The sequence below is a fragment of the Lysinibacillus sp. GW247-5R2A genome, assembly GCF_059424475.1.
The window spans coordinates 1-57,671 of record NZ_JBWKZL010000008.1 but is presented as its reverse complement, the minus strand read 5'-3'; the positions used below and the strand labels follow the sequence as shown (position 1 = coordinate 57,671).

General features: G+C 37.1%; 56 protein-coding genes and 8 tRNA genes (1 of these 64 running past the window's edge). 51 read left to right on the top strand and 13 right to left on the bottom strand.

Annotated features, from left to right (window positions below):
- Together thrB and thrC are read right to left on the bottom strand one after the other, a co-directional pair.
- Positions 1-331, bottom strand: the start of a protein-coding gene (gene thrB / locus AC07YC_RS13295; protein WP_494919615.1) for a homoserine kinase. It extends 584 nt beyond the left edge of the window; 331 of the gene's 915 nt are visible here — the first part of the coding sequence; the start codon lies at positions 329-331; its stop codon lies beyond the left edge, outside the window.
- Positions 328-1,380 (bottom strand): threonine synthase, encoded by a 1,053-nt coding sequence (thrC, locus tag AC07YC_RS13290; protein ID WP_494919614.1) that lies wholly within the window; start codon positions 1,378-1,380, stop codon positions 328-330. Before thrC ends, thrB begins: the two co-directional genes overlap by 4 nt.
- A gap of 204 nt (positions 1,381-1,584) precedes the next feature.
- Between thrC and AC07YC_RS13285 the strand changes: the two genes are divergently transcribed.
- Both AC07YC_RS13285 and AC07YC_RS13280 read left to right on the top strand, forming a co-directional pair.
- Positions 1,585-2,814, top strand: coding sequence for an MFS transporter (locus tag AC07YC_RS13285; protein WP_336635546.1), 1,230 nt, complete (start codon positions 1,585-1,587; stop codon positions 2,812-2,814).
- 287 nt (positions 2,815-3,101) lie between these two features.
- The gene (locus tag AC07YC_RS13280; RefSeq protein WP_494919613.1) at positions 3,102-3,989 is read left to right on the top strand and encodes a MurR/RpiR family transcriptional regulator; all 888 of its coding nucleotides are present in this window, start codon (positions 3,102-3,104) and stop codon (positions 3,987-3,989) included.
- 103 nt (positions 3,990-4,092) lie between these two features.
- Here the strand turns inward: AC07YC_RS13280 and AC07YC_RS13275 are convergent, their stop codons facing one another.
- The gene (locus AC07YC_RS13275; protein WP_336635544.1) at positions 4,093-4,896 is read right to left on the bottom strand and encodes a GNAT family N-acetyltransferase; all 804 of its coding nucleotides are present in this window, start codon (positions 4,894-4,896) and stop codon (positions 4,093-4,095) included.
- Between the two features lie 396 nt (positions 4,897-5,292).
- On the opposite strand from AC07YC_RS13275, the gene AC07YC_RS13270 reads away from it, so the two are divergent.
- A complete protein-coding gene (locus tag AC07YC_RS13270) occupies positions 5,293-6,219 on the top strand; it encodes a manganese-dependent inorganic pyrophosphatase (RefSeq protein ID WP_494919612.1) in 927 nt (308 codons plus the stop codon).
- A 212-nt stretch (positions 6,220-6,431) separates the two neighbouring features.
- On the opposite strand, the gene AC07YC_RS13265 is transcribed toward AC07YC_RS13270, so the two are convergent.
- A complete protein-coding gene (locus AC07YC_RS13265; RefSeq protein ID WP_494919611.1) occupies positions 6,432-7,811 on the bottom strand; it encodes an FAD-dependent oxidoreductase in 1,380 nt (459 codons plus the stop codon).
- A 125-nt stretch (positions 7,812-7,936) separates the two neighbouring features.
- Between AC07YC_RS13265 and AC07YC_RS13260 the strand changes: the two genes are divergently transcribed.
- From AC07YC_RS13260 to AC07YC_RS13250, 3 genes are all read left to right on the top strand, one after another.
- The gene (locus AC07YC_RS13260) at positions 7,937-8,644 is read left to right on the top strand and encodes a DsbA family oxidoreductase (RefSeq protein ID WP_089985777.1); all 708 of its coding nucleotides are present in this window, start codon (positions 7,937-7,939) and stop codon (positions 8,642-8,644) included.
- Positions 8,645-8,840: 196 nt separating this feature from the next.
- Positions 8,841-9,467: an FMN-dependent NADH-azoreductase gene (locus AC07YC_RS13255; protein WP_036121103.1), complete on the top strand. Its 627-nt coding sequence runs from the start codon at positions 8,841-8,843 to the stop codon at positions 9,465-9,467.
- Between the two features lie 304 nt (positions 9,468-9,771).
- Entirely contained in the window at positions 9,772-12,132 is a 2,361-nt protein-coding gene (locus AC07YC_RS13250) for a bifunctional 2',3'-cyclic-nucleotide 2'-phosphodiesterase/3'-nucleotidase (protein ID WP_494919610.1), read from the top strand.
- Between the two features lie 39 nt (positions 12,133-12,171).
- Here AC07YC_RS13250 and AC07YC_RS13245 read toward each other — a convergent pair whose 3' ends face one another.
- Together AC07YC_RS13245 and AC07YC_RS13240 are read right to left on the bottom strand one after the other, a co-directional pair.
- Positions 12,172-12,525 (bottom strand): DUF2500 domain-containing protein, encoded by a 354-nt coding sequence (locus AC07YC_RS13245; RefSeq protein WP_494919609.1) that lies wholly within the window; start codon positions 12,523-12,525, stop codon positions 12,172-12,174.
- A gap of 35 nt (positions 12,526-12,560) precedes the next feature.
- On the bottom strand, positions 12,561-13,088 hold the full coding sequence (locus AC07YC_RS13240) for a YceI family protein (protein ID WP_494919608.1): 528 nt from the start codon (positions 13,086-13,088) through the stop codon (positions 12,561-12,563).
- A gap of 356 nt (positions 13,089-13,444) precedes the next feature.
- Here AC07YC_RS13240 and AC07YC_RS13235 point away from each other — a divergent pair, with 356 nt between their 5' ends.
- The 12 genes from AC07YC_RS13235 to AC07YC_RS13180 all read left to right on the top strand — a co-directional run bounded on the left by AC07YC_RS13235 (position 13,445) and on the right by AC07YC_RS13180 (position 25,133).
- On the top strand, positions 13,445-13,750 hold the full coding sequence (locus tag AC07YC_RS13235; protein ID WP_004231981.1) for a winged helix-turn-helix transcriptional regulator: 306 nt from the start codon (positions 13,445-13,447) through the stop codon (positions 13,748-13,750).
- Between the two features lie 207 nt (positions 13,751-13,957).
- Positions 13,958-14,872 carry a UDP-N-acetylmuramate dehydrogenase gene (gene murB / locus AC07YC_RS13230; RefSeq protein WP_008177120.1) on the top strand — a complete coding sequence of 305 codons (915 nt, stop codon included), beginning with the start codon at positions 13,958-13,960 and terminating at the stop codon, positions 14,870-14,872.
- Positions 14,873-14,925: 53 nt separating this feature from the next.
- Entirely contained in the window at positions 14,926-15,681 is a 756-nt protein-coding gene (locus tag AC07YC_RS13225) for an exodeoxyribonuclease III (protein WP_494919607.1), read from the top strand.
- A 308-nt stretch (positions 15,682-15,989) separates the two neighbouring features.
- Entirely contained in the window at positions 15,990-18,359 is a 2,370-nt protein-coding gene (locus AC07YC_RS13220; protein ID WP_494919605.1) for a penicillin acylase family protein, read from the top strand.
- 145 nt (positions 18,360-18,504) lie between these two features.
- Positions 18,505-18,876, top strand: a complete 372-nt coding sequence (locus AC07YC_RS13215; RefSeq protein WP_008177117.1) for an ArsR/SmtB family transcription factor — start codon at positions 18,505-18,507, stop codon at positions 18,874-18,876.
- Positions 18,857-20,980, top strand: coding sequence for a heavy metal translocating P-type ATPase (locus AC07YC_RS13210; protein WP_494919604.1), 2,124 nt, complete (start codon positions 18,857-18,859; stop codon positions 20,978-20,980). Before AC07YC_RS13215 ends, AC07YC_RS13210 begins: the two co-directional genes overlap by 20 nt.
- Positions 20,981-21,144: 164 nt before the next feature.
- Positions 21,145-21,447: a late competence development ComFB family protein gene (locus AC07YC_RS13205; protein ID WP_008177114.1), complete on the top strand. Its 303-nt coding sequence runs from the start codon at positions 21,145-21,147 to the stop codon at positions 21,445-21,447.
- Positions 21,448-21,569: 122 nt separating this feature from the next.
- Positions 21,570-21,989, top strand: coding sequence for a transcriptional regulator MntR (gene mntR / locus AC07YC_RS13200; RefSeq protein WP_008177112.1), 420 nt, complete (start codon positions 21,570-21,572; stop codon positions 21,987-21,989).
- Positions 21,990-22,018: 29 nt separating this feature from the next.
- Positions 22,019-22,876 (top strand): CvfB family protein, encoded by an 858-nt coding sequence (locus tag AC07YC_RS13195; protein WP_494919603.1) that lies wholly within the window; start codon positions 22,019-22,021, stop codon positions 22,874-22,876.
- Between the two features lie 138 nt (positions 22,877-23,014).
- A complete protein-coding gene (locus AC07YC_RS13190) occupies positions 23,015-23,929 on the top strand; it encodes a DUF1002 domain-containing protein (protein ID WP_336635533.1) in 915 nt (304 codons plus the stop codon).
- A 132-nt stretch (positions 23,930-24,061) separates the two neighbouring features.
- Entirely contained in the window at positions 24,062-24,343 is a 282-nt protein-coding gene (locus AC07YC_RS13185; RefSeq protein WP_008177108.1) for a GNAT family N-acetyltransferase, read from the top strand.
- A gap of 481 nt (positions 24,344-24,824) precedes the next feature.
- Positions 24,825-25,133: a YbyB family protein gene (locus AC07YC_RS13180; RefSeq protein ID WP_008177106.1), complete on the top strand. Its 309-nt coding sequence runs from the start codon at positions 24,825-24,827 to the stop codon at positions 25,131-25,133.
- Positions 25,134-25,150: 17 nt separating this feature from the next.
- Here the strand turns inward: AC07YC_RS13180 and AC07YC_RS13175 are convergent, their stop codons facing one another.
- From AC07YC_RS13175 to AC07YC_RS13165, 3 genes are all read right to left on the bottom strand, one after another.
- A complete protein-coding gene (locus tag AC07YC_RS13175) occupies positions 25,151-26,293 on the bottom strand; it encodes an MFS transporter (RefSeq protein WP_107922306.1) in 1,143 nt (380 codons plus the stop codon).
- A 121-nt stretch (positions 26,294-26,414) separates the two neighbouring features.
- Positions 26,415-27,935 (bottom strand): succinyl-CoA:acetate CoA-transferase ScpC, encoded by a 1,521-nt coding sequence (scpC, locus tag AC07YC_RS13170; RefSeq protein ID WP_494919601.1) that lies wholly within the window; start codon positions 27,933-27,935, stop codon positions 26,415-26,417.
- A 349-nt stretch (positions 27,936-28,284) separates the two neighbouring features.
- Positions 28,285-28,935, bottom strand: coding sequence for a LytTR family DNA-binding domain-containing protein (locus tag AC07YC_RS13165; protein ID WP_008177095.1), 651 nt, complete (start codon positions 28,933-28,935; stop codon positions 28,285-28,287).
- 505 nt (positions 28,936-29,440) lie between these two features.
- Between AC07YC_RS13165 and AC07YC_RS13160 the strand changes: the two genes are divergently transcribed.
- The 4 genes from AC07YC_RS13160 to AC07YC_RS13145 all read left to right on the top strand — a co-directional run bounded on the left by AC07YC_RS13160 (position 29,441) and on the right by AC07YC_RS13145 (position 32,399).
- Positions 29,441-30,235, top strand: coding sequence for a helix-turn-helix transcriptional regulator (locus tag AC07YC_RS13160; RefSeq protein ID WP_025114261.1), 795 nt, complete (start codon positions 29,441-29,443; stop codon positions 30,233-30,235).
- Between the two features lie 169 nt (positions 30,236-30,404).
- The gene (gene yidC / locus AC07YC_RS13155; RefSeq protein WP_008177090.1) at positions 30,405-31,163 is read left to right on the top strand and encodes a membrane protein insertase YidC; all 759 of its coding nucleotides are present in this window, start codon (positions 30,405-30,407) and stop codon (positions 31,161-31,163) included.
- A gap of 51 nt (positions 31,164-31,214) precedes the next feature.
- Positions 31,215-31,466, top strand: coding sequence for a hypothetical protein (locus AC07YC_RS13150; RefSeq protein ID WP_494919599.1), 252 nt, complete (start codon positions 31,215-31,217; stop codon positions 31,464-31,466).
- 150 nt (positions 31,467-31,616) lie between these two features.
- Entirely contained in the window at positions 31,617-32,399 is a 783-nt protein-coding gene (locus tag AC07YC_RS13145; RefSeq protein ID WP_494919598.1) for a M15 family metallopeptidase, read from the top strand.
- A 52-nt stretch (positions 32,400-32,451) separates the two neighbouring features.
- Here AC07YC_RS13145 and cls read toward each other — a convergent pair whose 3' ends face one another.
- The gene (gene cls / locus AC07YC_RS13140; RefSeq protein ID WP_494919714.1) at positions 32,452-33,909 is read right to left on the bottom strand and encodes a cardiolipin synthase; all 1,458 of its coding nucleotides are present in this window, start codon (positions 33,907-33,909) and stop codon (positions 32,452-32,454) included.
- Positions 33,910-34,074: 165 nt separating this feature from the next.
- On the bottom strand, positions 34,075-35,235 hold the full coding sequence (locus AC07YC_RS13135) for an MFS transporter (protein WP_494919597.1): 1,161 nt from the start codon (positions 35,233-35,235) through the stop codon (positions 34,075-34,077).
- A 333-nt stretch (positions 35,236-35,568) separates the two neighbouring features.
- Here AC07YC_RS13135 and AC07YC_RS13130 point away from each other — a divergent pair, with 333 nt between their 5' ends.
- On the top strand, positions 35,569-35,706 hold the full coding sequence (locus tag AC07YC_RS13130; RefSeq protein WP_164908744.1) for an Lmo0850 family protein: 138 nt from the start codon (positions 35,569-35,571) through the stop codon (positions 35,704-35,706).
- Positions 35,707-35,763: 57 nt separating this feature from the next.
- On the opposite strand, the gene AC07YC_RS13125 is transcribed toward AC07YC_RS13130, so the two are convergent.
- Positions 35,764-36,951, bottom strand: coding sequence for an FtsW/RodA/SpoVE family cell cycle protein (locus AC07YC_RS13125; RefSeq protein WP_008177081.1), 1,188 nt, complete (start codon positions 36,949-36,951; stop codon positions 35,764-35,766).
- 339 nt (positions 36,952-37,290) lie between these two features.
- On the opposite strand from AC07YC_RS13125, the gene AC07YC_RS13120 reads away from it, so the two are divergent.
- The 8 genes from AC07YC_RS13120 (at position 37,291) to AC07YC_RS13085 (ending at position 46,033) form a co-directional block, all read left to right on the top strand.
- Positions 37,291-38,043, top strand: coding sequence for a hypothetical protein (locus AC07YC_RS13120; RefSeq protein WP_036147940.1), 753 nt, complete (start codon positions 37,291-37,293; stop codon positions 38,041-38,043).
- A 114-nt stretch (positions 38,044-38,157) separates the two neighbouring features.
- Entirely contained in the window at positions 38,158-39,237 is a 1,080-nt protein-coding gene (locus AC07YC_RS13115) for a D-alanine--D-alanine ligase (protein WP_494919596.1), read from the top strand.
- 11 nt (positions 39,238-39,248) lie between these two features.
- On the top strand, positions 39,249-40,616 hold the full coding sequence (locus AC07YC_RS13110) for a UDP-N-acetylmuramoyl-tripeptide--D-alanyl-D-alanine ligase (protein ID WP_336635527.1): 1,368 nt from the start codon (positions 39,249-39,251) through the stop codon (positions 40,614-40,616).
- Between the two features lie 77 nt (positions 40,617-40,693).
- The gene (locus AC07YC_RS13105) at positions 40,694-41,386 is read left to right on the top strand and encodes an alpha/beta hydrolase (RefSeq protein WP_336635526.1); all 693 of its coding nucleotides are present in this window, start codon (positions 40,694-40,696) and stop codon (positions 41,384-41,386) included.
- Positions 41,387-41,738: 352 nt separating this feature from the next.
- Positions 41,739-43,274: a degradosome RNA helicase CshA gene (cshA, locus tag AC07YC_RS13100; RefSeq protein ID WP_336635525.1), complete on the top strand. Its 1,536-nt coding sequence runs from the start codon at positions 41,739-41,741 to the stop codon at positions 43,272-43,274.
- Positions 43,275-43,397: 123 nt separating this feature from the next.
- A complete protein-coding gene (locus tag AC07YC_RS13095; RefSeq protein ID WP_336635524.1) occupies positions 43,398-43,877 on the top strand; it encodes a PH domain-containing protein in 480 nt (159 codons plus the stop codon).
- Complete coding sequence (locus AC07YC_RS13090; RefSeq protein WP_336635712.1) at positions 43,870-45,351, top strand: PH domain-containing protein; 1,482 nt, start codon at positions 43,870-43,872, stop codon at positions 45,349-45,351. The genes AC07YC_RS13095 and AC07YC_RS13090 overlap by 8 nt, the downstream gene beginning before the upstream one ends.
- Positions 45,352-45,457: 106 nt before the next feature.
- Entirely contained in the window at positions 45,458-46,033 is a 576-nt protein-coding gene (locus tag AC07YC_RS13085; RefSeq protein WP_494919595.1) for a GNAT family N-acetyltransferase, read from the top strand.
- A 73-nt stretch (positions 46,034-46,106) separates the two neighbouring features.
- On the opposite strand, the gene AC07YC_RS13080 is transcribed toward AC07YC_RS13085, so the two are convergent.
- Positions 46,107-46,730, bottom strand: coding sequence for a rhomboid family intramembrane serine protease (locus AC07YC_RS13080; protein ID WP_036121030.1), 624 nt, complete (start codon positions 46,728-46,730; stop codon positions 46,107-46,109).
- A gap of 64 nt (positions 46,731-46,794) precedes the next feature.
- Between AC07YC_RS13080 and acpS the strand changes: the two genes are divergently transcribed.
- From acpS to AC07YC_RS12980, 20 genes are all read left to right on the top strand, one after another.
- Entirely contained in the window at positions 46,795-47,148 is a 354-nt protein-coding gene (gene acpS, locus AC07YC_RS13075; RefSeq protein ID WP_336635522.1) for a holo-ACP synthase, read from the top strand.
- 125 nt (positions 47,149-47,273) lie between these two features.
- Complete coding sequence (locus AC07YC_RS13070; protein ID WP_494919593.1) at positions 47,274-48,332, top strand: LolA family protein; 1,059 nt, start codon at positions 47,274-47,276, stop codon at positions 48,330-48,332.
- A 195-nt stretch (positions 48,333-48,527) separates the two neighbouring features.
- Positions 48,528-49,649: an alanine racemase gene (gene alr / locus AC07YC_RS13065; RefSeq protein WP_494919592.1), complete on the top strand. Its 1,122-nt coding sequence runs from the start codon at positions 48,528-48,530 to the stop codon at positions 49,647-49,649.
- Positions 49,650-49,944: 295 nt separating this feature from the next.
- Positions 49,945-50,208, top strand: coding sequence for a hypothetical protein (locus AC07YC_RS13060; protein WP_036162355.1), 264 nt, complete (start codon positions 49,945-49,947; stop codon positions 50,206-50,208).
- A 4-nt stretch (positions 50,209-50,212) separates the two neighbouring features.
- Complete coding sequence (locus tag AC07YC_RS13055) at positions 50,213-50,563, top strand: type II toxin-antitoxin system PemK/MazF family toxin (protein ID WP_008177055.1); 351 nt, start codon at positions 50,213-50,215, stop codon at positions 50,561-50,563.
- Positions 50,564-50,926: 363 nt separating this feature from the next.
- Positions 50,927-51,328 (top strand): anti-sigma regulatory factor, encoded by a 402-nt coding sequence (locus AC07YC_RS13050; RefSeq protein ID WP_336635519.1) that lies wholly within the window; start codon positions 50,927-50,929, stop codon positions 51,326-51,328.
- A 57-nt stretch (positions 51,329-51,385) separates the two neighbouring features.
- Positions 51,386-52,336 (top strand): SpoIIE family protein phosphatase, encoded by a 951-nt coding sequence (locus tag AC07YC_RS13045; protein ID WP_494919713.1) that lies wholly within the window; start codon positions 51,386-51,388, stop codon positions 52,334-52,336.
- A 63-nt stretch (positions 52,337-52,399) separates the two neighbouring features.
- The gene (locus AC07YC_RS13040) at positions 52,400-52,732 is read left to right on the top strand and encodes an STAS domain-containing protein (RefSeq protein ID WP_494919591.1); all 333 of its coding nucleotides are present in this window, start codon (positions 52,400-52,402) and stop codon (positions 52,730-52,732) included.
- Complete coding sequence (rsbW, locus tag AC07YC_RS13035) at positions 52,732-53,202, top strand: anti-sigma B factor RsbW (RefSeq protein ID WP_008177047.1); 471 nt, start codon at positions 52,732-52,734, stop codon at positions 53,200-53,202. Before AC07YC_RS13040 ends, rsbW begins: the two co-directional genes overlap by 1 nt.
- Complete coding sequence (sigB, locus tag AC07YC_RS13030; RefSeq protein ID WP_025114282.1) at positions 53,180-53,965, top strand: RNA polymerase sigma factor SigB; 786 nt, start codon at positions 53,180-53,182, stop codon at positions 53,963-53,965. Before rsbW ends, sigB begins: the two co-directional genes overlap by 23 nt.
- A 143-nt stretch (positions 53,966-54,108) precedes the next feature.
- Positions 54,109-56,280: a Tex family protein gene (locus AC07YC_RS13025; RefSeq protein ID WP_494919588.1), complete on the top strand. Its 2,172-nt coding sequence runs from the start codon at positions 54,109-54,111 to the stop codon at positions 56,278-56,280.
- A 67-nt stretch (positions 56,281-56,347) separates the two neighbouring features.
- Positions 56,348-56,806: a SprT family protein gene (locus tag AC07YC_RS13020; protein WP_336635515.1), complete on the top strand. Its 459-nt coding sequence runs from the start codon at positions 56,348-56,350 to the stop codon at positions 56,804-56,806.
- A 91-nt stretch (positions 56,807-56,897) separates the two neighbouring features.
- Positions 56,898-56,974 (top strand) — tRNA-Asn (locus AC07YC_RS13015).
- 1 nt (position 56,975) lies between these two features.
- Positions 56,976-57,047, top strand: a tRNA-Glu gene (locus tag AC07YC_RS13010).
- 29 nt (positions 57,048-57,076) lie between these two features.
- Positions 57,077-57,152, top strand: a tRNA-Asp gene (locus AC07YC_RS13005).
- Positions 57,153-57,157: 5 nt separating this feature from the next.
- Positions 57,158-57,232: transfer RNA gene (locus tag AC07YC_RS13000), tRNA-Gln, on the top strand.
- Positions 57,233-57,247: 15 nt separating this feature from the next.
- Positions 57,248-57,320: transfer RNA gene (locus AC07YC_RS12995), tRNA-Lys, on the top strand.
- A gap of 66 nt (positions 57,321-57,386) precedes the next feature.
- Positions 57,387-57,472 (top strand) — tRNA-Leu (locus AC07YC_RS12990).
- Positions 57,473-57,502: 30 nt separating this feature from the next.
- Positions 57,503-57,579 (top strand) — tRNA-Arg (locus tag AC07YC_RS12985).
- Positions 57,580-57,596: 17 nt separating this feature from the next.
- Positions 57,597-57,670 (top strand) — tRNA-Gly (locus tag AC07YC_RS12980).
- Position 57,671 lies beyond the last annotated feature (1 nt).

The window sequence follows — 57,671 nt, the reverse complement described above, 5'->3', positions numbered from 1 at the left end:
ATACTTGATTGGCTAGTTCAATACCTGCAACTATCACAGCAGCGCTGCTTCCAAGCCCACGTGCTAATGGTAGCTCGCTAGCCATCTCGACACGACATGCAGGTAATTGTTGACCATATTGGGCAGCAACTTTTTTTGCAATGACGTATAGTAAATGTTCGTCAAGCTCAAACTCTTTAGGACCGTTATCATCAAGATGGATAATATCCCATGTATCTTGTAAAGTGACTGTTAATTGTAAGTATAGAGTCAAGCCGAGTCCTATGGAATCAAAGCCAGGCCCTAAATTGGCTGTGCTTCCTGGAACTGAGATTTGCCATGCTTTACTCATAGTACTCCCTCGATATACTCTCGAATTTCATTTTCGTCATTTTTAAGGGATACTAGATCGACTGTGGATACCTCCATAGCTGTATCGGGGTCTTTTAGTCCATTACCTGTGAAGATTGTAACTACTTTTGAACCCTTTGGAATTTTTCCGTTCTCCACTGATTTAATAACACCTGCTAATGATGCGGCAGAGCCAGGTTCAACAAAAATACCTTCTGTATTGGCGATTAATTGATAAGCAGCAATAATTTCTTGATCTGTTACGGAATCAATAATACCTCCAGATTCATCGCGAGCTGCTTCTGCCAACTTCCAGCTAGCGGGGTTACCAATTCGAATAGCAGTGGCAACTGTCTCCGGATTTGTAATAGGCTCTCCTTTGACGATTGCTGCTGCACCTTCTGCCTCAAAGCCATACATCTTTGGTAAACCAGAATCTTTAGCAGCATGATATTCTTTAAAGCCTTTCCAGTAAGCAGTAATATTCCCTGCATTACCAACTGGGATGCATAGATAATCAGGAGCCGAGCCTAAGGCATCTACAATTTCAAAGGATGCAGTTTTTTGACCTTCAATGCGGTATGGATTGACGGAGTTTACAAGTGCGACAGGAGTTGTTTCACTTACTTGGCGAACAATACTTAAAGCATCATCAAAATTACCATCAATCTCAATGATTTTTGCACCATACATAGTTGCTTGTGCAAGCTTACCAAGGGCAACTTTTCCTTTAGGAATTACTACGATGGATTGAATACCAGCTCTTGTAGCATAAGCAGCTGCAGCAGCGGATGTATTTCCTGTTGAGGCACAAATCACACATTTACTACCATCTTCAATAGCTTTAGCTACAGCAAACACCATACCACGGTCTTTAAAAGAGCCAGTTGGGTTAGCACCCTCAATTTTACCGTAAAGCTCAATGCCCAGTTTCTTGGATAAATTCACTAAATGTATAAGAGGCGTATTGCCTTCGTTTAAAGTTAATGCGGGTGTATTTTCTGTTACAGGTAAAAATTGTTTATATTCTTCAATAAGGCCTTTCCACATAAAGATACGATCTCCTTTTGTTCTTATAGAAAGAACAGTTGTATTTGTATAAAAGACATTTTAACGCAAATCACACTATTATTTCAATAGCATTTCATAAATTGTCGAAACAATTCGGTAATTTGAATTTTGCTTGTCACTTTCTTGAAACAACTGTATAGTAATCTTATAATGTAAAGTCAAGTGTAAAGACAGGTGGTTAAAATGGCGACAAATACTGTAGGAACAAATAAATCTCAGCAAACTATTTCTAGAAATAAACTATTGGGCGTTGCGGGGATTGGATGGCTTTTCGATGCAATGGATGTTGGAATATTATCGTTTGTCATTGCAGCATTGGCAGCAGATTGGGGACTGACACCAAGTCAATCTGGCTGGATTGGTAGTATTAACTCTATCGGAATGGCTGTTGGAGCCCTTGTATTCGGTGTTTTTGCCGACAAAATAGGGAGAAAGCAAATTTTTATGTGGACACTTGTCCTATTTTCCATTGCAAGTGGACTATCCGCTTTTACCACTACATTAACGGCATTTTTAATGCTACGCTTTTTAGTAGGAATGGGTCTGGGCGGTGAACTACCTGTAGCATCAACGCTAGTATCTGAAAGCGTGGCAGCAAAAGAAAGAGGACGCGTAGTTGTTTTATTGGAAAGTTTTTGGGCAGCTGGATGGCTAATTGCCGCATTGATATCCTATTTTGTTATTCCAACGTGGGGATGGCGAGTAGCGCTTATCTTAACAGCACTCCCTGCATTTTATGCTATATATCTTAGATGGCATCTCCCAGATTCACCGCAGTTTACGGTGAAGCAAGAGGCCAAATCACGTAGCATCCTTCAAAATATAAAAGAAGTTTGGTCAAAAAAATATGCACGTTCCACATTGATGCTTTGGGTGCTTTGGTTTACAGTAGTATTTTCGTATTACGGTATGTTCTTATGGCTTCCAAGTGTCATGGTTGGTAAGGGCTTTGATATGATTACGAGCTTTAAGTATGTTCTCATTATGACATTAGCTCAATTGCCAGGTTACTTTACTGCAGCCTGGTTTATTGAAAAGTTTGGACGGAAATTTGTGCTTGTTTCCTATCTAATTGGTACTGCCGTGAGTGCTTTTATTTTCGGCAATGCTGAAACACTTGTAGTACTGTTATTGTCAGGTATGTTTTTATCCTTCTTTAACTTAGGAGCATGGGGAGCCTTATATGCTTATACACCTGAGCAATACCCGTCCATTATTCGAGGTACTGGTGCAGGGATGGCAGCAGCCGCTGGCCGAATTGGTGGTATTTTCGGACCGCTACTAGTTGGTTCTTTACTAACAGCGGGTTATGATATAGGCTTCATCTTTGCCATTTTCTGTGGAGCCATTATTATAGGGGTTATTGGTGTCATTTTCCTTGGGAAGGAAACCAAGCAGCTAGAATTAGAATAATAACTAAACAATGTCCTGGATAAGAGTAATCAATCCAGGACATTTTTGTCTTTACTCGCTAATGTATTACATAAAAATTAGGGATTGTTGATTTTTATTCACCCGTACCAAGAAATTTGGTAAAATAACAAATCAACATAGAAAAGTACAAAAAGTCGACATATTAGCAGGTTAATGCGCTGAAGATTTTTCAGAAAAGTCATTGTATTCAAATTGCAATCATGATACTGTATTTTTAATCGAATTTTGAGTAAGTAGGAAACAATCTCCCATTCGTGATAAGGTCATTGAAAGAAAGGTTGTTAGGAATGTGCATTCATGAGGATATAAAGAAAAGGTTTGTAAGACTATCAAAGGGGCAGCGTAAAGTAGCACAATTTGTAATGGATAATCCCAATACAGTGATTGCTAATGGAGCAGCAGAAGTAGGCAGACTGGCTAATGTAAGTGAATCAACGGTTATTCGCTTTTGCTATGCCATGGATTTATCGGGATATGTGGAACTGCAAGAAGAAATAAGAGGCTATGTCATGTCCCAAGATGTAGGAACAAATCTACAATCTACCTATACGGGTAAAAAGCTAACTAATTCCCGTTTTGGCAAGGTAATGCAGCAAGATAGCCAAAACATTCAGGAAACCATTCAATTAATTAGCGATCAACAAATTCAAAAAAGTTCAAAATGGATGCATGAAGCAGATAATATCTATATTCTAGGTACTCGTCAGGCTGCATCTGTAGCAAATTGGTTATCCAACACATTAAAAACACTACGTTCTAATATTAAGCAGCTCCGTATAGATTCGGATGAAATGATGAATCAAATTAATAGCATGGGAGAGCGTACAACATTAATTGTTTTATCATTTGATAAACAGTTAAAGGATATTCAAACGATTGTTGAAATTGCAAGGATGAAGAAAGTAAAAATTATTGCTATTACTGGAACTGCATTTTCACCCGTTCGTGAATATGCTAATATTTTGTTTGCGCTTGGAACAAACAAGCATTCCTCGCTAGATATAGTGCCCGTTTTATTTTCTTTCTTACATGCATTATTGGAGGAAATGATTAGCCAAGACAAGGGGCAGTATGAAAAATATCAAAAATCCTATGAGCAAATAGATAGTAATATATTATTCCTAGATGCTGCTAGAGAGAAACAGGTATTTTAATGCTATGCATAGAAAAGTGTTATATTACTTTTCTATGCATTTTTTATAGTCTAAATATATAAAAAGATGTCCAAATATGCTTTAGACATCTAGGCAAAGTGATTTATAAAATTTTACTTAAGTTATACTCGTTAATGTAAGTATCATTTAATTTAATAGCATTTTGTCGAATGCCTTCTTGTTTAAACCCTATTTTCGTAAAAAGATGTAAAGCAACATTATTATGTTCCATAACTGATAATTCTAATCTGGATATGTCACGTTGTTTTGACCAACCTTCCACAGCCTTCATTAGCGCAGAGCCAATGCCTTTTTGTTGGTACTCTTCCTTCACAGCTAAGCGAACAGAGGCAACATGTTTAGCTTTCGTTTGTTTATAGCCATGTACAACTGCATAGCCTGCAAATATACCATTTAATACGCAAAGTAATATCGTGCGATTTTTTAGTTGCTTCCAATAGGTTAAATTTTTACGAAGTTGCTGGACAGTTAGATCTACTTCATTTTGAACATTATACATGAAGTCGGTTTGTTGAAAAATTTCTTCCTGTAAAAGAATAAACGATCTAGCATCCGATGCTTCAATCCCTCGAATTATGTATGCAGATGGGTTCTCTTCATTTTTAGAAAGAGTGTTTACAGTTGTCTTAGGTTGCGTGCATGAGAACGTTATACTAGTACCTAGTCTAACATCAATGACATGATAGCCTGCACTTGTCCATGACAAATAGTGTGATAGAGGGGGCTTTGTTTTTTTCCACCAGCTCTTATTTAAGTAGGCGGCATTCGGTAAGGCTTGTCCCATAATGTTTTCTAATTCACTAAAGGATAAAGTGATTTCTTGTTGTAAAGCTACTTCAAAATAATTTGCTAAAGGAATGTACTTTTTTTCCATCTTCTTTGTCATCGTAATCCCCATTTCCTGAATATCCAAAAATATAGACTATCTGATAATAGCATAAAATTATGCTTACATAAATATGAAAATCCAACTAAATATCTATGTAAAATAATTAATATTAGAAAAAGATGCGCTTTTACTATTGAATGTTAAAAATAGGATGGTAAAAAAAGATAATGCAAACAAAGGAGATGGGTGCACAAAATATATGTATGTGACAATTTGAAGGTCCATTATACTTTATTCATATTCGTATAGTTGGTTATTGGGAGTGGGGAATTATTATTGTATATTAATTGAATGAGCATAGTTTGCTTCATGTTTTAATTTATCAGTTGTTAGTCCATAAGATATGATAAAATAAAAGATAAATGTAAGGTCATTTTAGGAGGAATAAATTCAATGAGTAAAGTATTAGTTTTTGGACATAAAAACCCAGATACAGACACGATCACGTCTGCAATTGTATATGCTTATTTAAAGCAACAAATTGGAGAAGAAGCCGAGGCTGTACGTCTTGGAGATGTTAATAATGAAACACAGTTTGCTTTAGATAAATTTGGCTTTGAAGCGCCACGTTTAATCTCATCTGTAGTTGGAGAAGCGGACAAAGCTATTCTAGTAGACCACAATGAATTCCAGCAATCGGCTGATGGTATTGAGGAAGTGCAAATTGCCGAGGTAATTGATCACCACCGCATCGCTAACTTCCAAACAGCTGATCCGCTATATTATCGTGCAGAACCAGTAGGCTGTACAGCTACGATTCTAAAGAAAATTTTTAACGAAAACGGTTTAGATATACCAGCGAACATTGCGGGTTTAATGCTATCAGCAATCGTTTCAGATACATTATTATTCAAATCACCAACTTGCACGGAGCAAGATGTAAAAGCTGGCGAAGAACTAGCGAAAATGGCTAATGTGGATGTTGCAGAATATGGTTTAGCTATGCTAAAAGCCGGTGCAGACCTATCTGATAAATCTTTAGAAGATCTACTATCATTAGATGCTAAGGAGTTCCAATTCGGTGAGTACAAATCTGTAGTTGCACAGGTGAATGCTGTGGATATTAATGATGTACTTAATCGACAAGAAGAATTAGAGATTTTATTAAATAAAAATGTTGCTGAAAATGGTTTAGATTTATTCTTCTTCGTTGTAACAGATATTCTAAATAACGATTCTACAGCTGTAGCAATTGGACAAGTCGCACAAGCTGCAGCAAAAGGATTCGGTGCTGAACTTATCAATAACCGTGTTGTGTTACCAGGCGTCGTTTCTCGTAAAAAGCAAATTGTGCCAGTATTAACAGAAGCTCTAAAGTAATTTACACAAGAAGACAGCTACTTAGACTGTAGATAATAGCCATCGAAAAGTTCATACTTTCGGTGGCTTTTGTTATTTTTCCTCCATTTATAATAGTAGGTAAAACACTGCCGAATCCTTGTAAGAGGACGCCAACGGCTTTGCTTTATTTCATCGTAAAAAAGACTGTAGCAAACTCATAATTTATGGAGAGTTTGTCTACAGCCTCTATTTTAATCTAATTTCAAAGGTTGTACTGCTGGTCCTTCCAGTACTTCCCCTTGCGCATTGAAGCGGGAGCCATGGCAAGGACAATCCCATGTTTCATCAGCCTCATTCCATTTCGTCTTACAGCCCAAGTGAGTACATGTTGGGGCACTGGCATTTCTCATATACCCAGCAATAAATTCTTTTGCGACAAAGCCGCCGACTTTAAGCATTTGCATAAACTGGGCACCGAATTTTGTCCGTGATGGTGAATAGAGTGCGATGGCTCCGTCCTCACTTCTTGACCCCGTGATTAGGCTAGATAAAATGTCACCGGCAACAAAGGAATTAGAAATTCCCCACTTTCTATAGCCAGTAGCAATGAATACGTTTGGCAATGAGTTTGTAATTCTTCCTACGTAAGGAACGATGTCAGGAGTTTCGATATCCTGAGCAGACCATCGATAAATAGGCTCTTGCTCAAAATGTTCTTTCATTTCAATTGCAATGGCATCATAGTACGGCTCTGTATTGACTGTTTCCCCAGCGATGTGATTCGCTCCACCAAGTACTAAATAATGCTCGTTGTTAATTGTAGCTGTACGAATGGAACGAGAAGGGAAATCAACAGATAGATATTGCCCCTGCATCGTTTCAGCAATTTTACTAGCCACCATGTAAGAGCGACTATTTGACAGTTTAAATAACTTTAGCCCCTTGAAAGCTTCAATTGGATAATGTGAGCACAAAATAAGTTTTTTATATTGAACCGATATATTCTTTTCGGTATGTAAGTTATTTTGAGCTATGTTTAATTGCTGAACTCGGGTATTTGTATAAAGCTTGGCACCCATCGCTTGTGCTTCTTTGGCAAGAAAATTACTTACCTCTACAGGATTTATTTGAGCTTGCTGAGACATGCATAAAGCCTTTGTAATGGGGAAGGGAAGCTCTGTTTCTGTGGTGATTTTTGATTGGATATTTAACACCTTATACGCATTCCATTCTTTTAATAATTGCGCATACCCTTCTTTTGTTTGAGCATACAATAGTGAATCTACTTGCTTTACACTGCCTTTTGGGAATAATTGTGTTACCTTTTCAATGGCTTGTTGATTGAGTTGGTAATAGAGCTGTGCCTCATCAACGGATAGTTTCTCTAAAAGGTTAGCATAAACGATACTATGCTGGGCAGTTAGTTTACCCGTGGAATGGCCAGTAGTACCGTGACCAAAATGGGTATTCGCCTCAAGTAAAAGTACATCAACACCTGCTTTTGCCAAGACATAGGCTGTATAAAGACCAGTTAAGCCTCCTCCGACTATACATACATCACAAGTTGTAGATGAAGAAAGTGAAGAAAGTGAGACTGATTCGGAAGTAGCGAGCCAAAGAGATTGAGTCATAGATAAACCTCACAATGTTTTTATGTTCAGTATGTAGATGTACTGGAGAATTTATGCGATGAAGCATAAAAATTGCCTTGCGATTAAATCTATCGCTACAATGTAGCAAAGGGAGAGTGTGAGTAATGAAAATTGAAATATGGTCTGACTACGTATGTCCATTTTGTTATATTGGTAAAAAACAATTAGAGCAAGCGATTGAAGATACTGGCTTTGGTGGGCAGGTGGAGCTTGTTTATAAAAGCTATCAACTTGATCCTAATACACCAGTAGATTCGAACATTACTGTTTATGAATCATTAGCGAAGAAATATGGCATGACTTTAGAAAAAGCCAAAGAAATGACATTAGGTGTTACAGAGCGTGCGAAAGAAGTGGGCTTAAACTATGACTTTAGCAATCTAATGGAAGAGAATACGTTAAAGGCACATCGACTTGTTAAATGGGCTGAGCAGCAGGGAGATGTTACAGCATTAGTTGAAGCTCTACTGCACAGTCATTTTATTGAAGGAAAACGTATTGGACAAGAGGATGTATTATTAGATATAGCCGAACAAGTAGGATTGCAACGCGAGGAAGTGGCAAAAGTTCTTGCTGTGGATGAATTTAAAAATGAGGTAGAAGCAGATATTCAAGAAGGATTGCAGCTTGGAGTTCGTGGGGTCCCATTCTTTGTCTTAAACCGTAAATATGGTATTTCTGGTGCCCAGCCACAAGAAGTATTCGAAGATACACTACGTAAAGTGGCTGAGGAAGAGGGCTTACAACCGGGTCTAAAAATGGCTGGCACGGGTGACGCTGGTGTTTGTACAGATGATAACTGTAAATTATAGTGCTAAAATTACTCTAACTACGAAGGGGCTTGTCATAACAAGCCTCTTTTATTCGTTTTAGTGTAAAGTTTTATCTAATATTTCAGTCAAAAGTCTGAGGAAAGTATCGTTGACTTTTTAGAAGAATTTTTTTAAGATAAGTTTATATCTTGAATTCGAGATAATAGACTATGAGATATAAGGGAGATTTTATATAATGAACGTTTTAGTAGTAAAAGCAAACAACCGTCCAGACGGTATTTCAACAAAAATGTACGATACTTTTATGGAAAACGTACAAGGTGTAAACGTTACAACTTTTGACGTTTTTGCAGAAGATATGCCATACTTTGGGCAAGATCTTTTCAATGCATTTGGTAAAGTACAAAATGGTGGGGAGTTAACAGACATCGAATCACGTCTTTTAGCTGCTAAACAAAAAGCGATGGATGCATTAACAGCAGCTGATTTAGTAGTATTTGCTTTCCCACTTTGGAACTTAACTATTCCAGCACCTTTACAAACATTTATTGACTATGTGTACCAAGCAGGTTTCACATTCAAATATGGTGAAGATGGCCAAATGGTTAGCTTAATGACGGATAAAAAAGCGATTATTTTAAATGCTCGTGGTGGCTACTACTCACTACCAGAAACACAGCCGATGGAAATGTCAGTAAACTACATTAAAAATGTAGCAGGCGGCGTGTTCGGTATGGAAATTATCGAAGAAGTAATTATTGAAGGTCACAATGCATCACCTGATAAAGCACAAGAAATTATTGCAAATGGCCTAGAAGAAGTGAAAAAAGTAGCTCAATCACTTCAAACAGTAAACGCGTAAAAAATATTTTTTAATAAAAGACCTCTCGAATTTGAGAGGTCTTTTTTTATTTTGTGAGCAGAGGTATGGTGTGATATAGAAGTCGGATATATTGGTATTAATTATTTATTCGGAATTTACATTTCCTAACATTCTATTGGTGGTATAAAAATAAAAATGATAGAAAAATGTGATTTTATAGGAAAGTAATAACCCATTCTTTTAAAAATACATATAATTAGGACTAATTATTCAGTAAAAAATAGAGTTAGTTTAATATAATAGTATCTGTAGGAAAATACTAGATGAATAAGGAGGTTGTTGTATGAACAAGAAATTAATAACTAAATTTTTAGCCATGCTACTAGTTTTATTCGCGTTGATACCATTTGGATACACTGCTAATGCTGCTTCCAATGAAGTTACGCGCGCTGATTATGTAAAAGAATTAGTAGAAAGCTTAGATGTCGAAATAGGTGATGGTTCTTCCCTTACTTTTACGGATGTCTCCAAGGATTTAGCACCATATGTAGAAAAGGCTGTACAGTTAAAACTTATCAAAGGAAAAACAGCAACTACATTTGGTCCAAACGATAAATTAACACGTCAACAAGCATTTGTTATATCTGCTCGTGGACTTGTTAGTGAAAACGCTTCCCTTGCGGTCTTAGACCAATTTAAGGATGCTAATCAAATTACTAAAGCTTATAAACAAGATTTAGCTAATGCTGTTGCAGCAAATATTCTTCAAGCGTATGAGGATAATACGATCCGTCCTCTTGACTATGTAACACATGAGCAAATGAAAAGTATCGTAGAGCGCTTTGTAGCAGAATACAAGGCACCATCTAGTGGGGTGTCAGTAGATCTTCAAATTTTAGGAACTACAGATATTCATACAAATTTAGCAAATTATAATTACTATTTAGATGCGCCATCATCTGAGGTTGGTTTAGCTAATACAGCTACATTAATTGAACAAGCTCGTGCTAAAAACCCCAACACATTACTATTCGATAATGGAGATTTAATTCAAGGTACGCCGCTTGGCTCTTATAAAGCATTAGAAAGTGTATTAAAGCCAGGGGAAGTACATCCGGCTATTGCGGCACTTAACGCTTTAAAATATGATGGTGGAACTTTAGGAAACCATGAATTCAACTATGGTCTAGATTTCTTAAATGAAGTCTTAGATGATGCCAAATATCCAGTCGTAAATGCTAATACTTACGATGCTAAAACAAAAAAGCGTATGTTTACACCTTATGTCATTCTTGATAAAGAGGTAGTGGACAATGCAGGTAAGAAACATACACTGAAAGTTGGTGTGACAGGGATTGTACCAACGAAAATTGTTGAATGGGATGCCATTCATTTAGCTGGTAAAGTTGACATGCAAGAACCTGTTGAAGCAGTAAAAGAAGTAGTACCTGAAATGCAGAAGGCTGGAGCAGACGTAATTGTTGTTCTTTCCCATTCAGGTATTGGCGAGGACACTTACGTGGAAGGCGCTGAAAATGTTGGCTATCAACTAGCTGGAATTGACGGCATTGATGCTTTGATTACAGGGCACTCTCACTTAACATTCCCAGGTGACTACAAAGATTTGAAAGATGTAGATCAAGAAAAGGGAACGATTCACGGTGTTCCAACAGTTATGGCAGGTAGCTATGGTAGCCATCTTGGTATTATTGATCTAAAGCTAGAACAACAAGGATCAGAGTGGGTTGTAGTAGATGGTAGTGGGTCATTGCAATCAATCAAGCAAGAAGGTTTACAACCATCCACTACGGTATTAAAAGCTGTGAAACAAGCGCATGAAGGCACTTTAACTTATATTCGCCAGCCTGTTGGTAAAACAACTGCGCCAATCCATAGTTATTTCTCAATGGTGCAAGATGATCCTTCTATTCAAATCGTCACACAAGCACAAAAATGGTTTATTGAACAGGAATTAAAGGGAACAGCTGATGAAAAAACGCCGATTCTTTCTGCTGGAGCACCTTTTAAAGCCGGTTCACGAAATAATCCATTAGATTATACAAACATTCCAGTTGGTCCACTTGCCATTAAAAATATGGCGGACATTTATCATTACGATAATACTGTAGCAACAATTAAAGTTACAGGTGCACAAGCCGTCGAGTGGTTAGAGATGGCTGCAGGCATTTTTGCAACAATAGATCCGAATAAGACAGAAGAGCAAAATATTATTGATTCAGAAGCACGCTCTTATAATTTTGACGTGTTAGATGGCTTAACCTATCAAATTGATGTGACATCTCCATCTAAATATGACCGACGTGGTAATCTTGTTGATGAAAAGGCGAACCGTATTAAAAATGTACAATATAATGGTAAACCAATTGATTTAAAACAAGAATTCATTATCATTACAAATAATTATCGTGTTGGTGGTTCGTATGGAGCGACATTTAAAAATACGGACGGCTCCAATATAACTAACTATGCCTATGAAAATCGTCAAGCTGTAGTTGATTATATTATGGCAACTAAAACAATTAACCCTGCTGCGGATAATAACTGGTCATTTGTACCATTCCCAGCCAAGACAAAAGTTGTTTATCTATCTGCGAAAGATGCACAGAAATTTATCTCAGCAGATAGCAACATTGAATATTTAGAAGATACAGAGGCAGGATTTGCAAAGTATTTAATTAAATAAAACTAAAAGGGAGAGTACGATTTAATCGCTACTCTCCCTTTATTGTCTTTCGAAAGTATGAAAGCGTGTGCCCTGAAACGTTAAAAGACCAATGTCACCCTCCACTAGCTGTCCAAAATTGCGACCATTCACTTTAAACTCCTGACGCTCCCCATGTCGTTCTTCAAACGTGATGAAATAAGAAGTATATGCCGCAGAATTAGTAGAGCCTCCCCGAATATTTGTACGTTTTGACACAACCTTAGCGGGTACAGTGAAGGTTTGTGATTGGTTATTAATAGACCAAGTGACCATAGCTTTAATAAGGCTGAAGGCAATGCTACCAAAAACAATAATAAAGACGATTGTAATAAAGCTCGATTCAAATGTAATTCCGTTATCAAACCATAGCATGTAAAGTTCCCTCTTTCCTTAAAGTAAATCAATAACTAAAGGGGGCTTAGCTCGACATCTACGACAATGTCAATCTCATCACTGATTAATACGCCACCTGTTTCTAGAATTGTATTGTAGACTAGATTAAAATTGCGTCGATCCATTTGTGTCTTTGCCTGAAAGCCATATACTTCTTGTGCCCAGGGATTAACACCGTTTCCTGTATATACTGTTGTAAATACGATAGGCTTTGTTATGTTTTTAATCGTTAAATCCCCGTGTATCAAAAAGGTTTTATCATTTTGTTTATCAATATATGTAGAGGTGAAAACTATTTTTGGATAGACGTCTGCATCAAAAAAATCTGGAGATACAAGGTGTACATCACGGTCGTGATTTTTTGTGGAGACGCTAGCCACGTCAATGGTAATAGAGATACTTGCATCCTGCATTTGCTCAATATTGGCTGCAGCAATTTCAGCGTTGTACGATTCGAAAGTACCGTGAATTTTAGATATCATCATATGTCGTACAGAAAAACTAAGTGTGGAATGACTGATATCAATAGTGTATTTTTTCATTTAAAAACCCCCTAAAACAGCATTCTACAACGAATAATAAAGGAAACAAATACCATATTCAATGGCTTTTTCATAAATAGGAATGGATCATCACTAATAAAAGTGTAAACTGTGAACATTTACAAGACTTAAAATAAATAGTTAGTCATATTACAGATATCTAGGGCATTGTATTATTAGGAGGACGGATGGTTTAACGATGGAAAGTTCCACCGCAATTGAAAAAGACTGAAAACTATAGTTACTTTTTGTAATTAAGTATATAAAAGTATATAAATTATTTTATGTAAATAAGTTACTCTAAATTTACATTTCCTGCAATAATCGTTACAATAGTTACATAGAGGTGAAGAAATATGAATGAGACAACTTTATGTCCTCGTTTAGCTAAAGCAATGGATTTAATCGGAAAACGATGGACGGGTTTAATATTATATCAATTATTAGATGGACCACAGCGTTTTAATGAAATAGAGTCGGCATTACCTGTTAGTGGCCGTTTATTATCAGAACGTTTAAAGGAACTGGAAAAAGAAGGACTTGTTGAACGTAAAGTGTATTCTGAAGTCCCAGTCCGAGTTGAATATTCTTTAACGGATAAAGGGCAAGCACTAGAAGGCGCTATCCGTAATATTGAAACATGGGCAAGTAGCTGGCTTTAAGTGAATCACTTGTTTCTTAGGTAGTATTGTGCCAAAAACGACACTTGGAATGACTGTCAATTTTCTTTATAATATTCATCATCTCTGCACAGGACTTACCTGTCTTTTTATGTGAGATAAAAATACCCTTCATTTTACTTGTCAAATTGGGGTTCTAAATCCATACTTGTGTAGAGTAAGAAGGACGTTAGAAAGGAATTAGCTCTCATGACAAAACAACAATGGGCAAAGGATTTAGCGAAGAGCATTAATCCTGCCAATATTAAGTTAGATGAATCATTACAACAATATACAATGACAAAATTAGGTGGCAAAGCAGATGTTTTTGTTCTTCCTGATACAGAAGAAGAAGCAGCATTTGTAATTCGCTATGCATATATAAATAATATTCCTTTATTAATGTTAGGTAACGGATCTAATATGGTTGTTCGTGATGGTGGTCATAGAGGAATCGTTGTAACCTTTTCAAATTTAGATGAGATTCGTATTAATGGTGAACATGTTTATGCTCAAAGTGGTGCGCTAATTAAAGATGTGTCGAAACTATCTGCCAAAGCCTCTTTAACAGGCTTCGAGTTTGCCTGTGGTATCCCTGGATCAATTGGTGGGGCAATGGCTATGAATGCAGGTGCTTATGGCGGTGAGATTAAAGATATCATTATTTCATCTAAGGTGTTAACAAAAGAGGGAGAAATTTTAACCTTGTCAAAGGATGAGCTTGAGCTTGGTTATCGTAAAAGCGTTATTGCGAAGAAAGGCTATTACGTGTTATCCTCTGAGTTCCAATTAGCTCCTGGTGAACAAGGGGAAATTGATGCGAAGATTGCTGACTTAACCTTTCAGCGAGAATCTAAGCAACCATTAGAATATCCATCTGCGGGAAGTGTTTTTAAACGCCCACCAGGTCATTTTGCAGGCAAGCTTATTCAAGATAGTGGCTTGCAGGGTAAAGGAGTAGGCGGTGCAGAGGTCTCTACGAAGCATGCAGGTTTTATTGTCAATAAAGGAAATGCTACTGCTTCTGATTATATTGCGACTATTCAAATGGTACAGCGGATTGTGAAAGAAAAATTCGGTATTGAATTAGAAACAGAAGTTAAAATTGTTGGTGATGATCTATAATGTGACGCTCTTCGCTTGAGTCGAAGGGCGTTTTTTTAAGGAGTGGGAATGAGATGAAATTTATATCATGGAATGTTAATGGCATTAGAGCTTGCCTGGGAAAAGGCTTTCTAGATTTCTTTCACCAAATAGAGGCAGATTTTTTTTGTATCCAAGAAACGAAATGTCAGGCTGGACAAGTAGAGCTTGCACTAGATGGTTATGAGCAATATTGGAACTATGCTCAAAAGAAAGGCTACTCGGGGACGGCTATATTTACAAAGCATACACCATTATCCGTTAAGTATGGAGTTGGCGATGAAAATTCTCAGGATGAGGGTAGAATCATTACTTTAGAATATCAAAATTTCTATTTAATAAATGTCTATACCCCCAATGCACAGCGAGATTTAGCGAGATTACCACTTCGACTAACTTGGGAAGATCGTTTAGCCGGCTATTTACAAGATTTGAATAGTAAGAAGCCTGTTGTCTATTGTGGTGACTTAAATGTTGCGCACACTGAAATAGATTTGAAAAATGCTAAATCGAATGTGGGGAATTCTGGATTTACAAATGAGGAGCGTGCGAAATTTTCGGAGCTTTTAGCCAGTGGTTTTGTAGATTCTTTCAGATACAAGCATCCTAATGAAACTGACCATTTTACATGGTGGTCCTATATGAATAAAGTACGTGAACGAAATATTGGCTGGCGCATCGACTACTTTATTGTGTCGGAGTCATTAAAAAATCAAATTGATCAAGCGATTATTCACCCACACATTATGGGCAGCGATCATTGTCCTATTGAATTACAACTACATGTCTAGCATTAAAAATCGTATTTTCTATTTGGAAATACGATTTTTTGTTTTTGCAATAATAATAGAATGAATAACAAAAGAGACTAATGAAAGGAAAGCCATTTATCTATGAAATATGTTTTTTAACAATGCTCTGTAGCCTTCATATAGCCAATTGTTTATACTAGTCTAATAGCGTATATTGACAAAATTTTGTATTTAAAGATGAATTTACTTACATAACAAACGAATATTCGCTATCGCCAATCTTTTAAACTTTGTTTTAAGGATTTTAAGAGGTAGGAATGAATATAGTGCACAGAGGGGGTAATGAGATGGAAAAGAGAAAGTTCAAATGGAGAAAGTGGCTCATCGTCCTTGCTGGGATCGTAGCGACTATAGCTATCGTAGCTTTTATCGGATTTACATGGTTTATGAATAAATCTAAGCCGATAATTGATGGCGAATTAGCTGTCAATATTTTAGAGCAGGATGTGTCGGTTACAAGGGACGACAAAGGGGTTCCTCATATTTTTGCCAAGACAGATGCTGATTTATATCGTGCGCAAGGTTATGTTCAGGCACAAGATCGATTATTCCAAATGGACTTAGCACGAAGACAGGCGAGTGGTCGATTATCAGAAATTATTGGGGAAGCAACAATAAATACGGACAAACACTTTCGTACATTTAGCTTACGCGATGCCGCTGAGAAATCACTCGCAGCCTATGATGAGGAAAGCAAGCAAGTACTAGAGTGGTATGCAGAAGGGGTAAATGCATTTATTGCGCAAGCTAAGGAAAATAAAACTTTAAGCTATGAATTTTCATTATTGGGCTACGAGCCAGAGGAATGGACAGTCGTAGATTCTTTAACGATTGGGAAGTATATGGCATACGATTTGGGAGGGAATTGGAATACACTTGCCTTCCGCCACTGGGCTTTACAAAATTTTGATGAAGAAAAGGCCAAAGAGTTATTTATTAAATATCCTGAAAATGCTTCATCTATTATTGAGGCAAACATTAAAAATCCTGTAGCGGTAGCAGGACAGTTTAATGCAGATCTACTGCCTAATGAATTTAACGGCAGTAATAACTGGGTTGTTTCTGGTGATAAAACTAAATCAGGTACTCCTATTTTGGCGGACGATCCTCACCTAGGATTGAGTACACCATCAATTTGGTATCAGATGCATCTGCAATCTCCACAACAAAATGTTAGTGGTGTTATTTTTGCAGGAATTCCAGGTGTTATTTTGGGCCATAATGATGATATAGCATGGGGTGTGACGAATGTTGGCCCAGATGTGCAGGATTTATATATTGAAATACCTAATCCCGATAATCCAACACAATACCGCTACGATGGAAAATGGGAGCAAGCCGAGGTACGTGATGAATCTATTAAGGTGAAGGACGGAGCAACTGTAGATTTTGAAGTGGTGGTGACACGCCATGGTCCGATTATGACGGATCTAGCATTCAAAGATACCAAGCCAACTGCACAATTTTCAATGCAGTGGACAGCGCTTCAATCAACTGCAGAATTACGTGCAGTAATTGGTTTTAATAAGGCGGAATCTTGGGATGACTTTGAAAAAGCTTTAGAAGACTTTAAGGCACCTGCGCAGAACTTCGTTTTTGCCTCAAAGGATGGCACCATTGCTTATAAAGCAAATGGTCAAATTCCTATTCGTAAGCAAGGTGAGGGTCAATTGCCAGTTCCAGGTGATTCTAGTGACTATGGTTGGGAAGGTTTTATTCCATGGGATGAGCTGCCAACAGTAGTGAATCCAGAGGAAGGCTTTATTGCTACCGCCAATAATCAAGTCGTAGGAGAGGAATATCCTTATCACATTACAGATTTCTGGGCTCAGCCTTACCGTTTTGAACGAATTAAAGAAGTGCTTGAGGCAAATGATTCGATAACGGTGGAAGATATGATGAACTTGCAAATGGATCAACATAATCTCTATGCAAGGGAATTTCTTCCTAGTTTATTAACATCTATGAAAGCGCAAGATCAGGATGGTACGTACACAGAGATTATTGCCATGCTGGAGAATTGGGATATGGTGGATGCTAAGGAATCAGGTGCACCACTCGTATTCCATACGCTTATGACCAAATTACAGGAAGTATTGTTTAAAGATCAAATGCCTGCAGATATGTATGACATCATGCATGGTAAATTTAATATTACAGACCAGCTTTTACGCACAGCCTATGCAGGGGGCAAGAGTATTTGGATAGAGGAGCAAGGTGGAGTTGATGCAACAGTTTACAAGGCACTTGAGCTTACCATTGCACAATTAGAAGATCAATTTGGTAAAAATGCATCCAAGTGGCAATGGGGAGATTTCCACCAGCTCACTTTTGATCATACGTTAGGTAGTGCTTCTCCAATTTTAGCTGCCTATTTTAATGCTAAAAAGGTTCCAATTGGAGGATCCAAGGTGACGGTACAGGCTGCTGATAATGACCTTGCTGGAAATGTGGACCACGGTGCTTCTTGGCGCTTTGTTGTGGATGTTGGTGATTTAACTTCTGGCTATCATATTGTTGGACCTGGTCAAAGTGGTCATGTAAAGTCTGATTGGTACCAAGATCAAGTACTTGATTGGGCAAATGGTGATTATCATCGAACTTTTGTAAAGCAGGAAGATATTAAAGGTAAAACATTAAAGTTAAAAGCGAAGTAACAAAAATGATTAGCGTACTTTTTAAAGTACGTTAATTTTTTTTACTAGGATATAAATCACAACATTCAAATATTCATTTGAATAAGATGGAATAATATGTTACATTGAATACAATCAAACGAATATTTGAATGAGGTGAGGAACAATGCCAAAAGAAATTTGTGAGGTGACGCAGGTACATGAAGAGGCGGTCACTAAGGTACAACAACAAATGCCTGATCTATCAGGGGTAGCAAAGTTTTTAAAAGCATTATCTGATGAAACAAGGCTTAAAATCGCCTTTGCTTTAACGGTAGAGGATGAATTATGTGTTTGTGATGTAGCATCGATTATTGGCTCGTCAGTCGCAACAGCATCACATCATTTACGTTACTTAAAAGATAATAATTTAGCAAAGTCACACCGCAAAGGGAAGCAAATGTATTACTCCTTAGCGGATGAGCATGTATTTCAAATTGTAACAATTGCCTATGAACATGCGAAAGAGGGGATTGCGAATGGTAGCGACGCCAACTAAACAAGAATACAGATTGCAGAATCTTTCCTGTGCTAGCTGTGCAGCGAAGTTTGAGAAAAATGTAAAGGCTATTCCTGAGGTGGGGGATGCACAAGTCAACTTTGGTGCTTCTAAAATAACGGTAGTCGGCAACATTAGTGTGAATCAAATTGAAGAAGCAGGTGCCTTTGATGGGATTAAGGTGTCGCAATCAGCAGTGAGAACAGTTGAAAAATCTACACCTTTTTACCGTAAAAAAGAGAATATTTTGGCAGGAATATCTTTGTTCTTTGTCATTCTAGGCTATTTATTTGTTTCTATGCAGGGAGAAACAAACCCGATGCCAATAGCCATGTTTATCATAGCTATTCTTGTAGGGGGAATTGGTATTTTTAAAACGGGCTTCCGTAATTTAGCTCGCTTTGAATTTGATATGAAGACCCTTATGACAATCGCTATTATTGGAGCTGCTATTATTGGGGAATGGGAAGAAGCGGCAGTTGTAGTCTTTCTATTTGCCGTAAGTGAAGCACTCGAAGCTTACTCTATGGATAAGGCAAGACAATCGATTCGAGGGTTAATGGATATCGCTCCACCGACAGCTATTATTAAAAGAGCGCATGGCGAGCATTTTCATGAGCTTGAACTGCCGACAGAAGAAATCGAGATAGGGGATATTTTACTTGTAAAGCCTGGGCAAAAGATTGCGATGGATGGCATTGTCATTAGCGGGCTGTCTGCAGTAAATCAAGCAGCTATAACAGGTGAGTCCATTCCAGTGAATAAAACAGTGAATGATGAAGTATTCGCAGGCACATTAAATGAAGAGGGTGCGCTTGAGGTTCGCGTGACAAAGCGAGTAGAAGACACAACAATTGCTAAAATCATTCATCTTGTAGAAGAGGCGCAGGCAGAGAAAGCACCTTCTCAGCAATTTGTAGATCGCTTTGCGAAGTATTACACACCAGCTATTATCATTGTTGCTTTTTTAGTAGCGGTTATTCCACCTTTATTTATAGGAGATTGGCAGCACTGGATTTACCAAGGCTTAGCAGTGCTAGTAGTGGGATGTCCTTGTGCACTCGTTGTTTCTACACCAGTAGCTATTGTCACTGCGATTGGAAATGCTGCAAGACAAGGTGTCCTGATTAAAGGCGGAATTCATTTAGAACAATTAGGACATATTGAAGCGGTAGCCTTTGATAAAACAGGTACATTAACCGAAGGACAGCCAGCTGTTACGGATATAGTGACAATGGATGGTTGGTCAGAGGACTATGTATTACAGCTAGTGGCAGCAGTAGAAAAACAGTCCCAGCACCCATTAGCAAAAGCAATATTAAATAGATTACACGATAAAAATTTATCTGAGCTAGTGCCTATAGAATTCCAATCAGTCACAGGCAAAGGAGCCTTTGCAACTGTTGATCAGCAGATTATTTACGTAGGTAGCATGAAATGGGTATCCACATTAGCTTCTATCGATAAAAATATAGAAAATCAGGTTAAAAAACTACAGGAACAGGGTAAGACAGTAGTAGCAGCGGTTTCGAAAAGCCAACTCATTGGATTAATTGGGATTGCTGATCAATTACGTCATGAAAGTAAGGATGTTTTGCAAAAACTTAATGCCCTCAAAGTAAAACATATGGTGATGTTAACAGGAGATGCAGAGCCTACTGCTAAGGCCATTGCTACATCATTACAGGTAACTGATGTGCGTGCTGGTTTATTACCAGAGGAAAAATTAATGGCGATTAAAGATTTACGTGCACAGTTCGGAGCCGTAGCAATGGTTGGGGATGGCGTAAATGATGCGCCAGCATTGGCCACTGCAAATGTGGGGATTGCAATGGGGGGAGCAGGCACAGATGCAGCTCTTGAGACAGCCGATATTGCCTTAATGGGTGACGATTTAACAAAGCTTCCTTACACAATTGGGTTAAGCAGAAAAACACTACGCATTATTAAGGAAAATATTATTTTTGCCCTAGCCTTAAAATTAATTGCGTTGCTGCTAGTTATCCCAGGATGGCTCACGTTATGGATAGCAATTTTTGCAGATATGGGCGCAACCCTATTAGTTGTTTTTAATTCATTAAGACTAATAAAAGCAAAAAAATAGTAGGTAAGATGTGTTTTGGTAGGAAAAAGCAGGAGATTAATCTTACTTTGACACTACTAATTTTGTGCGAATAGATGCTACTAGTGATTCTTGAAAAAGTACTTTTTAATGGCTATTATAGTTTCAGGAGTAATGTAACCATTCAATATAAATGAGGCGAAAGTTTGAATAAATCAGATCCTATTTTAGTAAATGTTACAGAAGAGATTGTGCGTGGTTTAGTAAGCTTTTTACTACGAGGACCGGAATATCAAACATTTTGTAAATGCGAAATCTGTGAACTCGACACGGTGGCACTTACACTAAATGCATTGCCGAGTAAGTATGTTACATCTATGGAAGCTAGAGACGAGGCATTTAAGGAAATGAATACTCCTGAAAGTATTGAGCGCATCAACAAAGAGATTATTCACGCGTTACATGTGGTAAATAAGTATCCTCGACACAAAGTGGAGCCTACTTCTTAAATGAAGAGGCTCTTTTTAGGTTGTACAGGTCGTGATTTTCTGGCATATGTATTTTCAGTTAACTTTTAAGCCAAGCTTGTAGTAAACTAGAGAGTAAGAAAAGGAAAGAGAGGGAAAAGGATATGCCAACACCAAGTATGGAGGACCATATCGAACAAATTTATTTACTAATCGCTAACAAAGGATATGCGCGAGTGTCTGACATTGCTGAAGCATTATCTGTTCTTCCTTCTTCTGTTACAAAAATGGTTCAAAAATTAGATAAAGATGGTTATTTAGTTTATGAAAAATACCGTGGACTGACATTGACGCCGAAAGGTGAAAAGCTAGGAAAGCGTCTTGTGCAGCGCCATGAATTGCTCGAGCAGTTTTTACGAATGATTGGTGTGGATGAAGAGCGTATATATAATGATGTTGAAGGAATTGAGCATCATTTAAGTTGGAATTCAATCGATCGTATAGCAGATCTTGTGCAAGTAATGGAAGAGAATCCAGACATCGTGAAAAAATTAGAGGCATCAAAGACACAGCACAATCTATAAAATGATGGTGTGGAGGAAAGGGAGACAATATGGACGCATTAAAATCAGGTGAAGTCGTTACATTAACGGTCTTAGAGCAGCAAACATCAAAATGGATTTTAACAAATGGAGTTGAAGAACTACCTTTAAATGCTTCAGAGGTAACAGAGCCGCTAACAGTAGGTGACCGCCTTGAAGTATTTTTATTTGTAGATCGACGAGGGGATTTAGCTGCTACAACAGCGATCCCAGCCTTTACACAAGGAGAATATGGTTGGGCGAAAGTGCTAAAAGTAGTAGAACGTGAAGGAGCTTATGTAGATATAGGTTCCTCCCGAGAAGTGTTAGTTAAAGCAGAGGATTTACCACCATTAAAAGAAGTATGGCCGGTTCCAGGTGATCATTTATTTATGACACTACGCACAGACCGTAACGGTGATTTATTTGGACGATTAGCAACGGAAGAAAAGATTTCGGAGCTATATGAAGGTGCATTTGAAGATTTGCATAATAAAAACATTCAGGCACGCCCATACCGTTTGTTACCAGTTGGCTCGTTTTTACTAGGTGTAGAACATCCATATCGCATTTTTGTACATGAATCAGAGCGTAATGCGGAGCCACGCTTAGGACAAGATGTAGTAGTTCGAATTATTGATGTAAAAGAAGATGGCTCCATGAACGGTTCTCTTTTGCCGCGAAAACATGAGCGCCTTTCCGAGGATGCGCAGCAAATTTTGAGCTATTTACAGGATGTTGGGGGCAAAATGCCATTTGGCGATAAATCCTCTCCTGAAGAAGTTCAAGAAATGTTCCATATGAGTAAGGGTGCCTTTAAACGTGCTTTAGGAACATTGATGAAAGCTGGTAAAGTAAAGCAACAGGACGGCTGGACTGAAGAAATCTAGTGGACGATTAATACAACTAAATAATAGCGACAAGAGACATCCTTGAAACCTTCTCTGCTTTTTTACGTACTAATAACTGTATAGTGGTATACATTATACAGGCTAATTATGAGGTTTTATCGAAAGGGGTCACACGATTTGAAAAAAACTTGGATGAAAATACTAACAGCTACTATGCTGGTATTTGGTGTGATGGCACCAGCGACAGGGTTTGCATCTGATAATACGCCTCCGAAAGCAATTGATGAAAAGTTAGGCGTTCCAATCGTTGTATATGGAGCAAATTTATCTGAAGCTGAAAAAGAGTCAGTAAAAAAATCATTAAAAGTCAATGAAGAACCTGAAATCGAAGAAATAACGGTATCAGGTCAGGATCTAGTTAAATACATTAAAGATAGTAATTCAAGTTCCCGCATGTATTCTTCTGCTAAAATTACACGAAGAGATGCTGGGGAAGGTCTAGTAATAGAAATTGTCACACCAACAAATATTACACAGGTGACATCAGAAATGTATGCGAATGCCATGTTAACGGCAGGGATTGAAGATGCTACAGTACAGGTGGCTGCACCTAAGGCGGTAACAGGGCATTCGGCGTTAGTTGGTATTTACAAAGCATATGAGGTTACTACAGGTGAAACGCTTGATATAGAACGAACAGATGTAGCAAATGAGGAGTTATCGGTTGCAACATCTATTGCTCAATCTGCAGGTGTGGATGATGCAAAGGTAGCTGAATTACTTACAGAAATTAAAAAGCAAATTGCTGAATTAAAGCCAGCTACACGTGAAGACGTTGAAAAGATCGTTCAAGAGCAATTAAACAAGCTTGACATCAATTTAAGTGAAAAGGACCGTCAATTGCTCGTAGATTTAATGGATAAAATCAGTAAGCTGGATATTGATTTCAGTAAATGGTCTGAACAATTAAACGATATTAGTAATACGATTCAGGAAAAGTTCGGCTCTCTTATGGAAGATAAAGGATTTTGGGAGAGTGTGAAAAGCTTCTTTGCTAATTTAAAAGATACGATATCTTCTTGGTTTAACTAATAATGAATAATAAAAGAATCTGTCATACTCATCTACTAGAATGAATGGACAGATTCTTTTTATTTAGAAGAGTCGCAAGTTTTGTGAAAATCCAAAAGGCTATGGTACTATGAATAAAAGGAGTGGTGAGAAATGGAATTTCAATTACAGCAATTAGCAGGAAATAAATTTGCATTTTTGAATGAACAAGCAGGGGAAAGACTTGCAGAAATTACTTGGCAGCAAAACGGGCAAGTAATGGTAATGGATCACACTTATGTATCAGATAAGCTCCGAGGTCAAGGGGTGGCCAAACAATTGCTTGATCAGGCAGCGCAGTATGCGCGTGAACACGGCTATAAGATGGAAGCAGTTTGTTCCTATGTAGTAGCGGCCTTTGCCAAATCAGATGCTTATAATGATGTAAAACGATAAAATAAAGGCAATCTGCTTATAATGATGTAAAACGATAAAATAAAGGCAATCTGCTTATAAGGAAAGCGGATTGCCTTTTAATTTCTATAGTAACTCATTCAAGTAGCTCCTTACAGAAGTATAACACCATAAATTAGTACGGTTAAAAGGCCTGCCCCACCTACTAATGAAGCCATGTCTATCCAATCATACGCTAAATCGAAATCCTTCATCCTAATCACGCTCCTATTTTTAGTATTAATTCATTAATTCCCTTTACTTGCCTTTTATAATCATAAAAAATTACATAATTATGATAAATGTCGAAAATTAAGCTGAATATTAATAGAAGAATGGTTAGTACGGCGGATATGTAGGCAAGTATATTTCTTATTCTTATATATATGCAGATAGAGATAAAAAAATAAATGTTTATTCTTCTAAGAATAGGGAAAAACTATAGTACAGAGCTAGTTTCTATATTTTTAGGAGGTAATAAATTATGGCTAAACGAAAAGGAACAGGTGTTGTCATTGCAGGATTAGCGGGATTAGCAGCATCTTATTTAAGTAAAAAAGAGAACCGTGATAAAGCACTATCGATGTTTAATAATATGAAATCGAGATTAGAATCGTATCTGACAACAGGTCCTGATATGCACGACAATATTGCAGAACGCGTATCAACAGAGGTGGCAACAGAGGCTGGTACTTCTCCAACGAAGATTGCTTCAAATGAAATGGTCGCTGAAGGTGGAGGACATACTGGTGTCCACTTCTATAATGAGGAAATTCAAGATAAGGAAAAATAATGACAAAACCTTCTCATCTATGCATGAGAAGGTCTTTTGTGTGGAAGTAGGATTACTCCAGCAAATATTAATAATACAATTCCCGTAAAGATAAAGCCGCTAATCACTCCAAGTGATAGCCATCCTAACAAGGAAGAACCTAATACTACACCGAGAGAGAAAAATGCATAGAAATAACCATATGCTTTCCCTCGTATTTCAGCCGTTGTAGAATCGATTAAAAGTGAATTGACGGAAGGGAAAAGGAATCCAAACCCTACCCCATAACATGCCATTGCTAGATAAAGCAAAGAGCTAGAATCGGCTTGGCTAATTAATAATTGGCTTAATCCCATTAATCCAATACCGAGCGACAATGTTTTTAGTGGGTTAACCTTATCAAAAATACGATTAGTTGGTAATAAAAAAACAAGTACAGCGATAATACCAAATGTGCTCATCAATGTGCCACTTAAACGAGAGTCAAAGCCCAGAGACTGAACTTTGAGCGGTAGAAGATATGCAATTACACCTTGTGAAAACATTAAGAAAAAAGCTCCTGAAAATGCCTTTAATGTTCCTGTATTATTAAAAAATACACTTATCGGAATATATGTACTTGGTGCCGCTTTTTCCTTTTTTACTTGATTTGCTCTTAGTAAAAAGAAAGAAAGGATCCCTAATAAAAGCATAAAGCTTGCCGTAATATTAAAAACAAATGGGACACTCGTCCGGCTTGCTAGAATACCACTAAAAGCAGGGCCAATAATAGCAGCAATACCAACAAAAGCGCCAGAAATAGCACTACCCTTACCTCTTTTTTCTTGCTCAGTAGCGTTTGCTAAAAATGTAAAGGCAGCAGGGACAATGAAGCCTGCAACAAGTCCATGAATAAAACGGACTACTAAAAGCGCAATAGGCTCCTCTACTAAGTTATAAAGTGTTAATGATAGACCTGTTGTTAAGAGACCAACGATGAGTATGATGAAAGGTCCTTTGCGATCCGTTAAAAAGCCTGAAATAATATTACCAAATGTATTGGATAACGAATACATACCTACTGCAAGACCTGTAAGGAATGCTGAGGCTCCTAAAGACTCAGCATATGTACTCATAACAGGTAGCTGGGTAAATAGGTCGAAAAAAGAAAAGAAAATAATTACATAAATAAATTTTTTCATAGCTCCTCCCATGAATTAGAACAAATTAGTAAGTTAGTTGCATATATTCCTATTATAACATTTCCAATAAAAAAGAACGCCCAATAAGTTTTCACTTAGTAGGCGTCCTAAAAATTGAAGATTAAGCTTTTGAAACTTCTTTTTTCATTGTTTTGTTTTTAGCAAGGTTTACATGCCAAGAAAGTGCTTCCTCTAAAAGGTGAGGCGTTTGATGGCTACCAGTTGCTTCGACAGCACGGTTGTAGTAATCCCATAATTGCTCTTTATAATCTGGGTGTGCACAGTTTTCAATAATTAAAGGTACACGTTCTTTTGGTGCAAGACCACGTAAGTCAGCGATACCTTGTTCTGTTACGATAACATCTACATCATGCTCAGTATGGTCAACATGAGATACCATTGGTACGATAGAAGAAATTGCTCCACCTTTTGCGTATGATTTTGTAACAAAAATACCAAGGCGTGCGTTACGAGCGAAGTCTCCTGAACCACCGATACCGTTCATCATACGTGTACCAGAGACATGCGTTGAGTTTACGTTACCATAAATATCTAACTCAAGAGCTGTGTTGATTGAGATTAGACCCAAACGACGGATAAGCTCAGGGTGGTTAGAAATTTCTTGTGGACGTAAGCAAATTTTATCAGCATATTTTTCTAAATTGCCATATACTTTTTGCTGTAATTCTTCAGTTAATGTAATTGAAGTTGCAGCGGCAAATTTAACCTTACCTGCATCGATTAAGTTAAATACTGCATCTTGAAGTACTTCTGATGCCACGATTAAATCTTCAAATTCTGAATCTGCAAAGCCATCAAGTACAGCGTTTGCAACAGAACCAACACCAGATTGTAATGGCATTAATTGTTTTGTTAAACGACCTGCTTTAATTTCATTGCTAAAGAAGTCTAATAAAATGTTTGCCATAGTTTGTGTTTCTTCATCTGGAGGTACAATTAATGAAGGAGCATCTGGCTCTTCAGAAATAACAATTGCTTTAATTTTAGCTGGATCCACTTTAATACCGATATCACCAATGCGTTGCATAGCGTCTGTCATTGGGATAGCTTCACGTTTACCTTGTTCGCTAGGTACATAAATATCATGAATGCCGATTAAAGCCTCTGGATGTGAGATGTTTAACTCGATAATAATATTTTCTGCATATTCTGCAAAGATAGGTGAGTTACCTACAGAGTTTGTTGGAATGATTAACCCATCTTCAGTAATAGCAACCGCTTCAAGAATTAAATACTTAATTGGTCCGATAATTCCTTGGCGCACTAGCTCAGCATTATGAGAAAGGTGAGCATCTACATATAAAACATCACCAGAGTTAATTAAATTACGGATACCAGCGTCCCCTTGGAATGGTCCACGTTTACGAATGGCACCAGCTTCTGCTAAGTACTTATCCACTTCTGGTCCTAATGATGCACCTGTATATACATCAATTTTGAATTCTTCATTTTTTGCTCGCTCAACTAAAGCCATTGGTACAACTTTTGCGTCCCCAGCACGAGTAAAACCACTCATCCCAACTACATCACCATTAGAAATAAGCGCTGCTGCTTCTTCAGCAGTGACAATTTTACTCTCAAGCTCTTTTAAACCTAGGCGTTTTTGAACATTTGCATCCATAAAAAAATCCTCCCCTAAATAATTTTGATGGAAACCGATTACAAAACTAGAAAAAACATTTGAGAATTTTCTGTTTATTCAGTTGTAGTATGACTCCAACCATTTGAATAATACTATCACCAAATTGTCACAATTACTTTATGAATAGCATTAAATTGAGTAAAAAAAGGAAAATCGAGCATTAAGATGATTTTTCGACAGAGAAAACGTTTTATTGTAGAGCTGTATAAATATAGGTAATATCTACATAAAAACTATGCAAAAATTGTTAATAGGGGATAGAAGGGGTCTATTTCGGATTAAAAAAATACAGCGAACAATCCACATAGATTGCTCGCTGTATTTAAAATTAGAAACCTAAAGAACGGCGGAAATAGCTTGCATAGCGTTGGCTAACAGGGATACGAGTACCGTCTTTCATAATTAATAAAAACGTTGAGTGAGAATCTGGTTGAATTTCATCGATGTAGTCAATGTTAACGATGTAAGAGCGGTGACAACGAATAAATGAATCAGGTGCTAAAAATAGCTCTAAATCACTTAGGTTTAAACGGTGATAACCTTCACGAGACATTGTTTTAACAAATGTTTTACGGAGTTGTGTTTCTAAATAAATCACTTGATCATGCTTAATTGGGTACCAGCAATCATCGATTTTAATGGTAATGTAGTTTGTTAAGAATGCTGATGGTTTTTGCGGGAAGATAGCAGTAATAGCTCCTTTAGTTTCGCCTTCCTCCATTAAAGGAATACTCATACCGTAATAGGCTACACCAAAAACATCAGGTTCGATGTATGAGCTAATTTTTTGACCATAGCTTAGGGCTTTGTGAGCCGCTGAACCTTCTTTAATAGGGTCGCCAGGCTTAATTTTTAAATCAACCTTTTTACTTGGCTGGTAATACAAATACTCATTGGTATCAGAGATAGCAATGGAAGTATTCTCGGGAAAGAATTCCTTAATGATCTCCATAATTTCTTCTATTTGTTTTGGTTCCACTTTAAACACCTCGTCTAAACTTTTAAAAATAGTATTATCATCTATTTTACTACATAATCATATAAATTATATAGAGAAGATTTAGGAATAAAATAGAAAAATGTCGATTGACTCATTAGAATGGTGAAATTTGTCTTGTATAATTTGTAAATACATTTAGATAATGACTAAAATATTTTGATACGTATATGGTAAAATTTAATTGTTAGGAATAAGTTTACAAGGTTTCTACTATGCCTATGTGATAAATTAGAACTAGAGTAGCAATTAAAATGTGGTTGAAAGGAAATCGCAGAATATGGTAAAATTCACTGTATAGTCTATTTTCTTGTGTTCTGGTGTTTAAGTTAGGTTATTTATAAGGTAGTTTTTTAAAAAAAATGTGAAATAGGACTCAGTTCTTAAGATAAATTAATAAATACTATTTTCTTATTTTTTATTCACTGGGATTGATGTCAAATATTGTAATGCAGTTCGTGCACTCTGAGGAAAGATGGGGAAGATTATGCAACTACATCAACATTCTATGTCAGAAACGATTTCCAAAAGATACTTCCAAGAAATCGATAATATAAATCAATATATCGGCGTCGAAGAATTTTTTAATATTGAATCGAAATTAATTTTTGAAATTTACCATTTAGAATCCACCAAAGCGAAAAAATCTTTACATGAATTAATTGATATTCTTTCAATTCGTTTTGGGAAGCAGGTCATTAAAATTGTTCGAGGTTATTTTTCCGTTTTGTCTTCGATCGTTGCTCGAAAATTGCTAGACAATCAAGTACCTTCAAAAAAGGCATTTGCTTTCAATATTGCTTGTAATGATATGATCGAAAACCAAATGAAAGACGCAGAATTTTTGCAATTTGCCGATGATTTAATTGATTTCTTTGTTTATTTTATTGCAGATCGCAAACAACCGACTTTCCGACATCAAACTGTCAACAAAGTGATCATGTATATAAATGATGAATTAGAAAATGATTTAACTGTGGAAAGTATAGCTAACAATTTCCACATAAGTACTAGCCACTTATCACGTATTTTTAGAGAACATGTAGGTATTACATTAGTTGAATACTTAAATGTTCGACGTGTAGAAGAGTCACAATACTACTTACGACATACCAACAAAAGTATCACATCTATATCTGATCAATTCCATTTCTGTAACCAAAGTTATTTTACACGTATTTTCAAAAAGTATACTGGTGTTACGCCGAAGCATTTTAGAGATGAGCTTCATCATGAATTTTACCGATTTGAAATGGCTGAGACAGAATTACAAAATGCATAGCTTTTGAGCATAGAAAAATATGAGGTGCGGAGGTGTTAGCTATACTGCTATAGCTCGCACCTTTTTTTTATGAAAATAACAAAGATAAATAGTAGCACTTGCTATTTGATAAAGATAGACCCTATAAGGTATACTTCACAGTAGTTGATAAATTATAGTAGGTGGAAAAATGAAAAATTTGAAACTATTTTCAATGCTTGGGCTGGCTGTTTTTGTACTTAGTGGCTGTCAAGCAGTGCAAAACAAAGAAGGTTTTTTCTATAGTATCTTTGTAAAACCTATGGAATTTTTATTGGAATTTTTCGGGAACAATATCTTTGCAGGCAGTTATGGTTTAGCAATCATAGCGATTACTGTTCTAATCCGTTTAGTCTTAATGCCAATTATGTTGAAAAATTATCGTCAACAACAATTGATGAAAACAAAAATGGATGCATTCAAGCCTGAAATGGAAGCAGTTCAGAAGAAAATGAAAGAAGCTAAGACAAAAGAAGAGCAAACGCAATATCAACAAGAAATGATGGCTCTCTATCAAAAGCACGGCATTAATCCATTAAACATGGGATGCTTACCAATGTTAATCCAAATGCCGATTATTATGGGTCTTTATTTCTCAATTTTATATTCGACAGATGTGAAGTCACATGAGTTTTTATGGTTTAGCTTAGGGTCACCTGATATCGTCATGACGATTGTAGCGGGTATTGTGTACCTCGTTCAGGCACGAGTATCATTATGGACTGTACCTGAGCAGCAAAAGGCTCAAATGAAAATGTTTATTTATATTTCACCAATTATGATTGTCTTTATTTCAATGTCATCTATGGCAGCATTACCTTTGTATTGGTCTGTCAGTGGTGCGTTGTTAATTCTACAAACATATATTGGGCGAAAGTACTATTCGCAACATCCAGAAAAAGCAAAATAATTTATTCATGTCGAGGCGCCTCTGTTGCCTCGATTTTTTTAGGGGGACAACATGATGAACAGAAAATGGCTATCATCCATTTTAGTCGCTATTTTTAGTATTGCGGCACTTGCATTTATTATTATAGGGCAATTTAATTTTGCTGTACTTGCGATGACGATTATGTTTGCCATGTCAAATGGCTTTAGAGCAAAGAGTTTTGAAGAACAAGGATATAGAAAAGAAGCGAAATGGATGAAGTATATGGCGATATTTTTTGCGTTAGCTTCAATCATCGTTTTCATCATTATTCTTACAGACTAATATTTGCAAAATAACAGGTGAATTTCACACCTGAGCATGTGAACAGTGCTAAAATGAGATTATATCAATCAAGTAATAAAATAAGATAAGTATTTACAGAGGGAGGACCTACTCTTTTCGTATGTGCTATTTTTAAAAGGGGCATAAATAGTGAAAAACAATCGTCTTTTGCTCATCATGGGTGCTTTGATTTCTGTTGCGTTAATCGTATCTATTTTTGTAGTTTACAACTATAAAAATAATCAAGTAAATAGTGCATCTAATGAGCAACCAAAATCTACAGAAACAAATAAATCAACAGAGCAAGATTCTTCTACAACAGAGAAGACAGACACTACACCTGAAACAACTGAAAAGCCAGAGCAGCAACCAGACGAAAATGGCTATCTGCCTAATCAAACATTACCTACCGAACCAACTTATATAAAAGGCATTCTGCTAGCAAATAAAATTTATCCGCTTCCTTCTACCTTTACACCTGAGGAAAATCCAGAAGCAAGACAAGCGCTCAATCAAATGCTAGAGGCTGCCAAGCAACAAGGGTTTGATTTAGTTGCTTTTAGCGGTTATCGTTCTTTTGAATATCAAACAACGCTTTATAACAACTATGTTAATCGTGATGGACAAGCGGCGGCAGATCGATACAGTGCTCGTCCAGGCTATTCAGAACACCAAACAGGCTTAGCGTTTGATATAGGAGAGCGTGGAAAAGAAGATGTATGGCTGACAGAGGAATTTGGAGAAACACCAGCAGGGCAGTGGTTATTTGCACACGCTCAAGAGTATGGGTTTATTCTACGATTCCCTCAAAACAAAGAGGAAATTACAGGCTATATGTATGAGTCTTGGCATTATCGTTATGTTGGTAAGGATGTAGCTAAAGAAATTGCTAAGCAAAGCATTACGCTAGAAGAATATTTAGGCGTGAAATAAGAAAAAGGAAGAGATGCGGTTCTCCATGAACAAGCTCTCTTCCTTTTTCATTTTATAAGATAGGCGTTAATAACCGAGATATGGATTCTTTAAATTTGATCAATGATGAACGGTTTTGGTACATCTCCCACGTCAGCTCTGTACAATCAAAAATATCCTTTTCAAACAGCTCTGCCAGCTGATGCGAAATATTGGCATCATAGATAAAGGCATTCACCTCGAAATTTAAGCTAAAGCTTCGAACATCGATATTAGCTGTACCAACAGAGGAAGCTTCGTCATCGATAATGATAGCTTTGGCATGAATAAAGCCCTTTTCATAGATATATACTTTTGCTCCTGCACGAAGTAGCTGTCCAACATAGGAATATGTAGCCCAATAAACAAACATGTGATCTGGCTTGTTAGGGATCATAATACGTACATCGATACCGGACAAAGTCGCAATTTTAATGGCATCTAAGAAGCTTACATCTGGAATAAAATAAGGCGTTTGAATATAAATGTACTTTTGGGCCATATTTATCAGCTTTAAGTAACCAATCTTAATTTGCTCCCAATCGGAGTCAGGTCCGCTTGATACAATTTGTAAACCAACATCACCTTTTTTCGGGATGGCAGGGAAGTAGCGGTCCGAGTAACCCATCTTTTGCTGGGAGCTTGCTTGATTCCAATCTAATAAAAAGCGTGTTTGGAGTGGATGTACGGCACTACCTTCAATACGTAAATGTGTATCTCTCCAATACCCAAACTTTTTTTGTAAGCCTAAATATTCATCCCCAACATTAAAACCTCCGATATAGCCAATACGGCCATCAATGACAACGATTTTTCGGTGATTTCTAAAATTTAAACGGGGATTAAGTAGTGGGAAGATGGAAGGGAAGAAGACTTCTACCTCGCCTCCGGCATTAAGCAATTCTTTGAAATGACGTTTCTTCACATTACGTGAGCCCATCTCATCATAGAGGAGGCGTACTTTGACACCTTGCTGCGCCTTTTTAATTAGTGCTTGAACGATTCGTGTTCCTAAATCATCAAGACGGAAGATATAGTATTGAATATGGATATGGTCCTTAGCCGCTTCAATATCTTTAAGGAGCTGTTCAAATTTATTGGCCCCATCGTCAAAAATATCTAAATGATTGTCCTGCGTTAAAACGGCATTGTTTGTTCTAAGGTGCATGTAAATCATCTCTTGATAATTCTCTGCATTTGAAATACGAAATTCAAATGTTTCATCACGGATGGCATCCATTTGATAGTTGATGAGCGTATCAATACCGATATCTTTACGCCCTTCCCAACGGAATAAATGTTTTTTTCGTAACTGTCTTCCAAGTAGTAGATACAAAATAAACCCAGCTAATGGTATGAAAAATAGTACGAGAATCCATGCCCATGTAGAAGTAGCATCTTTACGTTCTAAAAAAATGATAGTCAGGGCTAATAAAATATTAAAAAATAAAGTTAAAGGAACTAAGTATTCTATATCTGTAAAAATGCTCATTCCTACACCTGCCTTTACTATTGATAATAACATACTTAGTATAGCCTACTTCAAATGAGGAAAGTAGATTTTAAGTGTGAGTTGCATAGAAAAGGATTATCTCTATGATTTACTAGAGATAATCCGAATTGCTTGTTAATCATTCTATCGTAGCCATGATCAATGTTAATCAAAACGCAACGATTTTTTAGAGGCTTTAAAAATAAAAATTAAGCTAATAGAAAGAATAGCGATTACGGCTGATGTATAGTAACCGAGACTTGCATGCATTGTAAATAACCAGGTGAAAAATAGTGGACCTAGTATGCGTCCTAGATTATCCATGGAATAAGATAGTCCAGCTGCTGTACCATATTGCCCGCCAGATTCTTTAGAGGATAGTGAAACAACACATGTTCTCGCAAGTGCGTTTCCAGCTGTAAAGACACATAATGCTAGCCCTGCGATAAATAGGTTAGCGGTTAACGTAAATAAAAGCATCCCCACTGCTGTTACAATTTGTGCCCCAATTAGCCATGTAGTCTCACTGCCGTTTTTAATTCGGCGAACGACACCACCTTGAATCGCAGCATCAACAAAGCCACTAAACATAAATAAATAACCAATTTGTAATGGGGTAATTTGAATTTTTTCGATTTGGAATAGTTGGAATGTAGCTTCAACACCTGCTAACATAAATGTTACTAAAAATGAAAACATAAATAAGTAACGCACACGGTATTGTAGCATTCTCCCAGCACCTTTTGGCACAATAGCACGTTTATTTGAATCTTTTCGTTTTTCAGGTTCTTTTAAGACGAAACTTGCATAAATAAATAATAGTCCAATTAATATAGCTGATGCGATAAACGGTAATTGCAAGCTATAATGCCCTAGCATTCCACCAATTGCTGGGCCAAAAATAAATCCTAGACCAATGGACATACCCATAAAGCCCATATATTTATTACGTGTCTCCTCGCTAGACATATCTGCAATAAATCCTGTTACAGCCGTATATAAAGCTCCAGAAAATAATCCTCCTACAACGCGGGAAACATATAAAATAGCTAAGTTATCAATAAATAATGAAAAAATAACAAAGCTTAGGCTAAAACCAATAAGTCCCGTTAAGATTAGCTGTTTACGACCTACCTTATCTGATAGCATGCCCCAAAATGGTGCAGTGAAAAAGCTAGCTAATGAATAGACGGTCAGTAAACCACCAACATGGAGATTATCCCAATTTTGCTGCACAATAACCTCAGGTAAGACTGGAATAATAATACCGAACCCTAGGTAAACGAGGAATTGAACAGACATTAATAATAAAATTGCCTTTTTCATACAGTTCCCTGCTTTCATACAATATTTCAATATGTATATTCTAACCCCGTTGTTCTTGCTATTACAAGAAAACGGAAGGAGAAACATGGATAGACGGCTTTCTTTTGCTGTGAAATAAAGTAAATGAATAAAATATGGGGGTTTAGGTTAGTTTATAAATGTTTGGTGGTGAACAGGGCAGGGTATAAAAAAATACGATGTCACAAAAAAGAAAAATTTCAAAGCAAAGTTAAATGGTATGATAAACTTGTCAGACATCATACTCATAGAAAAATGAAACTTTTTTGCCAATTAAACGTTATATAAAATCGAGGAAAGATTGAGGTGGAATGTATGAGGAAAGAAGTAGATTTGAAAAAGATTGTTTCGAATTTATCTAAGTTGGGTGTAACAGCCACTGTAACAAAGTCTCGACTAGAACTTTTAAAAGTGCTAACACCACCAACGCAGACACCGCAAGTTCAAGCTTAACTCGTTTACAATAGAAAAAGGGAAGTCTCTGTACTAGAGGCTTCCCTTTTTCTATTTTTATTCATCTTCATCATGTGTAGTAAACATGTACGTCCGATAGTGGAACCTCATACTAAAGACAAGTCCGATAGCTAGAGCATTCCCCATTAATGAACTACCACCATAGCTAATGAATGGAAGTGGAATACCAGTAATCGGTAATAATTGAATTGTCATTCCTATATTCTCGAACACATGGAATGTAATCATAGCGATAATACCAGCACAAACATATGTTGAAAAAGGATCTTTCAATAAAAGAGTAGTTTTTGTTAAATGATAAATTAGTAGGAAGAAAATACAAATAACAATACTTGCCCCAATAAAGCCCCATTCCTCACCGATTACAGTGAAAATGAAATCGGTATGGTTCTCTGCAACATAAACTTCTCGGTTTCGAAAGCCCTTACCGAAAATTTCACCTGATCCAATTGCATTGAGCGATGTAATTAAATGGTAACCATCACTGGAAGAATAGGAGTAGGGATCGAGCCAAGAATAGATTCGAGCGAACTGATACGTTTTAAAACCGAATGTTTTCTCTAAGAAATCTTGCATGTAGAGAGCCATCCATAATAGTGAACCACCTGCTACTACGCCACCTAAAAATGTAGGTAATATTATTTTCCATGAAATACCTGCTACAATAATAAGGGCAGCGGTAATCGCAAAGAATACAAGTGCTGAACCAAGGTCTGGTTGTTTCAAAATAATCGCTAATGGAACGATTAGAGTTAAACCGATTTTTCCTAATAATAAGAAGTCTGTTTTTAATGATTTTAATGAATAGACTTCATGATGCTTACTAATTAATCGTGCCAGTGCTAAGATGTAGAATGTTTTCATAAACTCTGAAGGTTGAATGTTTCCAAGCGGTGTATGGTACCAGCTTTTTGCGCCATTGACCGGTGCACCAATTTGACCTTCTCCTTCAGGCATAAAAATAAGCAGTACCAATAAGGCAATCCCTGCTCCATACATATACCATGACATTTTTTTATATTGATCTGGCTCAAAAAACATTACTATGCCAATAATTACTGCACCAATTACATACCATTGCATTTGTTTTGGAACGTAGTTGATGCCATATTGACCGGATGTTTGGGCAGATGCAATAGCTAACAAACTAATGACTAGAAAAGTGAAAAGAATAAAAGCAAGGGTCCAGTCAAAACGATTTGCGAAATTTCGTTTATTTTCCATAAAATCCACCTAAATTAAAATAGTATCTCAATATGAGTAAATATAATGCGTTTCTTCCATTTTGGTTTATAATGTTGAAAGAATAGTGCAAATTCAAAATCAGAAAGAATGAATGTCTACTGATAAGATTGCAATTTGCTTTGAACGTTGTCAATGGAACTTTTAAGCAAATATTTTAACTCAATGAGTAATCGAAAACCTGTATGCAAATGCATGTTAACATTCCTATTATAACGCAAAAAATACTTTTATGCCTGCGTATATAGTTGTGACGACAATTAACATAAAATGTTTCAAAAAAATCGAGTTTAGTCTTATAATGTAGTGAAGAATGGGGTGATGGTTGTGGCTAAAAAATTAAAGTCAGCTGATGACTTTATGTATCATATTTATGTTCATATGAATGATGTCGATAAATTTGTCATTTTTAGCGGGTTGAAATTCTCGCAATTTGCGGCTTCGCTTGAACCACTGCATCACTTACTTTTATTAAAACATTCCTATGAAGATGGTTCTTTTAATATGCATACACAATTTGAATATGTATTGGATGAAGAGGTACCCCATTTTGTAAAAAAATCGGCTGAGTCCAAGGAATTATGTTGGGTCGATTTTATGGATGAAAAGAGGCTAGACCATCTAACACCAATGGAACAAGGGGAATTGCTTTACATAAGTCATAAAAAAGAACCGATTACATCTGCATTTTTTAACAAATTGCAAAATAGATTCGTCTATTACTCTTCAGATTTAGAAAAAATGACAAAAATTTATTTCCGACATTTAAGTGATTCGGATTTATTGGTGGCAAATGTTTTTAATAGTTTAATTCGTGAAAAGGAACGTAGCACTGGATTTTGGCGTCGAAAAGTAAAATCAAGTATCCCTACCATTTCACCAGAATTCTTACGTTCTTATCGATCCTTTGCTAAAGACGGTGCATTATTATCGTTGTACCGTATTGAAAAACCAAAAGCGGCATATGGGATAGAAGTACGCAACCTGTCAGAATATTCTTTTCCTGATGAAGTATGGGACGATTTAAATACCATTTTGAAAACTGAGCACGATGAATTGATTTATATTATTTAACGAAATATACACTCAAATCTCACCGTCGAAAATTACGGTGGGATTTTTATGTCATTTGTCAAGACGTTTCGTGATAAACTAATAGTACTCAAGAAGTATGTGGAGGGCACAAAAATGAAAAAAAGAATCGGTTTATTATACGGCGGAAAGTCAGCGGAGCATGAGGTATCCTTATCAACAGCTCGTGCAGTCACTGGTGCTTTGAATTTCGAGGAGTATGAAGTATATCCGATTTTCATAACATCTGAAGGAGAATGGCGACGCGGAGATCGTTTAGAAAAGCCTGTAAGTACTATCGAAGAACTACAATTTGGTGATAATACTACAATTTTAGAAAATAATATTACTGATTTTTTAATCGATAAACATGGCAAATCAGTACAGTTCGATGTTATTTTTCCATTGCTACATGGAACAAATGGTGAGGATGGAACCGTGCAAGGTTTACTAGAGGTTCTAAATCTTCCCTATGTAGGAAATGGAGTTTTAGCATCTTCTGCTGGAATGGATAAAGTGGTTATGAAGCAATTATTCGAGATTGCTGGTTTACCACAAGTGCCCTATACGTACTTTATTCGCAGTGAGTGGAAGAATGAACAACAGGCTATCATTGAACGCTGTGAAGAAAGATTGACTTGGCCAATGTTTGTGAAACCTGCAAATTTAGGATCCAGTGTTGGGATTAGCAAAGCAACAAACCGTGATGAATTAAAAAAAGCAATCGAGATTGCCTTACAATACGATCGTAAAATTGTTGTCGAGCAAGGTATTATCGCTCGAGAAATTGAACTTGCCGTCTTAGGAAATGATTATCCGGAAGTTTCAGTACCAGGTGAAATTAAACCTGTTACAGAATTTTATGATTATGATTCTAAGTACAAGGACGGCTCCACAGCACTGATTATTCCAGTTGTGCTACCAGAGGAAACAGAATCAAGCTTAAAAGATCTGGCGAAACGGGCTTTTAAAGCGATTGATGGTAGTGGTTTAGTTCGTGCCGACTTTTTTGTAACAGCTGATCATAGCGTTTACATTAATGAAGTCAATACATTGCCTGGTTTCACGCCAGTAAGTATGTATCCGCTACTGTGGCAACATACAAATGTAAGCTATCCAGAGCTGATCAATCGTTTGATTACGTTAGCCATTGAACGTTTTGAAGAAAAACAACAGCTTCACTATAAAAAAGACTGAGTGGGATTATTGTGAAAAAAACATTAAAACAATTAGCTGCATGGTTAAATGAGGATATGTCGGCTTACGATGATACGGTTGTATCAGGAATTTCCATTGATACAAGAACAATTCAACAGGGGGATTTATTTGTACCATTTCGTGGTGAGCAAACAAATGGACACCGGTTCGTTGCTCAGGCGTTTGAAAAAGGTGCAGGTGCTTCTCTTTGGCAAAAGGATGAACCTAATCCGCCCGAGGGTATACCTTTATTGTTTGTGGATGATCCAGAAATAGCTTTACAGGAAATGGCTCGAGCTTATCGGAATGAACATAAAGCCAAATTTATTGGTATTACTGGCTCTAACGGTAAAACATCAACAAAAGATATTTTAGCGGGTACACTTGCACCGTTCTTTAAAGTTCAAAAAACAATTGGGAATTTTAATAATCAACTAGGTTTACCGATTACCATTTTACAGCTTGATGAAGATACAGAGGTAGCTGTCCTTGAAATGGGAATGAGTGGGTTCGGCGAAATTGAATTTTTAACAAAGCTTGCTCAGCCACATATGACAGTTATTACAAATATCGGTGAGGCCCATATGCAGGACTTGGGGTCCCGGGCAGGTATCGCACAGGCAAAGTTTGAGATTATTCAAGGAATGCAGCCGGACGGCCTATTATTCTATGATGGAGATGAACCATTGCTACACCAATTAGTGGCTAAGGAACAGCATTTAAATGCTGTAGCGTTTGGATTAGAGCCAAATAACCGTTTATATGCAGATCATATTCATGCCAATGCTAATGGCAGTAGCTTTACTACCCACGGTATGATAGAGGGTGACTTCTTTATTTCTGTACTTGGAAAGCATCAAGTGAAAAATACATTGGTTGCCATGTTAATTTCTCATCAGCTAGGTTTAAAAAATGAGCAAATTCGTACATCCTTAGAGCAGGTAGTATTAACAGATATGAGGATGCAACAAGTACAAGGTACAAATGGTGCATTATTTATTAATGATGCTTATAATGCTGCGCCTACCTCTGTAAAAGCGGCTATTCAATTTATCGCTACTTCAACTATTCGACCTGAAAAATGGCTTGTATTAGGGGATATGCTAGAGCTTGGGCCGGATGAACAGCGTTTCCATGAAGGGCTAGCGGAGGATATAGATGAGCAAGAAATCGATTACGTTTGTCTATTTGGACCTCGAATGACTCATCTTTATGAAGTATTAAAAGAGCGCTTTGGAGCAGAGCGATTGTTATATGTCGAAGATGATTATACGGCTATTATTGAAAAATTAAAACTTGCTAATGAATCATCTATTGTTTTACTGAAGGGTTCCCGTGGGATGAAATTAGAGACAATTTTACAAGCTTTTACGTCATAGATTTCATTGAATCGGTGGGATAAATTGCTCACCGATTCATTTTTTTAGAGGTTTCTTTGTTAAACGAGGTGAGGGATTTGTCAATAGGTGTACTATGCATTCATGGGTTTTCAGGTGGTCCCTATGAGATGGAGCCGTTTACAACATACTTACGGACGCATACAGATTGGCTCATTGTAGAACCAACATTATCGGGGCATGGTGAAGCCTTGCATATGGATGGATTTACTGCAAAGCACTGGTTAATGGACGCAGAGCTAGCTATACGGTCATTAGCTAAAAAAGTAGATGAGATTATCGTTGTTGGATTTTCAATGGGGGGCATTATAGCTTTATATTTGGCGAAGCGATATAAGGTAAAAAAGCTAGTATTATTGAGTGCTGCTGCAAAATATATTAGTCCTAAGCAACTGGTTATTGATTTCAAATTGCTTGCGACAGATGCATATCATCATAATTTAACGAATAATGAGCTATTTTTACGTTATCGACATAAGTTTAATAATGTGCCATTAGCTTCAACAATTGAATTTATGAAATTGGTCCGCATCGTGGAACCGTATTATCGGCATATTGAAATTCCTGTCTTTATTGTGCAAGGGAAACAGGATGGAATTGTGCCATTTAACACAGCGCAATTTCTTTATGATGAATTGGCTTCCGCAAATAAAATTTTGTATTTTTCTGATAATGGAAGGCATCACATATGTCTTGAGGAAGATTGCTCCGATTGGTTTCCGCGGGTTTTGCAGTTTTTAATGGACACTTGAAGTAGTCAGATTATTACGACTCATGCGTTATCGTTGCATACGTATTAAAGCCATGTTAGACTAGTGTAAGCAATGGATACATTTTGTGCGAAGACTCTTCATATTTGGTTGAAGAGTACTTTTTTTTGAACACAACGGTTTTATTCTAAAGTGAATAATTACGACAGAATCGAACCGCTCGGTAAAGACCGGGCTTTCCTTTTCATATAAGAGAGCTCTACATGAATGATCATGTAGAGAGAATTTTTAAGTAACGGAAACGTTCCACTATACAGGCTCGAATTTGCCGACAACTTCATCTGAAAATGTAACCATTTGTCAACTTAAAAGGAAAAAAAGGAGATTGAGAAGTTTGACAAATTTTTCAGAATTAAATATTAGCGAATCTACATTACGCTCTGTAAAGCGTATGGGATTTGAAGAAGCAACACCAATCCAAGAAGGTACTATTCGTTTTGCTATTGAAGGCCGTGATGTATTAGGCCAAGCGCAAACGGGTACTGGTAAAACTGCCGCTTTCGGGATTCCACTAATTGAAAAAATCGACCCAAAAAACCCTAATATCCAAGCATTGGTTATTGCTCCAACTCGTGAATTAGCTATTCAAGTATCTGAAGAGCTTTACAAGATTGGCTATGATAAACGTGTGAAATTATTATCAGTTTACGGTGGGCAAGAAATTGGTCGTCAAATCCGTGCACTGAAAAATAAACCTCAAATCATTGTTGGTACGCCAGGACGTATTATTGACCATATTAATCGTCGTACGTTAAAATTAGAAGATGTGCAAACATTAGTACTGGATGAAGCTGATGAAATGTTAAATATGGGCTTTATCGATGATATTAATTCCATCCTAGAAAACGTTCCTTCTGAGCGTCAAACATTACTGTTCTCAGCAACAATGCCGCCAGCAATCCGTAAAATTGCGGAAACATTTATGCGTGATCCAGAAATTGTAAAAATTAAAGCAAAAGAATTAACTGTTGATAATATTGATCAATATTTCGTGAAATCAGCTGAACGTGAAAAATTCGATGTTTTATCTCGTTTATTAAATGTTCACCAACCAGAACTTGCTATTATCTTTGGTCGTACAAAACGTCGCGTAGATGAGCTAGCACAAGCTTTATCTATTCGTGGTTACCTTGCTGAAGGTATTCACGGTGATTTAAGTCAAGCTAAGCGAATTTCTGTATTGCGTCAATTTAAAGAAAATAAAATTGATATCCTTGTTGCGACGGATGTAGCGGCACGTGGTCTTGATATTTCTGGTGTCACACACGTATACAACTTCGATATTCCACAAGACCCTGAATCTTATGTTCACCGTATTGGTCGTACAGGTCGTGCAGGTAAGTCAGGTCTTGCTGTTACGTTTGTAACGCCACGTGAAATGGGTTACTTACGTATTGTGGAAGAAACTACGAAGAAACGTATGACTCCACTTCGTCCGCCGACAACAGATGAAGCATTAGTAGGACAACAACGATTAGCTCTTGATACTCTTGAAGGTCTTATTGCTAATAACAACTTAGGTGATTACCGTACACTTGCTTCAGAAATACTTGAGAATCATGAGGCAATTGATGTTGTTGCAGCTGCTCTTCGCTCATTAACGAAAGAGCCAGATGATACACCAGTAACAATTTCAGAAGAACGTCCATTGCCAATGCGTCGTGAACGCTCTAGCAGTAATCGTGGCGGTGGAGATCGTGGTCGCGGTGGTAATAATCGTAACTACGGTGGACGTCGTGACTCTCGTGGTGGAGATCGCCGTAATAGTAATAGTAACAGTAGTAGTCGTCGTGAAGGTGGTCGTCGTGAAGGAGGCCGTCGTGAAGGTGGACAAGGTCGTTCTCGTTCTCCTCGACGTCACGAAGATTAATTTTCGTAAGTGGATATTTAAACCTTGCAGTCATACTGGCTGTAAGGTTTTTTTTCGTATATAGTTGAAACAAAACGGTCATGAATTCCGTATAACCTACTATAGAAAAGAGGGGGAACGACAATGAGAGCTCAACCGGTGCATCAAATTTCCCGTAAAGGGTTAACCGTATGGCGTTTATATGGTGTCATACAAACAGTGGTGCTATTAATTGCAGCAGGAATCGTAAGCTATGGTACTTATTATTTTGAATGGCCAACGTTTATTTACTTCATAGCTGGGGCAATTGTAGTATTAAGTGCCATATTATCAGTTTTTATTTTTCCTAAAATTAGATGGGAACGATGGCGATATGAAGTACGAGAACATGAAATTGAAGTACAACATGGTTTATTTGTAGTAAAACGGACACTCATACCAATGGTTCGTGTCCAACATGTTGATACGACACAGGGACCGATTTTAAAGAAATATGATTTAGGTAATATCTCCATATCAACGGCAGCAACCGTACATACAATTCCCGCACTTATCATGGACGAAGCAGATTCACTTCGTGCTCGTATCTCTGAGTTAGCAAGGGTGGCGGAAGATGATGTCTAAGGAGATTAATCGTTTACATCCTATATCAGCAGTAATTACGAGCGTCAAAGCATTAAAAAGTATGATATTGCCCATTGCGATCATTATCATAACGAATGGCTTTAACTTTTCACTGAATTTCCGTAGTGATCATTTTTTTGATACCATTTTACTCTTCGGTGTATGGGGAATAGCCGCACTCCTTGCATTGATTGGAGGCATTATTAAATGGCGGACATTTGTCTATTGGTACGAGGATGGAGAACTCCGTATCAAATATGGATTGTTTGTTAAAAAGAAGCGTTATATTCCGTTTGAACGTATTCAAAGTTTGAACTACAATGAGGGAATTTTTCATCGTATTTTTGGATTAGTCAAAGTTCAAGTGGAAACAGCAGGGAGTAAAGGTGGCAAGCCTGAAGTAGAGCTTACTGCAATTCGTAAAGAAGCGGCAGATGTTATTGAACTAGAAATGCGCCGTGCCAAAAATGAAGGTGTAGTAAATCAACAATATGCAGATCAAACGGAGGTCGCAGACGATCCAATTTCAATTTCAGCACCAACTATTTACCATATGTCCATCCGTGACTTACTTGTGTTAGCCACAACTTCTGGTGGGATTGGTGTTGTGTTATCTGGTCTTGCTGCTATCGCCTCTCAGTTCTCAGATATTATTCCTTATGAAACTGTTTTCCATGAGTTGGCTGATTTTGTGAAAGTTGGGGCCTTTTTAATAGCGATATCGGTTATGTTAATTTTAATAGTAGCCTGGGTGGTTTCTGTCCTTATTACCCTTATTAATTACTATGATTATACAGTCCGTATCGAAGAAGATAAGCTGGTCATCACTAAAGGCCTTTTAGAGAAAAAGCGTATAACCTTACCTTTAAACCGAATCCAGGCTATTCGTATTGTTGAAAATCCATTGCGTCAATTAACAGGATTTGCAACGGTTGTTGTGGAGAGTGCTGGAGGTAATGGTGAAGAGGGGAAGGATAAAAAAATCACCTTATTTCCACTCATTAAGAAACAAGATTGTATGCAGACATTAGAGGATCTTTTCCCAGATATGAATTGGAATCCTTCCTTTATTCGATCACCTAAAAAAGCAAGACCTTTCTTTTATCGCATAGATTTTATTTGGCTTGTCCCTATTATTGGTGCGTGTATTTATTTCTTCTACCCGTATGGTTTATTGTCATTGCTATTAATACCATTAACGATACTACTTGGGGTTTGGCAGCATAAAACAGCAGGCTATCAAATTGATGGGAAGCAACTGGCTTTACAATATAGAGTATTCAGTCGAATCACATTGATAGTGGAGAAAAAACGTATACAATCAATGGGAAGTACACAATCGTATTTTCAAAAAAGGAAAAATGTTATGTCTATAAAAGCAACAGTCATGTCCGGTGCATCCGGTACAACAGGTAGTGTTTCAAGTCTGGAACAACGAGATGCTGAAACAATATTATCTTGGTACGAACATTAAATGCAAAGCTAACTCTTTCAATTTTTTGGAAGAATTAGCTTTTTTGCATACAAATATTTGGTAATGAAGTTATAATAAAATAAATTGAACAAAAGGGGTGGGGACTATGTTTAAATATGATATTAATGAAGACGCTTATTTGAAATTATTGGATTTAAGTGATGTTCATGATTTATTTGCATTGACTGATCGTTCAAGGGATACATTACGTGAATGGTTACCTTTTGTAGATGGTGTTCAAACGGTTAACGATACCGAGGCATTTGTAAAAAAGGCTATGCAACAATACGCTGATAACAACGGGATACAGGCAGGAATCTACTATAATGGACAACTCGCGGGTGTCATAGGGTATCATCAAATCAACTGGCAACATAAGTGGACAAGTATTGGCTATTGGTTAGGGAATGAGTTTGTAGGCAAAGGGCTTGTAACAAATTCAATGAAAGCATTAATGGATTACGCCTTTCATTATTTGAAGCTACACCGTATTGAAGTGAGGGTAGCAGTTGGAAATATTCGCAGCCGTACGATTCCAAAAATGTTGGGCTTTCATGAAGAAGGGCGATTAAGGGATGCGGAGTGGCTGTATGATCATCATGTAGACCAAGTGGTTTATGGTATAACGGCAGCTGAATGGAAAAAAATTAAGATGACCAATGAAGCCACGGTTGCCCTGTAAAAGGCGATTCATATAAAGAGGAGCAGTGCCATGGGATTTAACTTATAGCCCATGGTGCTGCTCCTCTCTTAAATTATGGTCTACCCGCCATTTTTTGTTTGCGCCAGCTTAAAATTCTTTTTGGATGTAAATAAATAAGCCCTAGAATGAATCCAGTTACTAGTCCCCCTAAATGTGCAAAAACGTTTACATTCGGTTGAAGAAAAGTCATAATGACACTGATAATGATGATTGGTAAAATAAGCTTACGAAGCATTGGCATTGTTCTACGAGTATAGTACACTAATGCCCCAAAAGCACCAAAAATTCCAAAAATAGCTCCACTTGCACCAAGACTCGCATAACTACTATCATAGAATATGTAGGTTGCCATGTTGCCTACAATACCCGATACTAAATAAATTGTAATAAAACGGGCTTTACCTGCAATTTTTTCAAGCTCTGGTCCAAAGAGATATAAGGAAAACATATTAAAAAACACATGCATAAACCCTGCATGTAAAAACATAGCAGAGAATACACGCCACCACTCACCTTTTTGAACGAGGAAATTCGCTTGAATTCCGTAATTCCACAAAAGAGTTCCTACACCGGGTAAAAGAGACAATACATAAAGAATTAAATTGATTGCTATTAACGTTGACACAACAGGGTAATACTTTGTATATTGCTTAAAATTTTCTGTTCTACTAAACATGGCTCCACCTCAATTTACAATTATTATACATGCCTTGTTGGAAATAGGTAAAGGAGAAGGTCACATGATTAAGGGAATTGGTCTTGATATTGTAGAAATAGACCGTATTGAAAAAGCGATGAAGCGTACAGATAAATTTAAAGACCGCATTTTATCAACAAGGGAAAAAAAAATATTTGATGGCTACTCAGAAACTCGTAAAATAGAATTTTTAGCAGGACGCTTTGCTGCGAAAGAAGCATTTTCAAAAGCGATGGGTACTGGCATTGGCGAACAATGTAAACTTCATGATATGGAGATATTACGAGGAGAGGCTGGAAAACCTGTTATATATTTTAAGGGCGAGCTTGCCAATGGTTTTGTTAGTATTACCCATTCCAAGCAATATGCAGCTGCTCAAGTAATCTTATTAGAATAGGAATGAAGTTGTCTAAAAAGGTTAGCCAGTAAATTTAAATATATTGCCTTTTCTACAAATGACATAACTGACAAATACGGTTCATATATTGTCGTAGTGGATTTGAAAGAAGAAAGGGTGAAAGCGTGGGCAACCGAATAGTTAAATGGCTCGTCTTATTTTGTACGATATTACTTCTGTCGGCATGTGGTACAGCCTCACAGGAAAAAGTGTTGAAGAAAGTGAATGGTAAATGGGGAGAGACAAATGGCTATGAATTAAATGCTACGATGGAGATTAAATCTGGTGGGGAGCCTAGAAATTATAATGTAACAGTATGGCATACTAAACCTGATTTCTATCGAGTAGAAGTTATGGAAAGTGGAAAAGATGTTTCTCAAATGATTGTGCGTAATGCGGATGGCGTATTTGTTGTAACACCAACATTAAACAAAATGTATAAATTCCAAAGTGATTGGCCTAAGAAGAATAGTCAAGCTTATCTAATAGGTGCTCTTGCAGAAGATTTAGCAGAAGATAAAAATCTTGTCATGAAAGAGGAAGAGAAAGCATATATATTTGAAGCAGCTACTAGAAATAGTTATAAAAATAGTATGCCTCATCAGGTGATTACAGTAGATAAGAAAACTTTACTACCAACTTCTGTTGTCATTATGAACGATGTGAAAGAAGAACAAATTCGAATTACATTTAAGAAAATTAAATTAGGTGTGCAGCATGCTGCCAAAGAGTATGCAGTTGAGCAATTTACAGATAAAGATAACACTAAAGGTGAACAAGCTACACCAGCAGAGAAAGATGGTAACGAAGACAAAGAAGATAAAGAAGCAGTTGGTGCAGAAGTAGAATATCAAGAGTTCCAAACTAGCTACCCAGTATTAAATTGGGCACAATTGGCGAATGAAAAAGTCGTTCAAGAAAGTGGTGTGGAACGCGTTATCCTAACGTTTGAAGGAGAAAAGGCCTTTACAGTTATGCAACAGCCAGTGACAAAGGAAAACTCTATGTTACCAGTATCTTCGCCTGGTGATCCAGTTGATTTAGGATTTACAATAGGTGCGATTACAGATACTTCAGTTAGTTGGGAAAAAGATGGTGTTGAATTCTTTGTAGCTTCCAGTAAACTAACGCGTGAAGAAATGATTGAAGTTGCTACATCTATGACGATAGGTAGTATGAAGTAACTTTTCTAGCTACAGCTTTCTAGTTAAGGAAAGCTGTAGCTTATTGACAATATAAAAATTTGTGGTTTAGAAAATGTTAAGTGATTGTCTATAAAGTAAACGTTTCAGGACTAATAAACGTATAATTGTACAAGCTAAATAAATAATATGTATGTAATACATAATGTTTTAATTAAAAATAAAGAGGGTATTCTTATGAAGACACAGCAATATTTTCGACCAACGAAAGCAATGATAAATTTACAAGCAATCCAACAAAACGTCAAAAATTTTAAAAAATTTATACGACCTAATGTTCAAATAATTGCTGTAGTAAAGGCGAATGCATATGGTCATGGAGATGTAGCCGTAGCACAGGCAGCTCTTGAGGCTGGTGCCACAATACTTGCAGTGGCAACGCCTGATGAAGCATTACATATTCGAGCACATTTTGAAGATCCAGACATACTAATATTAGGTGCATCTCCAATTTCCTTTGCCCCTTTCGCAGCTCAACAGCGCATTATGCTCACTGTGTATGGAAGTGAGTGGGTACAGCAAGCGGCACCACTTATAGCCAATGAAGCGCTTCCTTTACAGCTACATATGAAAGTTGATAGTGGTATGGGTAGAATCGGCATTCGCTCTGAGCAGGATTTGTTAGCATTGTATCAAACAATTGAGTCTACTGATAATGTAGAGTTGAACGGAATATTTACGCACTTTGCAACAGCGGATGAGAAAGATACAACTTATTTTGATCAGCAAGTACAATTTTTTGAAAGCTGTTTAGCAGTATTGCCGATAAAGCCGCCACTTGTTCATGCATCTAATACAGCAGCTTCATTAGTAAAGGATTCTAATTTGCAGTATGATGCTGTTAGATATGGGATTTCAATGTATGGCTTATCACCGTCCTCCTATGTAGAGAGTATTCTACCCTTTGCCTTACAACCTGCATTTTCACTCGAAAGTGAACTTGTTCATGTGAAGGAAATAAAAAAAGGTGAATCTGTAGGCTATGGAGCTACATATGTTGCGCCAACAGATATGTGGATTGGAACTCTTCCGATAGGTTACGCAGATGGTGTTATTCGTAAGTTAGGTGGGCAAGAAGTTTTAATTGATGGACAGAGAATGCCCATTGTTGGACGAATTTGTATGGACCAATGTATGGTTGCCCTACCAAAAGCATATGCTATAGGTGAGAAGGTAACACTTATTGGCCAACAAGGACAGAATAGGATTTCTATCGATGAATGGGCAACTAAGCTTGAAACCATTAACTATGAAATACCATGCATGATCACAGCAAGAGTTCCTAGAATATACTTTTAATGAACACACACACTTATGTCAATATATTTTAGCTTTCAATTTATGCCAGTATGAAGAATTTGGTCAATTAATAAGCACTGGAGATCTTATTTCTTTTCCGAATGATAGATGAATCATAATTGGTAATAAGTTGCAATAATAATTATTCGTCATATACCTTCGACAGCCAACATATTTTTACAATTTGTACTTCAAATTGTCAGATATTTTGTCATTTCATGTCTTTTCAACAATATCTTTCAATGATAGAATGGGAAGTAATGAAAAGTGTATGGTTCCGTTGGAGGTGCTTGCTGTGTACGATAAAAAGTTAAGAGAAGCTACAATTGCTGTTCAAGACAGACTATTTCTACAAACAAAGGAAGTAATTGAAGGTGAATCTTTTGTGCGTTCTTTAGCGCGCAAAAATTTAATGCAGGAGCAACCAAATCAAATACGGGAAGCTATGATTAAAGGATATGTTGAAATGTCTCATATTAATTTAATGATCGCGAGTGAATGCTTGCATGCAGAATATGAAGCACAACATATGGTGGAGCGTCTCGTAAGCGGGGGATGACACTTTGAATGTAAAACGTGGTGACGTTTTTTTTGCGGATTTATCACCGGTAGTAGGCTCTGAACAAGGGGGCACTAGGCCGGTGCTGATTATTCAAAATGATATTGGCAATCGATTTAGTCCGACTGTCATCATCGCGGCTATCACTGCACAGATTCAAAAGGCAAAGTTACCGACACACGTTGAAATCAATGCTGAAAAGTATGGTTTTGAACGTGATTCGGTTATTTTGCTAGAACAAGTGCGGACAATTGATAAGTCAAGATTGACAGATCGTATTACACAACTTGATCATGCTGTGATGGAAAAAGTTGATGGTGCGTTGATGATCAGTTTAGGTCTAGTTAAATTTTGATATACATATGTGTATAGAAAGCATCGAGATAATTGAATCTCGGTGCTTTTTTGTCTATTCAATTCCTTCAGTTATTTCATATACTTTGAAAATCTTATGTCATTCGAACATAGGAAGAATGTTGAAATGTTTGATGGTAGCAAAAAATCTCTTCGTTATTATGCTATGACGTATTTGATAAATAATAAAAAAAGATTTAAGATATACACAAGATTTTCAATAAAAATAGATTATTGAAAAAATTCTTAAAGGTATATGAAAATATACATAGAATATTCCATTTATAAATACTATATAGTTTGTGTGTAATATGTCGAATAAAAATAAAAGGGTATTACTCCGTAAGGAAATGGAGGGACAGCAGTGACAAGTAAGTCTTCGGTTGAAATTATTACAGAATGGGATATTATTGCAGCAAGACAACTGGGGCGTAATGAGGCAAAGGCAATTGGATTTGGCACTGCTGATCAAGCTCGTATAACCACAGCTATTAGTGAATTAGCAAGAAATATTTATTTATATGCCAGTATAGGTATAATTGAAATTGAAAGAATTGAGACAGAAACTGAAAAGAAAATAGTAGTTGTTGCAACTGATCAAGGACCTGGAATTAAGGATATTCGCAAAGTAACAGAGGATGGTTATTCTACATCGGGGGGGCTAGGTGCGGGCCTTCCAGGGGTTAAGCGATTGATGGACAGCTTACACATCCAATCTGTCATTGGAGAGGGTACAACAATAAGGACTGAAAAATGGCTGCGTTAGGACGTGAAGAAATTGAAACAATTAGAAGCTCAGTATAAAAAAATATTGTCAGATTATATGTTGAATCAAACAGAAAAAAATTTATATATTGCTCAAAATTTCACACGTCAATTAATTCAAAAAAGTATAGCCCCTGAGGATGTTGTTAGTATTCATAAAAATGCTGTAGAAGCAATATTTCCTAATCGAATGGGTGAATCGCAGCCAGCATATGATTTTCTTATTGAAGTGATGGTGCATTATGGTATGGCACATCGAGAGCATCAAAGCTTACTACAAAAACAGGCTGAGTATGAATTGGAAATGAGGATTGCAACTAACATTCAAAAGACCTTATTGAAATCATATGTGCCTGAGCTACAAAGTATAGATATAGGAATGATTTCGATTCCTATTCGTAAAATGAATGGTGATTATGTTCATTTTTTTCATGATGGAGAAGAATATTTAAGTGTGGCAGTAACAGATGTTGTAGGAAAGGGAGTACCTGCTGCCTTATGTATGTCTATGGTGAAATACGGACTTGAGACATTGGGTTATGCCTATAAAGATCCTTCGTATGTTTTAGAAGTCATTAATAGGGTAATAGAAAAAGGTGTTGATGATAGTATGTTTGTTTCTATGTTCTATGGCTGCTTAGATATTCGCCAAAACATATTTTCCTATGCTTCTGCAGGACATGAGCCGGCTTTGCATTATAGAGCCAAGCAAGATGAATTTATTCCTTTAGAAGCTAAAGGCTTATTACTGGGTGTGTTGTCTGAAACCAAATATACATTTCATGAAATTGTTTTAGAGGAAGATGATTTGATCATCATGATGACCGATGGAGTAACAGAATTTAGAGGGCAGGAAGACTTAAATTCAAGAGAAATAATTTCAGCACTCATAAAAGAAAATAAGTACTTATCAGCTCAACAATTGTGTTTGCTTCTATATAGAGAGATAGAAAAAATACAGGATTTTAAACTGACAGATGATTTTACTGTAGTTATTTTAAAAAAATAGGTTTACGGTTTAATGAAACAGGGAACAGAAAATAGTCTAACAAATATGGTGGAGGTGTGCTATATGGACGTTACAATACATTTTAAAGAAATTAATCATAAATTATTCGGCTTTGTTGAAGGTGAAATTGATACGTTTACGGCATCAGGATTACGTGAAGAATTGGAAGCTGTAAAGATTACAGAAGGATTGGAAATTGAACTCGATTTATCAAAGGTAAATTACATGGATAGTACTGGACTCGGAATTTTTGTTGCCTTTTATAAAAGAACATTACGTGAGAATGGCAAAGTGAAGCTCGTTGGTTTATCGACTAGATTACAAAGATTGTTTGAAATTACAGGACTGAGTGATTTGATGGATATCGAAACTGATAAAAAGGTGGAATTAAGATAATGAAGGAATTTGACTATATTGAAATTAGAGTTCCTGCTAAACCGCAATTTGTCAGTGTTATTCGGTTAACTGTCTCGGGCTTAGCAAGCAGGATTGGCTTTAATTATGATGATATCGAAGATTTGAAAATTGCTGCAAGTGAGGCTGTCACTAATGTCGTGCATCACGCATATAAAGAAGATGAAGAAGGCGAAATCGTCATCGGCTGTGCGTTATACGACAATAAAATGGAATTGATGATTGCAGACTACGGTAATAGTTTTAATTTTGAGGAGATTAAGACTAAGATTGGACCGTACCATCCTGAGGAAAATATTGCAGGGCTAAGAGAAGGTGGGTTAGGGCTTTATTTAATGGAAACTTTGATGGATGAGGTGATGATCAATAACGATGGTGGCGTAACTGTCTTTATGACAAAGTATGTCACTAGGGAGCAGGTGGAAAAAAATGTCGAAAGAATCACTACATAAATCTTCATCCAAGGAAGATGTATTAAAGTGGATTGAATTGTACCAATCAACAGAGGACGATGAAGCACAAACGAATTTAGTGATTCATTATCGATATCTAGTTGAGTCAATAGCACGTAAGTATTCGAATGGTAAATCTTATTATGATGATATTGTTCAAGTAGGGATGCTGGGTTTATTAGGTGCAATTAGACGTTTTGATCCAAATGTTGGCCGTAGTTTTGAAGCATTTGCTGTACCAACAATTGTTGGGGAAATCAAGCGCTTTTTACGTGATAAAACATGGGATGTTCATGTGCCTAGACGCATAAAGGAAATTGGGCCGAGAATCAAATCAACGGTGGAGGCGCTGACTATTGAATTGCAGCGTTCTCCATCCATTCAAGAAATTGCCGAGCGTTTAGAGGTAGCGGAGGAAGAAGTATTAGAGGCTATGGAAATGAGCCGTAGTTATCAAGCTCTTTCTATGGATCATTCAATAGAGTCAGATTCAGATGGTAGCACTGTAACACTATTCGATATTTTGGGTAGGGAAGACGATGGCTATGAAATGACTGATAAACGAATGATTGTTTCCGAGGCAATGGTTGTTTTGAATGAAAGAGAAAAACAAATCATTCAGCTTACATATTTAGAGCAACTAAGTCAAAAAGAAGCTGGAGAACAATTAGGGATTTCTCAAATGCATGTATCTAGAATACAAAGAAAAGCAATCAAGAAATTACAAGAGGCTATTCTAGCAAGTGGCAGTGTGTCGCTCTAATCCATCAATGGGTGTGCTGTGAATCATACTAAACACCTTTTAAATGTTTGAAAATAGTCTACTCATATTCGTTTGAGTAGACTATTTTTTTGCATTTTTAGTAAAGTGTAATGGTAAAATGAAAAGAAAAAGGTAGTGATGGTGTGGAACAAAAGCAAATGTTACAGCTCATTGCAAAAGATGTAACGGTTAAACCAGGGCAAGTTGATGCTGTTATTAAATTATTAGAAGAAGGAAATACAGTTCCGTTTATTGCGCGTTATCGAAAAGAAGTAACGGGATCTCTGGATGAGGTGCAAATTAAAGCTGTAGAGGATCGTTATCATTACATACAGCAGCTCGAACAACGGAAAGAAGAGGTTATTCGATTAATCCAAGAGCAAGATAAGCTTACACCAGAATTAGAAAAATCTATTCTTTCAGCAACAGTACTACAGCGTGTAGAGGATTTATATAGACCTTACAAGCAAAAGCGTCGTACTAAGGCTACTATTGCAAAAGAAAAGGGCTTAGAACCACTAGCAGATCTTTTAGTAGCTTTTAGTCATGATCCACTAGAGCAACTAGCTATTAAATTCGTCGATAATGATCAAGTAGCTAATACTGAAGACGCGCTAGCAGGAGCGAGAGATATTTTAGCAGAACGCTTTGCTGATGATGCTACTATTCGTGAGAAAATTCGTACGTATTCATTGAAAGATGGCATACTCGTAACGAGTGTGAAAAATGCAGAAATAGATGAGAAAAATGTATTTGAAATGTACTACGAGTATGAGGAGCCTGTTAATCGAATTGTTCCGCATCGTATTTTAGCGATAAATCGTGGAGAAAAAGAAGATGTTTTAAAAGTTTCGATTCATGTTCCGGTGGATCGCGTATTGATGATCATGTGGAAAGAATGGATACCAGCAACGGGAACATCTCCTGCTATTGCTGAAGTGAAGCTAGCTATCGAAGATTCGTACAAGCGTTTAATTCAACCTTCTATAGAAAGAGAAATTCGTAATGAGCTTACTGAAAAGGCAGAAACACAGGCTATTCATATTTTCTCTGCAAACTTACGTAATCTACTATTACAACCACCTATGAAAGGCAAATATGTCTTGGGCGTTGACCCAGCTTATCGTACCGGTTGTAAATTAGCAGTTGTCGATGAAACAGGGAAAATGCTAGAGGTTACCGCTATCTATCCACATCCACCGAAACCAGATGTGGCAAAATCGAAAGCTGTTGTAAAAGCAATCTTAGCAAAATACCCAATAAGTATAATTGCTATTGGTAATGGGACAGCCTCCCGTGAAACAGAACAATTCATTGTTGATGTATTAAACGAGCTAACTACGGACGTAGCCTACGTTATTGTTAATGAAGCGGGAGCATCTGTGTACTCAGCATCGGATATTGCTCGGGCTGAATTCCCTGATTTACAGGTTGAGCAACGAAGTGCCGTGTCTATTGCCCGACGCTTACAAGATCCTTTATCAGAGCTAGTGAAGATTGAACCAAAAGCAGTTGGGGTGGGGCAGTATCAGCATGATGTTTCTCAAAAGAAATTAAATGAATCATTATCATTTATAGTAGAAACAGCAGTTAACCAAGTGGGAGTTGATGTAAACACGGCCTCTTCATCACTTTTACAATACGTTTCTGGTTTATCTAAAACAGTTGCGGAGAATATCGTGAAGGTTCGAGAAGAGAATGGTCAATTCACTACACGTGTGCAATTAAAGAAAATTCCAAGATTGGGTGCGAAAACTTATGAACAAGCCATTGGTTTCTTACGTATCTCAGAGGCGAAAAATCCATTTGATGCTACAGGCATCCACCCTGAAAGCTATCATCTTGCCGAACAGATTTTAGCAGAGGCAAAGATCGATAAAAAAGAACTTGGAACGAAAAAGGCGGAAGAAGCTATTGCTGCTTTGGATATCCAGCAATTAAGTGGAGTATTAGAGATTGGTGTTGTCACGATTCAAGATATTGTAGCTACTTTGATGAAGCCAAGTCGTGATCCACGTGATGCGTTCCCACAGCCATTGCTGAAAACAGATGTATTGAAAATGGAAGATTTAAAAGTTGGTATGGAGCTACAGGGAACTGTGCGAAATGTAGTAGATTTTGGAGCTTTTGTTGATATTGGTGTGAAGCAAGATGGACTTGTCCACATTTCAAAACTTCAAAATAAACGCATTAAACATCCATTAGAAGTTGTGGCGTTAGGAGATATTGTAACCGTTTGGGTAGAACAGATTGATGTTAGTAAAGGGCGGATATCTTTAACAATGCTGCCTCCTAAAAATCAATTAATAGATTGAGTAATAAATTTTTACCACACTGTGCATACTACACAGTGTGGTATTCTTGTTGTTGGGGGTGATCAAGTTGGACAATGAGGAACTGCAACAGCTTGTATGTCGAATTTCTTTGGAAAGTTTTCAAAAGCCATTTATACACCAAGCTTATTTTAATGGAAGATTACGTTCAACGGGCGGGAGATACCTTTTACAAACGCATAATATTGAGATCAATCCAAAAGCCTTTGAATTATATGGTATTAAGGAAATTCAAGGCATTGTACTTCATGAACTATGTCATTACCATTTACATATTGAAGGCAAGGGGTATCAGCATCGGGATAAAGAATTCAGGGAACTATTAAATAAAGTAAAGGCACCTCGTTTCTGTTCAGCGTTACATACTTCTAAATCATCTATAAAAAAACAACGACGATACACCTATACGTGTACTAATTGCCAGCAGTTATATGTAAGAAAGATTAAAATGAATGTTGAAAAGTACTGTTGTAGCAAGTGTTTGGGCAGGCTTAAATTAATAGAGTAAAAAAATATTAAAAAAAGATTGACGTATTGTTTAGTTATCCCTATAATAGTAAAAGTCGACAAGATAACGACGACAACATAACACACATTATTCCGAAGTAGCTCAGTTGGTAGTAGCACCTGACTGTTAATCAGGTTGTCGCAGGTTCGAGTCCTGCCTTCGGAGCCATGGCCCCTTGGTCAAGTGGTTAAGACACCGCCCTTTCACGGCGGTAACACGGGTTCGAATCCCGTAGGGGTCATTTTCATAATTTACTTTGCAAATAATATTGGTCCCGTGGTGTAGCGGTTAACATGCCTGCCTGTCACGCAGGAGATCGCCGGTTCGATCCCGGTCGGGACCGCCACTTATTGGGGTATAGCCAAGCGGTAAGGCAACGGATTTTGATTCCGTCATGCCTAGGTTCGAATCCTAGTACCCCAGCCATTCATTTCTTAATTTGAGCCATTAGCTCAGTTGGTAGAGCATCTGACTTTTAATCAGAGGGTCGAAGGTTCGAGTCCTTCATGGCTCATCTCTTTTAAGAAAAAGGTTGACTTTCTATTGATGTATAGTACAATAAGAAAGTTACTAATTGAATGCGGTCGTGGCGGAACGGCAGACGCGCTAGGTTGAGGGCCTAGTGGGGGCAACCCCATGGAGGTTCAAGTCCTCTCGGCCGCACCAAAGTCAATTACAAAGTTAATTAATTCATATGCGCCCGTAGCTCAATTGGATAGAGCGTCTGACTACGGATCAGAAGGTTGTGGGTTCGACTCCTGCCGGGCGCGCCATATTTTTTGAAAATAATGCGGGTGTAGTTTAATGGTAAAACCTCAGCCTTCCAAGCTGATGTCGTGAGTTCGATTCTCATCACCCGCTCCAA

Coding starts and splice junctions, on each gene's coding strand:
- AC07YC_RS13040 (WP_494919591.1), top strand. CDS start 52,400: ATGGACGTTACAATACATTTTAAAGAAATTAATCATAAATTATTCGGC.
- AC07YC_RS13120 (WP_036147940.1), top strand. CDS start 37,291: ATGGTTGTGGCTAAAAAATTAAAGTCAGCTGATGACTTTATGTATCAT.
- AC07YC_RS13185 (WP_008177108.1), top strand. CDS start 24,062: ATGGAATTTCAATTACAGCAATTAGCAGGAAATAAATTTGCATTTTTG.
- AC07YC_RS13090 (WP_336635712.1), top strand. CDS start 43,870: ATGTCTAAGGAGATTAATCGTTTACATCCTATATCAGCAGTAATTACG.
- rsbW (WP_008177047.1), top strand. CDS start 52,732: ATGAAGGAATTTGACTATATTGAAATTAGAGTTCCTGCTAAACCGCAA.
- AC07YC_RS13175 (WP_107922306.1), bottom strand. CDS start 26,293: ATGAAAAAATTTATTTATGTAATTATTTTCTTTTCTTTTTTCGACCTA.
- scpC (WP_494919601.1), bottom strand. CDS start 27,935: ATGGATGCAAATGTTCAAAAACGCCTAGGTTTAAAAGAGCTTGAGAGT.
- AC07YC_RS13245 (WP_494919609.1), bottom strand. CDS start 12,525: ATGCTATGGTTTGATAACGGAATTACATTTGAATCGAGCTTTATTACA.
- AC07YC_RS13180 (WP_008177106.1), top strand. CDS start 24,825: ATGGCTAAACGAAAAGGAACAGGTGTTGTCATTGCAGGATTAGCGGGA.
- cls (WP_494919714.1), bottom strand. CDS start 33,909: ATGAGCATTTTTACAGATATAGAATACTTAGTTCCTTTAACTTTATTT.
- yidC (WP_008177090.1), top strand. CDS start 30,405: ATGAAAAATTTGAAACTATTTTCAATGCTTGGGCTGGCTGTTTTTGTA.
- AC07YC_RS13135 (WP_494919597.1), bottom strand. CDS start 35,235: ATGAAAAAGGCAATTTTATTATTAATGTCTGTTCAATTCCTCGTTTAC.
- AC07YC_RS13215 (WP_008177117.1), top strand. CDS start 18,505: ATGCCAAAAGAAATTTGTGAGGTGACGCAGGTACATGAAGAGGCGGTC.
- AC07YC_RS13270 (WP_494919612.1), top strand. CDS start 5,293: ATGAGTAAAGTATTAGTTTTTGGACATAAAAACCCAGATACAGACACG.
- AC07YC_RS13130 (WP_164908744.1), top strand. CDS start 35,569: ATGAGGAAAGAAGTAGATTTGAAAAAGATTGTTTCGAATTTATCTAAG.
- AC07YC_RS13160 (WP_025114261.1), top strand. CDS start 29,441: ATGCAACTACATCAACATTCTATGTCAGAAACGATTTCCAAAAGATAC.
- AC07YC_RS13210 (WP_494919604.1), top strand. CDS start 18,857: ATGGTAGCGACGCCAACTAAACAAGAATACAGATTGCAGAATCTTTCC.
- AC07YC_RS13265 (WP_494919611.1), bottom strand. CDS start 7,811: ATGACTCAATCTCTTTGGCTCGCTACTTCCGAATCAGTCTCACTTTCT.
- AC07YC_RS13115 (WP_494919596.1), top strand. CDS start 38,158: ATGAAAAAAAGAATCGGTTTATTATACGGCGGAAAGTCAGCGGAGCAT.
- AC07YC_RS13285 (WP_336635546.1), top strand. CDS start 1,585: ATGGCGACAAATACTGTAGGAACAAATAAATCTCAGCAAACTATTTCT.
- alr (WP_494919592.1), top strand. CDS start 48,528: ATGAAGACACAGCAATATTTTCGACCAACGAAAGCAATGATAAATTTA.
- AC07YC_RS13225 (WP_494919607.1), top strand. CDS start 14,926: ATGAAATTTATATCATGGAATGTTAATGGCATTAGAGCTTGCCTGGGA.
- thrC (WP_494919614.1), bottom strand. CDS start 1,380: ATGTGGAAAGGCCTTATTGAAGAATATAAACAATTTTTACCTGTAACA.
- AC07YC_RS13250 (WP_494919610.1), top strand. CDS start 9,772: ATGAACAAGAAATTAATAACTAAATTTTTAGCCATGCTACTAGTTTTA.
- acpS (WP_336635522.1), top strand. CDS start 46,795: ATGATTAAGGGAATTGGTCTTGATATTGTAGAAATAGACCGTATTGAA.
- mntR (WP_008177112.1), top strand. CDS start 21,570: ATGCCAACACCAAGTATGGAGGACCATATCGAACAAATTTATTTACTA.
- AC07YC_RS13195 (WP_494919603.1), top strand. CDS start 22,019: ATGGACGCATTAAAATCAGGTGAAGTCGTTACATTAACGGTCTTAGAG.
- AC07YC_RS13150 (WP_494919599.1), top strand. CDS start 31,215: ATGATGAACAGAAAATGGCTATCATCCATTTTAGTCGCTATTTTTAGT.
- AC07YC_RS13085 (WP_494919595.1), top strand. CDS start 45,458: ATGTTTAAATATGATATTAATGAAGACGCTTATTTGAAATTATTGGAT.
- AC07YC_RS13275 (WP_336635544.1), bottom strand. CDS start 4,896: ATGACAAAGAAGATGGAAAAAAAGTACATTCCTTTAGCAAATTATTTT.
- AC07YC_RS13045 (WP_494919713.1), top strand. CDS start 51,386: ATGTTGAATCAAACAGAAAAAAATTTATATATTGCTCAAAATTTCACA.
- AC07YC_RS13260 (WP_089985777.1), top strand. CDS start 7,937: ATGAAAATTGAAATATGGTCTGACTACGTATGTCCATTTTGTTATATT.
- AC07YC_RS13125 (WP_008177081.1), bottom strand. CDS start 36,951: ATGGAAAATAAACGAAATTTCGCAAATCGTTTTGACTGGACCCTTGCT.
- murB (WP_008177120.1), top strand. CDS start 13,958: ATGACAAAACAACAATGGGCAAAGGATTTAGCGAAGAGCATTAATCCT.
- AC07YC_RS13240 (WP_494919608.1), bottom strand. CDS start 13,088: ATGAAAAAATACACTATTGATATCAGTCATTCCACACTTAGTTTTTCT.
- sigB (WP_025114282.1), top strand. CDS start 53,180: ATGTCGAAAGAATCACTACATAAATCTTCATCCAAGGAAGATGTATTA.
- AC07YC_RS13235 (WP_004231981.1), top strand. CDS start 13,445: ATGAATGAGACAACTTTATGTCCTCGTTTAGCTAAAGCAATGGATTTA.
- AC07YC_RS13095 (WP_336635524.1), top strand. CDS start 43,398: ATGAGAGCTCAACCGGTGCATCAAATTTCCCGTAAAGGGTTAACCGTA.
- AC07YC_RS13080 (WP_036121030.1), bottom strand. CDS start 46,730: ATGTTTAGTAGAACAGAAAATTTTAAGCAATATACAAAGTATTACCCT.
- AC07YC_RS13220 (WP_494919605.1), top strand. CDS start 15,990: ATGGAAAAGAGAAAGTTCAAATGGAGAAAGTGGCTCATCGTCCTTGCT.
- AC07YC_RS13255 (WP_036121103.1), top strand. CDS start 8,841: ATGAACGTTTTAGTAGTAAAAGCAAACAACCGTCCAGACGGTATTTCA.